This window comes from Sphingomonas swuensis (assembly GCF_039538045.1).
Classification (GTDB): domain Bacteria; phylum Pseudomonadota; class Alphaproteobacteria; order Sphingomonadales; family Sphingomonadaceae; genus Sphingomicrobium; species Sphingomicrobium swuense.
In genome coordinates this window covers 1,049,742-1,105,786 of sequence record NZ_BAABBQ010000001.1, presented here as the reverse complement: position 1 = coordinate 1,105,786, position 56,045 = coordinate 1,049,742, and the positions used below count along the sequence as shown (strand labels likewise).

Genomic DNA, 56,045 nt, shown 5'->3' with positions numbered 1-56,045 from the left:
CCCGGGGTCTCCCACATGCGCACGGTGCCGATCGCCTGTCCGCTGCTACCGATCAGGGGAAGCGCGACGGCGCTGCTTGGGGCGTCCATCGGGGTGGCGCAGCCGGCGACGGCCAGCGTTGCGATGAGGGCCAGGCTCTTGTGGGGCACGGTCGTTCTTCTCCTGATGCGCGATGATGACGGGACAACGCTCGGAACGAAAAAAGGGCGGCCCTCCCGTGATGAGAGGACCGCCCAGGATTTTTCGGGATGGTTCCCGAAAGTGATCAGAAGGCCTTGGCGTAGCTTTCGTTGCCGACGAAGCCCATCTTGGACACGTTGGCCTGCTTGGTCACGACCAGCACCTGGTCGACCAGGTCGTAGCGTGCCTCGCCTTCGGGCTGCAGGTGGAGCTCGGGAACCGGGTCCATCTGCTGGGTGATGTCGAGGAACTGGCGCAGCTGCACCTGGTTCACGGGCGCGCCGTTCCACAGGATGCCGTTCTGCTGGGTCACCACGATCTTGTTCTTGACCGGATCGATCACCGCGTCGGGCGGAGGATTGCCCTGCGGAAGGTCGAGCTTCACCGCGTGGGTTTGCGGCGGGATGGTGATGATCAGCATGATGATCAGCACCAGCATGACGTCGATGAGCGGAGTGGTGTTCATCTCCATCATCGGTTCGCCTTCGGAGTTATTGCTCGTCGTCTGCATTGCCATGACGCGAGTTCCTTTCTCTACAGGCGGGTGACAGTCGAACCGGCGGGCGGTTCGGACACGAAGCCGACGCGGGCGAAGCCGGCGCGCTGCATCGTGTAGATGGTCCCACCGATGCACTTGTACGGCGTGTTGACGTCACCGCGGATGTGCACTTCGGGCATCGTTTCCTCGGTCAGGTTCTCGGCACCACCAGCCTTGGCGATGGCATCCTCGAGCTTCGCGACCGCGGTATCGAGCAGCGCCTCCGAGTTGATCGGAGCCATGCCCTGATACACCTCGCAGGTGCCGCCGGGACCGCCGCGGACGGTCAGCTCGATGTTCTCGGGCTTGGTCTCGCGGGCTTCGTAGGCGGTCGCGGGGAGCGCGATCGGGACGGTTTCCACCACCACCGGAACGGCGATGAGGAAGATGATCAGGAGCACCAGCATCACGTCCACGAGGGGCGTGGTGTTGATGTCGGACATCGGGACGTCTTCGCCGTCTTCCTTGCCGACACTCATTGCCATGGGACGTTCGTTCCCTCTTTAACTTCGGGTCACCGGATCGACGGGGTGGAGACCGGACGCATCAAGCGCCCGGCCTCCTGAACCCTGCCTTAGCGGCGATCGACGGTGGTGGTGCCAGTGCCGCCAGCCTGCTGGCCGGTCGAGGTCTGGCCCGAGGTCAGCGGCTGGGTGCCAGCCGGGGTCGGAGCCGCACCGGTGCGGGTCTGGGCGCCACGGGCGACCGAGGCCGAACCGGCATTCGGGGCAGCGGCGGCGGTGACGGCGGCCGGCTTAACCTTGCCTTCCGACATGATGTAGCCGTGCAGGTCGTTCGTGAAGGCAGCAAGGTCCTCCATGATCGACTTGTTGCGGCGGATCAGCCAGTTGTAGGCGAGCACGGCCGGAACCGCGACGACCAGGCCGAGGGCGGTCATGATCAGCGCCTCGCCGACCGGGCCGGCGACGGTGGAAATCGAGGCCTGGCCCGACGCGCCGATCTTGATCAGCGCGCGGTAGATGCCGACGACGGTACCGAACAGACCGATGAACGGAGCAGTCGAACCGACCGTCGCGAGGAAGGCGAGGCCTTCACCGAGACGGGCGCCGATGCCGCCCTGCGAGCGGGCGAGGCTGTTCGCCATCCAGTCGTGCTGGTCGATCGGGTTGGTCAGCTTGCCGTGCTGCTCCTGGGCGACGAGCGTGTCGTCGACGATCGCGCGGTAGGCGCTCTTCTGGTCGAGCTTGCTGGCGGCTTCGCGCAGGTTCGGCGAGTTCCAGAAGCTCGAGCGGACCTTGTTGCCCTGGCTGATGATCTTCTGCTGCTCGAAGAACTTCGTGAACAGGATGTAGAAGGTGCCGATCGACATGCCGACGAGGATCACGAACGTGGCCCACGAGATGGCGCCACCTTCGTTGAGGGCCTGCATGAGACCGTAGGGGCTGTCGCCGGCCGGAGCGGCGGCGGCTGCTGCCGTCAGAGAGAGGAAGGTCATAGTGCGTATCCTTGGACTAGAAACCGTATGGGCGTGAAAGGAAAAGGCGTCACTTACTCTTCAGGCAGTCGCCAGACGATCCGGGTGGACGTCGTGTCGGACGTCTTGCCACCGCTGCTGTCCGTCGCCGGAGTGAAGCGGGCCCGGCTGCGGAGCAGTCGGCAGGTCGTGCTGTCGAGCGAGCTCGAGCCTGACGAGCTGGTCACAGTGCAGTTGGTGACCCGACCGTCCGGACCGATGTCCAGGCGGACACCCGTCGTACCCTGCTGCTCGTTGCGGATCGCGTCCTGCGGATAGTCGTCATCCGAGAAGTAGGAAGCGAGGTTCGCACGGGCCTTTGCCGGCTGCACCTTGACGGGCTGCGGCGGGGGCGGCGGCGGGGGCGGCGGAGCCGGCGGGGCCGGCGGTGCGGTCGGCGCAGTCGGCGTGATGATCGCCGGCGGCGCGTTGGTCACCGTGGACACCGGCGGCGGCGGCGTGTTCGTCCGCACCAGAGGCGGCGGCGACACGACGGGCGGCGGCGGAGTCTCGACCTGCCGTTCGGGCGGCGGGGGCGGCGGTTCCTCCGGCGGGGGCGGTGGCTCCTCCTCCACGTCAAAGGTCTTCAGATCTTCCGCGGCCTTCTTCACGACATTGTACGCGAGGCCGGTGATGATCGCATATCCGAGCAGCACATGCAGCAAGGCAACAATGACGATCGAAACCGTCCTGTTCCCGCTCATCTGCCTGCGATTGGCGTAAGACATCCTGCCGCAATTCTCCTCAGAAGGGCTTTTCAACCGTCACGATCGAATACGGTCAAAACCGCATTCTTCCGATCAGGCAGGCCGACGTATCAACATATCATCGGCGTGGCCGGCGGGCTTCCTTAATGTGGCCTCAATGGCGGCGCAATCATATTGTTCCACCACTGCAACCGCCTTCAAAGGCCGTTACGGAGCCGTGCCGGAAAAGGAGGCGATTTCAACGCCCACTCCCCGCGCGTTCGGATAGACATCGGGCTTGGCCGTGGCCACCCTCAATGCCTTCACTCCGTCCCGCGCAGCAACCCAGTCATAGACTTCCCGGGCCAGTGTCTCCTGCAGGTTGAAGCGCCGGCTCGCAGCGATTCGCTCGATCTCGATCCGCAGGTGATCGTAGTTCCACGCACCCTCGGCGAGGTCCGCAGCGGGCGGATCGACCGCATCGAGCCAGACCTCGACGCTGATCAGCAGCCGCTGCGGGCTTCCGACCTCGAATTCGTGGAAGCCGATGTCGGTCATCACCTCGAGGGAATCGAGGTGGATCTTGGCCGATCGCACCGCGAGCGAAGCAGGCACCAGCCCATCCAGCCGCGGAGTGAAGGGAAGAATGTCGCTCATCTAGTCGGGAGTCCTGGAAAGAAACTGCACGTCGCGCGGCAGGCGCCAGAAGCGCTGACCGCTGTCGAGGGTGAGCGTCTCGCCGGTCATCGTCGGCGAGTCCACCAGAAAGCGAAGCGCGCGCAGCACGTCCTCGGGTGTCACTCCGCGTGCCAGGGGATTGAAGGCGTGCATCGCGGCGAAATTGGAATCGCTCTGCCCTTCGGACAGCAGCATCAGCGCCGGCGCGATCGCATTGACCCGGATGCCCCTGCCGCCAAGCGCCTGCGCGCTCAGCGTGGTCAGCGTCGCGAGCGCGCTCTTGGACAATGTATAGCTGAGGAAGTCGGGGTTGGGCGCCGCCAGCTTGGCGTCGAGGATGTTGACCACCAGCCGGTCGCCCTCCGCTCCGACTTCGGCAAAGGCCGAGATCAGCAGCGCCGGGGCGGCGACGTTGACCATCATGTGGGCGCCAAGTTCGTCGGCCGAGAAGGCCTCGAGGCTGTCGGGCGAGAAGCGGGCGGCATTGTTGACGAGCAGCGAGGGAGGCTCGGGACAGGCGGCCATGATGGTCCCGGCCATGCCATCTGCCGAAAGGTCGGCGACGACGCGGATGCTTCCCGGCGGCACGTCGTCAACCTCGCCGCGGACATGCGCGACCACGGTCCAGCCGTCCGCCAGCAGCCCTTCGGCGAGCACGCGGCCAACACGCTTGCCGGCTCCGGTGACGATCGCGACCCTGCTCATGGCGCACCCGTCTAGCGACTGCCCTTGCGCAGACAAGCGTCCGACCTCATCTCCGCCAGCCATGCCGGAAACCCGCCCATCCCTCGACATCGCGGCCCGAAGCCTGGCCGAGATCGGCGAGGCCATCGCGGCGCGGGGCCGGCCGCCGGTCGACAACTGGAATCCCTCGCACTGCGGGCACAGCGGGATGCGGATCGACCGCGAGGGGCGCTGGTGGCACGAGGGACGCCGGATCGAGCGCGACGCGCTTGTCCGCCTGTTCGCCTCCGTCCTCCGCCGCGAGCCCGACGGCCGGCACGTGCTGGTTACCCCGGTCGAGAAGCTCGACATCGACGTCGAGCTTGCGGCGCTTCGGGTGGTCGCCATGACCTTCGAGGGCGACGGCGAGGAACGGCGTATCGCCTTCCAGCTCAACGACGGCGAAGCGGTGATCCTTGGTCCCGACCATCCCCTCTCCTTCCGCGACGGGATGCCACTGGTGAACGCCCGCGGCGGCATCGAGGCGAGCTTCGAGCGGCCGGTCTATTACGAGCTGGCCGAACTCGCCTTGCTCGAGGATCCGCCCGGGCTGTGGAGCAACGGGCAGTTCTTCGCCTTCGCGAACGCATGAGCCTTGTCGAGCGGCTCCGCGCCGCGATCGCCGCCCCTCCCCCTTTCGACCTCCTCGCCGGCGACCTTGTCGAGGACAGCGATGCGCCGCTCCGACCAGCCGCGGTGCTGGTCGCGATCACCCGCCGCCCCGAGCCGGGTGTCCTGCTGACCGTCCGCCGTGAGCATCTTCGTACGCACGCCGGGCAGATCGCCTTCCCGGGGGGCCGGATCGACCCCGAGGATCGCGATGCCGCCGCGGCCGCCCTGCGCGAGGCGGACGAGGAGATCGGCCTTCCACCCTCGGCAGTCACCTTGTGGGGCAGCGCCGACCGCTATCGCACCGTCACCGGCTATGAGGTCACCCCGGTGCTCGGCGAAATTGCTCCCGATCTCGCTCTGGCGCCGCACGAAGCCGAAGTGGCCGACTGGTTCGAGGCGCCGCTTGCCTTCCTGCTCGATCCCGCCAATCAGCGCCTGATGTCAGCCGATTTCCGCGGCCAGCGCCGCCATTATTACGAAATCCCCTGGGAGGGACGTCGCATCTGGGGCGCCACCGCCGCCATGCTGGTCAACCTGTCGCGCCGGCTCGGCCCATGGACCTGAGCCCGCTCGAGGAGCTTGCCGGGCGACCGTCCGCGGCAGCGGTGTTCGAAGCGCTCGGACCCGGCAACGCGCGGCTGGTCGGCGGCGCGGTTCGCGACGGCCTGCTCGGGGTCAGCGTCACCGACATCGACCTTGCCACCAGCCTCTCACCCTACGAGGTCATGCGGCGCTGCGGGGCGGCGGGCATCCGCACCGTCCCCACCGGCATCGCCCACGGAACCGTCACCGCATTGCACGACGGTGCGACGCTCGAGGTCACCACGCTTCGCGCCGACCTCGCGACCGACGGGCGCCACGCCACCGTCGCCTTCACCGACGACTGGCGCGAGGATGCGGCACGGCGCGACTTCACCGTCAACGCGCTCTACTACGATCCGGCGACCCGCGAGGTGAGCGACTGGTTCGGTGGCCTTGAGGATCTCGCCGAGCGACGAGTCCGCTTCATCGGCGAGCCGCTCCAGCGCATCGCCGAGGATCATCTCCGTATCCTTCGCTTCTTCCGCTTCACCGCGCGCTTCGCCAGCGAGGTCGACGGGCCAGGGCTCGAGGCCTGCGCCGAGCGCGCCAACGACCTGATGGCCCTGTCGCGCGAGCGGATTGCCGACGAGTGGCTGAAGCTTCTCGCCCTCCCCGATCCTGCGCCGACGGTTGCGCTGATGCTCGAGCATGGCATCCTCCTGCCGGTGCTGCCCGAGATCGAGAAAGGGCGCCTTCCCGCCCTCGTCGCCGTGATCGACCATGAGCGCGCTGCTGGCGTCGCGCCCCACGCGCTGCGCCGCTTTGCCGCCCTTCTCCCCGCCGACCCGTCGCTCGCCGACCGCGTGGCCGCTCGGCTCAAGCTCAGCAACCGTGCCCGCAAGCGCCTTGCCAGCGCGGTCACGCCAGATGTCGGCAGCAGCGCGCGCGGGCTCGCTTACGAGATCGGAGTGACCGAGGCGCAGGATCGTTTGCTGCTCGCCGGCCAGGTCGAACAGGCGGCCGGCCTCAACGGTTGGAAGGTGCCCACCCTCGGGATCGGCGGAGGCGTACTCATCGCGCGCGGGCTGAAGCCGGGCCCGATCGTTGCCAGGACATTGAAGGCCATCGAGGCACGTTGGGTCGCGGAAGGTTTCCCTGGCGAGGAGCGGCTGGAACAGCTTGTCACCGACGCGCTCACCGACGCTTCGGGCGGCTGAAGCCAGGCTTCCGCCAACGAACTCGGTGCCGGCCGCAGGCGGGCGTGCGGCCGGCACCTTTTCCCGATCGAGCGGGGAAGCGCGCATCGGACCATCCGGACGACGCTCAAAAGGGGAAAGCGCGCCGTCTGGAAGGATGGAGAAGAGATAGTCGTCCGGTGCCAGCGCACACAGCTGGCCTTGCGGCGGTATGCGACACGGCTTCGGGCTAGAGCCCAGCCTCGACCGCAAGCCTGATGAGATCGGCGCTGCTCGGAACGCCGAGCCGCTCCATCAGAAGAGCACGGTGCATCTTCACCGTCTTCTCGCTGATCTTCAGCTCCCAGGCGATCTGCTTGTTGAGCAGCCCCTTGGCGATCAGTTCGAGCACCTGGCGCTGACGCGGCGGAAGGCTCTTCACTGCCAGTACCGCCCGCTCCCGCCGACCGGCGAAGACCGCGCTGCTTTCCTCGCCCAGTTCGACCTGGCTGCCCAGGAACCAGGCGAGCTCGCCATTGTCGTCGAACAGCGGGGTAACCAGCACGGCGTTGCGGAACGGGGTGCCGTCGCGCTTGTAGTTGAGGATGTCGACCAGCACGGGCTTGTGCGACCTGACGCCCTGCCGGATGCGCTCGGTCAGCCACGGCTCCGTCGCCTCGCCAGCAAGGAAGCGGCAGTTGCGGCCGACGATCTGGTCTTCGGGATAGCCGGTCAGGTCGCAGAAGGCCTGATTGGCGACTTCGAGCGGATTGTCCGGGCGTCGCGGATTGCTGAGCACGGTTGCGATGGGACTATGTCCCACCGTCTCGATCAGCCGTTCTTCATCGACCGAAGCCGCCACCAACTACTCCGCGCATCCCGTGCCCCTGGGGTTCTACACGCGAGTGAGAGCCTAGGCGAGTTGTATGTCACAAGCCTTCCGGCGGCCGCTTGTTCCGACTTCCACAATGGAGCCGTTTACCGATTTGCTCGTTGCTGCTTCCGACCCTCCGCGTCGCACAAACAGGAAAAGTCGTTGCGTCTCTGCAACTTGGACCTGTGTTAGGCGAGTAGTGGACCGGGGCAGGTGTTGCAGCGATGTCACAAGGGCGGCCTGTCGGCGGCGCAGCTTTCGCTTGAGCGAAACTTATCCCCTGCTCTACAGGTTCGAGGCGCCATCAACACTTAACTGAGCGAGAAGGGGAAAGCATGCGCAAATACCTCCTGGCTGCCGTTGCCGCGGCTGCCATCACCTCGCCGGCAATGGCCCGCGATGGTGCGGGCTACGTCGGCGTGGATCTCGGTGCGATGCTCGTCGAAGACCTCAAGGTCGACGTCGAGTCCGGCACCACCACCCTGGACGATTTCTTCATTGCCGATCACAAGACCGGCTATGACGTCGGCGTGAACGCCGGCTACGACTTCGGTGCGCTCCGCGCCGAGGCCGAACTGGCCTACAAGCGCGCCAACCACGACGAGTATCTCGTCGACGGCGTGATCCTCGACGGCGACGGCCGCTCGACCTCGATGTCGATCATGGGCAACCTCCTGCTCGACTTCGGTGCCGATGACGGCTGGCAGGGCTTCGTTGGCGGCGGCGTCGGCCTCGCCCGCACCCGCGTCAGCATCGACGGCGACCGCATCAGCGACAGCGGCTTTGCGTGGCAGCTCCTCGCGGGCGTGCGCTATCCGGTCGCCGACAACGTCGACTTCGGCCTGAAGTATCGTTTCTACAACCACGACTTCAAGGACAACCTCGACCTCTCGGACTTCGACCTCGCGTCGTCGGACCTGGACTCGCGGTTCCGGTCGCACTCGCTGCTGGCGAGCCTGACCTTCAACTTCGGCTCGGCCCCGCCGCCGCCGCCGCCGCCGCCGGCTCCGGTCGAGGCTCCTCCGCCTCCGCCGCCGCCGCCTGCGACCCAGACCTGCCCGGACGGGTCGGTGATCCTGGCGACCGACGCGTGCCCGGTTCCGCCGCCGCCGCCGCCGCCGCCGCCGCCGGCTCCGGTCCGCGGCTAAGCGACGGGAGCAGGTTCCCTCGGGAGCCTGCTCCGGTAGCAAGGCAAAAAAGAACGGGGTGGAGCTCAGGCTCCGCCCCGTTCTTTTGTGTCTCGAGAAGATCAGGGGCGGGCCCCTCCCCATCCCGCACTGCGGAACGGGGAGGTTCTTCGAAGTTACGGCGCCGGGCGGGCGACGCTCGAGTACATGGTCGCCGCCGCGAGCTGGCGGTCGGGGCGACCGTCCCAACCATAGACGTCCGGGCGCTGGACGAGCTTGCCGTCGGCGCCGACCTCGGCGGTGAGATAGGTCAGGTAGATCGGAACGCCCTGCGGGAGCTGGACGAACTGCTCGGGATCCGAGCCCGACATCTTGGGATCGCTACCCATCAGCCAGCGTGCGAAGCGCTTGGCATCCTCGAGGCGGATGCAGCCGTTCGACAGGTGGCGGTCGGGCAGCGCGAACTTCTCGCGCGCCGGCGTGTCGTGGAGGAAGATGTCCTGCCCGCTCGGGAAAGGCACCTTCAGCCGGCCGACGCTGTTCTGCGGGCCCGGCTTCTGACGGATGCGAAGCGCGCCCGGGTTCTCGGCCACGGCCTTCCAGTCGACCGAGCTGGCGGGAAGGACGGTCGCCTCGTTGGTCCAGTTGCTCATCACCTCATAGCCGCGCGGCTTGAGGTAGGCGTCGCCCTGCTTGAGCGCGGCCGGGGCAATGGTCTTCTTCACCAGATTGGTCGGCACGTCCCAGTAAGGGTTGAGCGTCACCCAGTGGATGATGCTAGCAATCATCGGGGTCGGAAGCTCGGGGGTGCCGACGACGACCTTCATCCGGTCGACCGGCTGGCCGCCCTCATACATGGTCAGCATGGCATTGCCGATGTCGACCACCGCGTAGCGGCCACCGGCGGGCAGCGCGCGGGCACGCTCGAGGTTGGCGAGCAGCGAGGCGTCGGCACTGGCCATGCCGCTGGCGATCGCCGCGTCACGAAGACCGCGATAGGTGCTGTTGACGTCCGACATGCGGGTCAGCGCGGCACCGAGATCGGGCGATGCGGCGGTGGTCAGCAGGATCTGGTCGGCGCGCGACTGGGGCGACAGCAGGGCATAGCCATAGACAAGGCCCTTCGGAGGGGTGCGCAGGTGCTGCATGTAGGCAACCCACGCCTTGGACAGGGTCAGCTCGGCGGCCTTGACCGCCGCGGCGTTGTTCGGCGCGGCCGAGGCGATCGCCGCATCGACCTGCGCGGCAAGCGCCGGGCCGGCGTTGAAGCCGTCGATCGGCGCTCGGCGGAGGATCGACGACAGGCGCGTGGCCGCGGCGCGGCTGGCATCGCTGCGGAACCAGATCGGCGCATCGCCATGGCTGTAGTAATAGAGTTCGACCGGATCGGTCGGGACAACGCGAACGACCGGAGCCGGGGGCGGCGGAGCCTTCTTCTTCTTCGCCTCGGCGATCCCGGGGGTCAGGAGGATGGCGGCAGTCGAAGCGGCGAGCAGAAGCTTGTTCACTGGTAGGGGTTCCCCCGAATGGACCGGTTGGTTAGCGCCAACTTAAAGCCCCTCGACTGACGGACAAGTGAACCGCGACGAACCGAGTCGCTTCCGCGCCGCCTGCGGCCGGTCAAACACGCGCTGTTGCACAAACCCCTCATCTTTCCCGCCAAAGGGACCCGAAGACGCTCCGAAGTTCTCGAAGTTCACAGGGTGCGGGGTGCTGCGCGGTTCGCGCCTGCTGGCGATGAAGCGGCGGTGGGGAGGAGATTGGACGGGAACGCGCGCAAGGTCGCCATCGCCACCGAGGGAAGCAGGCGAAATCCTACTAGGCAAGGGGTTTGAAGGTGGTGCCTCCACCACTCGGCTACGCAGAGCGGTCCCCCTCCCCATTGCCATGCGACGGGGAGGTTCTGTGACGTCTCTTCAGGCCGCGGCGGCGGCGCGTTCCAGGACGGGGGCGATGCGGTCGATGGTGTAGGGCTTCTCGAGCAGAGGCGCGTCGGCGAACTCGGCCGGGGGCGGTTCGACATGACCGCCGCTGGCGATCACGAACGGGATTCCGCGTTCCTGCAGCGCCGAGGCGGCGGGCCAGATCAGCTCACCCTTGAGGTTGACGTCGAGGATGGCGATGTCGAAGCCGCCTTCCTCGCACTTCTCCACGGCTTCCGACAGATTGTCGCAGCTGGCGTGGATACGGTGACCGAGGGTCTCGAGGAAGTCCTCGAGCATCATCGCGATCAACGGTTCGTCTTCGACGACGAGAATATTACGACCCTGTTGCACGCGCCGTCTGTTGCAGGACCGGACCGGTAGCGCAATAGCTTTCCGTCGGTCACCATGTGAAATCTAGCGTGTTGCCAGCACCTTACGTGCAGCCTCCGAGAGCTCCTGAACCGAGAAGGGCTTGGGAAGAAAGGCAACATTGTCGATGTCGATCGATTTGCGCAGCTGCTCCTCGGCATAGCCGGACATGAAGAGGATCGGCAGTTCGGGGCGGGTCTTGCGGGCTTCGCGGACCATGGTGGGACCGTCCATGATCGGCATGACGACGTCGGAGATGAGGAGATCGATGGGCTCGCCGCGTCCGACGATTTCGAGCGCTTCCTCGCCATTATTGGCGGTGAGCACGGTATAGCCCTGGCGGGTCAGTGCCCGCTCCGCCACGGTGCGGACCATCGGCTCATCCTCGACCAGCAGGACGGTGCCGGTACCCCAGGTCTCCTCCGCCTTGGGAGGCGGGGCGACGACGCGGGTGGCGGCGGCGGCGCCTTCCTCGCGGTAGACCGGCAGATAGATGACGAAAGTCGTCCCCTCCCCCACCTTGCTTGCGGCGAAGATGAAGCCACCCGACTGCTTGACGATGCCGTAGACGGTGGAGAGGCCGAGGCCGGTCCCCTTGCCCACCTCCTTGGTGGTGAAGAAGGGCTCGAAGATCTTGCCGAGCACCGCCGGCGGGATGCCGCAACCGGTGTCCGAGATGCTGAGCGCGGTATAGTCGTCGATCGGAAGGATGTCGGATCCGAGCTCGGCGACCTGGTCCGAGCGAATCGAGTAGGTCTGGATGGTGAGCGTCCCGCCACCGGTCGCCGCCATCGCGTCGCGGGCATTGACCGCAAGGTTGACGATGACCTGCTCGAGCTGGCCCGGATCGGCACGGACCGCGCCCAGTTCGCGCCCGTGCTTGACGGTCAGGGTCACGGTCTCGCCGAGCAGGCGCTTCAAAAGGTGCGACACCTCGCTGACGACGTCGGGCAGCTGAAGCACCTGCGGACGAAGCGTCTGCTGGCGCGAGAAAGCGAGCAATTGTCGGGTCAGTCCGGCAGCGCGGTTCGAGTTCGACTTGATCTGCTGGATGTCCTCATAGTCGCTGTCGCCGGGCGTGTGGCGCATCGCCATCAAGTCGCAGTGGCCGATGATCGCGGTGAGGATGTTGTTGAAGTCGTGGGCGACGCCGCCGGCGAGCTGGCCGACCGCCTGCATCTTGGTCGCCTGGGCGACCTGGCGCTTCAATTTGGCTTCCTCGCTATTGTCCTTGAGGAGGAGCAGCACGCTGGCCTCGCCGAGGTTGCGCAAGCCCGCGATGGTCAGCGCGACCGGCTCGCCAGGGTTATGCGACAGGCGGACGGCAAGGTCGCCTGACATCGCCGGCCCGCGGCTGTTGCGTCGCACCGCATCGGCGACCGCGGCCTTGTCCTCCTTGACGACGAGGTCGCTTGGGAAAGCGGGAAGCGAGTCCTCGCCGAGCGCGGCGGCGCGCCGGAAGCTCTTGTTGCTGGTGAGGAAGCGGCCGTCGCGGTCGACCAGCGCAAGGCCGAGCGGAAGAAGATCAAGCAGCGCCTGGAGGCTGGCCGGCTCGGACAGGCTCGGGTTCTCGGCGGTGGTGAATAGCAGGCTGATCCCCGCCGAATGACCGGCACCGGGCTCGGCCGGGATGTGGAGCAGGCGAAGGACCGGCGCGTCGGCTCCCTCGGCCTGAAGGCGGACCCGGCTTTCGCCCGCGCTTTCGAACAGATCCTCGATCCTCGCGTCGGAGCGGCGGTCGAGGCCCGAGCGGCGCTGGAACAGCGAGTTGCCGGCAAGGACGAGCCCGTCGGCGTCGATCACCGCGGCGAGCACGCCCGACTGGGCGAGCACTTCGCCCTCGAGACCCTCGACCCGGCGGGCAAGCACGGTCAGCGGCGAGCGACGCGGCCGCGGGAAACGCCACAGCAGGAGATCGCGGCCGTGCCCGACCCTGCTGACCTCGACCGACATCGGGCCGCGCTCGGTGGCGATGTCGATGGCACTGCCGGTCCCCTCGCGCCAGGCCTGCTGGCGGATCAGGGCAAGCGTCTCGGTTGCCGCCTCGTCCTGGCCGAGGGCGAGCGGCGCGGCGAGATCGGGGAAGCGCTCGCGATAGGCGGGGTTGAGGCTGAGCGGGCGGCCGCCCTCGTCGGTGACCACCGCGGGATCGCTGCACAGCGCCAGCGAGGAGGCGACGAGGCCCATGTCGGGAACGGACAGCGCGGGCGCCGGAAGCTCGGCGACCGAAGCCACCCGCGATCGCCACAGCAGCAGCGCGAAGCCAAGCAGCGCGATCCCGCTCACGGCTCCGATCAGGAGATGTCCAAGGACGGTCCCGACCAGCGCCGCGATGGCGCCGGCCAGGACCAGCAGTGCAGGCACCAGCCACGGCTCGCCCGATGGGACGGGATCAGCGTCGATCGCTGCGAGCCGGGCGTGGAGCATTCAGACTACCAGACGCGAACCCGCTCGGTCGGGGCAAGATAGAGCTTCTGACCGGGCTGGACGTTGAACGACTGATACCAGGGATCCATGTTGCGGACCACGAACACGCGCTGTTCGGACGGGCTGTGCGGGTCGGTCAGCAGGCGATTGCGAAGGTTGGCCTCGCGATAGTTGCGCCGCCACACCTGAGCCCAGCCGAGATAGAAGCGCTGATCGCCAGTGGTGCCGTCGACCGTCGGAGCCGCAGCCCCGTTCAGGCTGTGCCGGTAGGCATCATAGGCCACGGTCAGGCCGGCCAGGTCGCCGATGTTCTCGCCGAGCGTGAACTTGCCGTTCACCCGGGCACCCGGAAACACCTCATAGGCGTCATACTGGGCGGCAAGCTTGGCGGTGGCGGCGTTGAACGCGGCGAGGTCTGCCGGGGTCCACCAGTCGGCAAGGCGGCCGTTCTCATCATACTTCGAGCCCTGGTCGTCGAAGTGATGGCTGATCTCGTGGCCGATCACCGCGCCGATGCCGCCATAGTTGATGGCCGGGTCGGCATTCGGATCGAAGAAGGGCGGCTGGAGAATGGCGGCCGGGAACACGATCTCGCTCATCGAGAAGTTGGCGTAGGCATTCACCGTCATCGGCGTCATGCCCCATTCCCACTTGTAGATGGGCTTGCCGAGCTTGTTGATGTTGTAGGCGTGATCGAAGTTGTTCGAGCGCAGGGCGTTGCCGAAGGCGTCACTGCCGACGACCTCGAGCCCGCTCATGTCCCGCCACTGGTCGGGGTAGCCGATCTTGGTCGTGAAGTTGGCGAGCTTGGCGCGGGCGCGCTGCTTGGTCGCCGGCGCCATCCAGGCAAGATTGTCGATCCGGCGGCCCATGGCCTCGACGACATTCTTCACCAGCGCATCGGCCGCGGCCTTGGTCTCGGGCGGGAAGTAGCGCTGAACGTAGAGCTGGCTGACATCGTCCTGGAGCGTGCCGACGGTGAAATCGACCGCCCGCTTCCAGCGCGCTTCCTGTTCGGGCGTGCCCGAGAGGGCGGTGCCGTAGAAGCTGAACTGCTCCTTGTCGAACTTGGCCGGAAGGACCGCGGCATAGCCGTTGAGCGAGCGGACCAGCAGCTGATCCTTTATGACGCCGAGCGGGGCGCGGCTGACCACCCGGGCGATGCCGGTGATCGCGGAGGGCTGGGCGACCAGCAGATTGTCGACGTTGGTCACACCGACGCCGCGGAACATGGCGCCGAAGTCGAAGCCAGGGGCGCGGCTCCGGAGCTGGGCAAGGGTCAGCTTGTTGTAGGTCTTGGTGGCGTCGCGACTGTCGACCCGGGTCCAATGGGCGCGGGCGATGTCGGTCTCATAGGCGAGCAGCGCCTTGGCGCGGGCGGCGGCATTGGGCTCGCCGGCCAGCGTCAGCACGTTGGTGAGGTGCTGGAGATATTTGGCGCGGACGTCGGCGATCTTGGCATCGTTCGAGAGATAATAGTCGCGGTCGGGCATCCCGATCCCGCTCTGGTAGAGCGAGAGGATGTAGCTGTCGGGGTTCTTGTCGTCCTGGCCGACGAAAGCGGCGAAGGGCGTGCCGACGCCGTTGCGCGCGGCCTCGGCGAACAGGGCGGGAAGCGCGGCGCGGCTGTTGACGCCATCGATCCGGTCGAGCCACGGCTGGATGGGCGCGAGGCCCTTCGCCTCGATCGCGGCCTGATCCATGAAGCTCGCATAGACCTGGCCGATCCGGCTGTTGGGGTCCTTGGCGGCTTCCTCGATCAGGGTGCGGGTCCGCTCCTTCGACAGGTCGTCAAGCGCGCCGAACATGCCGTAGTTCGACTTGTCCGCCGGGATCGGGGTGTTCTTGGCCCAGGTGCCGTTGGCGTAGGTGTAGAAATTATCCCCCGGGAGCATGCTCGAATCCATGCCCTGGCTGTCGAACCCGAAGGTGCCGAGCTGCGGCTTGGGCGCGGCGGCGGGGGTGGCCTCGGGCGTCGCCTCGGCGACGACCGGCGGAGCGGTCTCGGCGGTTTGGCTGGCGGTGGTCGCGCATCCGGTCAGGGCGGTGGTCGCGACAAGGGCAAGAAGAAGCTGCTTCATACGCGTGCGATGACTTTCGTTCAGGAGTGACGACGGAACAGATTCGAATGCACCCGCCTGCGCCATTTGCGGCTGACCCACCAGCGCCAGACGACAATCGACACGCCATAGCCGACGAACGAACAGACCGCGGCAATGAGGAAGAGGCCGGTGATGAGTGCCGGGGCGGCGTCGGACAGGAGCCAGTCGAGCCAGCGGGAGACTCCCGCGCCGCTCGAATAGAGCGCCTCGAAGGCTGCGAGGTCGGCATGGAAGCCGAGCTTGTTGCCGAGCGCGATGGCGGCGATCAGGAAGAAGGGCGTGGTCGCGGGATTGCTGAGGAAGGTCATTGCCGCGGCGATGGGGATGTTGGCGCGAAGCGGGATCGAAAGCATCGCGGCGCCGACGATCTGGAGGCCCGGGATCATCAGGAAGATTCCGACGAACAGCCCGGCGAACACCCCGCGCGGAACCGAGCGGCGAGTGAAGCGCCACAGGTCCGACTGGCGAACGCGCTTGCCGAACGGCTTGAGCCAGGGGCTGTCCAGCACCTCCTCGCGCGACGGGGTCGCCTTGTCCGCGAGACGCTGAAAGAAGCCCGGGCGCGAGGTCATCCTCAGCCCCGGTTCTTCATCAGGCGCTGCTGCTCGCGCTTCCAGTCGCGTTCCTTGATCGTGTCGCGCTTGTCGTGGACCTTCTTGCCTCGGGCCAGCGCCAGTTCGACCTTCGCCTTGCCCTTGCCGTTGAAGTAGATGGACAGGGGTACGAGGGTCAGGCCCTGGCGGTTGATCGCGCCCATCAGCTTGCCGATCTGGCGCTTGCGGAGAAGCAGGTGGCGCTTCCGCCGCGGCTCATGGTTCATGTAGCTGCCATGGGCATATTCGGGGATGTGGCTGTTGATCAGCACCACTTCTTCGCCCTCGACCGTGGCGTAGCTTTCGGCGATCGAGCCCTCGCCCGCCCGAAGCGCCTTCACCTCGGTGCCCTGGAGCGCGATCCCGGCCTCGAACTTTTCCTCGATGAAATAGTCGAAGCGCACGCGCCGGTTCTCGGCGACGATCTTCTTCTTGTCGAACTCGGGACTGGGCGGCTGGGACATTGTCTCGCCGTCACTTAAGCGCTGCGCCCCCGCCACGAAAGCCCGCAAAACCGCGAAGAGTCGGGTTAATTGACATTTAACCTCCATCCTTAACGGAAGAATGGCGGAACTCGGCCATTGGCACACCCGTTGCTTAACCATGACGATGGCAAATTCATCTCGTCTGGCGCGGCTTGGCCGCCTGTTCACCATCCGCACCCGCTGGGAGGCCTGGGCCGTGACCTGGGCGATCGCGCTGGGAGCGGTCGAGCGCGGCAGGCATTACATGGAGATGTACCCGGGCGCGATCGGCTGGATGTTCTTCGTCATCTGCACCGCGGTGGTGTTCGTCGCCGGCGCCAAGCTGCTCGACGCGACTGCGCCGCAGCCAGAGTTGGCGGTTGCCGGCAATGGTCGGGCGAATGCGCGGCTCCGCCGCCGGGCCCTCAGTCGTAATCGACCCAGAGGGTCCCGTCCCGTCCCCGGCTCAAGGTCACGACCCGCACGTCGCAAAGATTGACGGCGGTCCAGACGAGGGTCTTCCCAGCGCTTTCGGCGCGAATGTCGAAGGCGCAATCCTCGCCGCCCGGCGAAGTCTCCAGCGCGCGCGCGCCGGCCGCCAGCCCAGGGCCGAGCGGACGCCAGGCGCCCTTTTCGTTGGTCATGCGGATGGACAGGGCACCGAGCGGGCCACCGGTCCCGTTCACCAGCGTGAACGGCCCGGGTGTGCTCCACAAGGCCAAGGCGATCAGCAGTCCGCGCCCCATGCCTTCTTCTTAGCAGAAGGCGGAGACTTTTGGTAGATCAGGCAGCGCGGTTGAGGACGCGCGTTCCGTGCCGGATCAGCGTGGTCGACGCGCTCCGGGCGTAGCTTTCCGAGAGGGGGAGAGCGGTGCCGCAGAAGCCGCACTCGGCCAGCATGCGCCCGATCAGCCAGTGCGTACGGCCGCAGCCGGGGCAATGGTTGACGGCATCTTCGCGATAGACGGCATGGTAGCCGCGAAGGGCGGGATTGAAGGCCTTGGGCGTATGAACTGAAGTCAGCATCGGGCTGTCCCCTCAAGCAATTTATTTTCTTTTGCCTGTGTAACGAGCGTCGAGTCGTTCGGTTTCGTCGACGATCCGCTTTGGAGCGGCCCCTGTCACCCCTTTGCCACGGTTTGTTCCAGCCCGGGACGATGTGGATATTAACCCTTCCTCCACTTTTGGGGCTCAATCCTTGCTCCTGCTTCTCTTGAAAAGAACGGAGCGGAGTGATGGAGTCGAACCAGCGCTATTATGCCCGTCGGGCCGCCGAAGAGCGGACCGCCGCACAGCGCGCCATCACCGCCGCCGCCCGCGAATGGCATGCTCGGCTCGCCCTCCAGTTCGCCGCTCGGGCCGCTTCCGCGCTCGAGGAAGCCGCAAGCGCCGCCTAGTTGCCGCCAGGTTCGCTTCGTTAAGATTTCGTTCCGCTTCTGGCATTAACGGCACTTATCTGACATAAAGTCGCCGATCCCGTGGCGCCGTCGCCGGAGTCCGGGGCGAAACAGGGGAGCTCAACACGCATGCGCAAGATCCTTCTTGGCTGTGCCGCAGTGACGCTGCTGGCATCGCCGGCCGCGGCCCGCGACGGCAGCGGCTATTTCGGTGCCGAAGCCGGCGCCCTGTGGGCTAAGGGCCTCGACCATGAGCTGACCGTCATCCGCACCACGGCACCGATCGGGACCACCGTGATCGCCGACGGCGCGCAGATGGACTTCAAGAAGCCCGGCCTCGATCTCGACCTGATCCTCGGTTACGACTTCGGCCTCATCCGCGCCGAAGGCGAACTCGGCTACAAGCGCGCCTCGCTCGACGAGATCGGGCTCCGCTCGGCCCCGAACGGGCTCGTCACCACCACCGATGCGGGCGGCAACGTCGGCGTGACCTCGGCGATGGCCAACCTGCTGCTCGACTTCGGCAACGATGACGGCGTCAGCTTCTACGCCGGTCCGGGCGTCGGCTGGGCGCGGGTCAAGATGAACAACATCGCGCCCGACTCCGCGACCTACGACATCGAGGGCAAGGACAGCGGCCTGGCGCTGCAGGCGATCGCGGGCGTCCGCTACGCCATCACCCCGCAGCTCGATGTGGGGGTCAAGTATCGCTACTTCCGCTCGAGCAAGCTCGACTTCGACAACATCATCGACGAGCTGAACACCGGCGGCGTGACCTATGACGCACGCGCGGGCCGCTTCAAGTCGCACAGCCTGCTGTTCAGCATCATCTACAATTTCGCCGAGCCGGCGCCGCCGCCGCCTCCCCCGCCGCTGCCGATGCCGGCTCCGGCCCCGCCGCCTCCGCCGCCGGCGACGCAGACCTGCCCGGACGGCTCGGTCGTGCTGGCGACCGACGTCTGCCCGGTGCCGCCGCCGGCGCCCCCGCCCCCGCCGCCCGCTCCCGTGCGCGGCTGAGGCTGGAACGATGACGGACAAGGGCCGGGGGGCACGTCTCCCCGGCCCTTTCCTTATCTGCTAGAGAGGCTCCCATGCTGATCGCCGCCCTGCTCGCCGCCACGTCCCTCCCGCCGATCAAGAATTGTCCGGGCAAGCAGGGCTGGATCGAGGCCAGCCTGCCCTGCCCCGCGATGATCTTCTTCGACAGCGGCAGCGAGGAGGTACGGCGCGACTGGGAACCGGCGATCGACGATGCCGCAAGGGTTGCGGCGCGACCGGGACATTGGGTGATCGTGACCGGATACAGCGACGCGACCGGGAGCGCCGAGGGCAATCGCCGGATTTCGCTGCGGCGCGCCCGGGCGGTCGCCGACGCGCTGGTCACGAAGGGCGTTCCGGGCTCGGCAATCCTGCTGCGCGCCGGTGAGCCTGGCGACCTGCTGGTGCCCACCCCGGCCGGCGTTCGTGAAATCCAGAACCGCCGGGTAGAAATCTTCATCCGCCCGGGACCGGGGATCGACCAGGGCACCGTCGGCACGCCGTACGCGCGGTCTCCTGCCCGCTAGAAAAGCAGGGCCCGGCGACGAAGAGCCGGGCCCCTGCTTTTCCCGGAGGAATTCAGAACTTCACGCCCGCGGAGAGGCCATAGCGGCGCGGCTCGAGGGTGAAGGCGTTGGTGTAGAGACCCGACGACTGGTCGCCGGTGTAGAGGCCGGTGATGGCGTCGTTCCCGGTCAGGTTCTGGACGAAGGCGCGGACGTTCCAGCGCTCGCCCGGCGCATTGTACTGGATCTGTGCATTGACCACGGTGAAGGCGTCGATCCGGTCGATCGGCTTGTTGAAGCTGCGCGCATAGTAGCGGCCGGTGTAGGCGATGTCGGCGCGCGGGACGATCGTCGCTCCGCCGCTACCGACGCGGATCGTATATTGCGCGCCCGCCGCCAGCTTCCACCGCGGCGATTGCGGCAGTTCGTTGCCCGAGAGGTCCTGATCGACCCCGGTCGAGACGGTGAACGGCAAGGGGCCGGTCGGCACTCCGAAGGCGGCGCGAAGGGCGGCGGGCGGGTTGGCGGCGGTCGCCGCGAGCGAGGCGCAGGAGGAGAAGGCGCCGGTCGCGCTGGTGCCCGGAACCGGGACCGGAGCACCAAGCCCGACGCTCCCGTTGACCGCCCCGACGAACGCCGCGGCGGTGCCCGGCGGAAGCGTCGTCACCGGGATGACCGCGCAGTTGGAGGCGTCGCTGAGGTCCTTGATGATGACCACGTCCGACCGGCCGCCCGACGGATCGTGCGGGTCGACCAGGCTCAGCCCCTTGATCTTGCTCTTGAGGTAGGAGGCGGAGAAGTTGAGCTGGAAGTCGCGGGTCGGGCGCAGCAGGCCCTCGAGCTCGACCCCGTAGATGCTCGCGTCGGTATTGTCGTTGACGCTGGTACGGCCGACAATCCGGCTGAGCTGGAGGCCCTTGTAGTCGTACCAGAAGGCCGATGCGTTCATCCGGAGCAGCCCGTCGAGCAGCGTGTTCTTGGACCCGATCTCGTAGGCGTTGATCGATTCAGGCGCGAAGGTCGGCGAGACCGCGAAGCGCGGGTCGATCGGCGGGTTGATCCCGCCCGCCTTGTAGCCGCGCGAGTAGGAGGCATAGAGGAGGCTGTTTCGGCCGACCTGATAATCGACCACCGCGCGGCCGGTCAGGCGCGAGAAGCGGACGCTGTCCTCGGCATAGGCCTGCGGCCCGGCGGTGCGGGGATCGGCATCGTAGCTGAGGAGGAAGGGCGAGCTGTTCGCGTCCGCCACTCCGACGACCGCCGGGAAAGCGAGGAGCGGCGCGCGCGCGACCTGGCTCTTCTTGTCGCGGCTCCAGCGCAGGCCCGCGGTGAACTTCAGCCGGTCGTTCACTTCGAAGGTGGCGTCGCCGAACAGGCCGGTGCTCTTGAGGCGGAAGTCGCGCACTTCGGAGTTGAAGAAGGGCGGCGCGAGATAGACCTGCGGGAAGGCGGCGTTGCCGGCGAAGCGCTGGCCGATGGTGCTGATCGCGCCGAGGATGCCCGCGGCATAGTCGAGCCCGTAGGAGGCGACATAATAGTTGGAATTGCGGAAGCGGCCGTCGGTGTAGATGCCGCCGAGAATGAAGTTGAACGGCCCGTCGAAGTTGCTGTCGAGATGGGCCTCGATCGACTTCTGTCGATACTCGCTCTGCGACCGGTCATATTCGGTGCCGGCCAAGGTGCAGCGGTTGACGTTGCCGCCGAAAATCCCGCTGTACTGGAGGTTGGTTTCCGAGGTGCAGACGGTTCCGTTGGGTCCGTTGGGAATCAGCCGCTGCGCCGCGACCGCGAACGGGTTGGAGCCGCCGGGAAACAGCGCGCCGGGAATGGCCGCGGCGGCGGCGAGCGCCTGGAGGCCGGAGTTGCCCGCCGCCGACTGGCCCGCCGACAGCGTATAGTCGGTCCGGCTGTCGACCTTGCTGCGCGACAGGCCGCCGGTGACGGTCAGGCTGAACTGGTCGCCGAGCTCCTGTTCGAGCCGGCCCATGAAGATGTTCTCGGACGCGCGATAGGTCGGGTTGAAGTCGGTGTTCACGGTGCGCAGGTCGTCGGGATTCACCACCTGCCCGAAGAACGGATCGGCGCCGTAGATGTTGGTCAGGCCGAGAGCGGCGGGAGTGATTCCGTAGAGCGCCAGCGCCGAGGTCAGCGCGGCCGGTGTCGCACTTGCGAATACCTGCTGCGAAGAGAGGATTCCGGCGAGCGTCGAATTGCCGTTGACGGTCTCGAACGCGAGCTTGTCGGGGCGGCAGCCGAGGATCGCGGTGCTGTCGCGAGCGCAGAGCTGCTTCTGCACACGGCTGCGGTCGTCATCCTCGCGGAAGACGTAGCCGATGAGGTCGAGCGTGGTTCTGGCCGACGGGCGCAGCCGCAGCGTTCCACGCAGCGCGTAGATGTCACGCCCGTCGATCCGGCTGTCGTCGAACAGGTTGCGGGTATAGCCGCTCCGCTTGAGCGAATAGCCGGCGACGCGCACCGCCGCCCACGGCGCGAGGGGGACGTTGACCATGCCGGTCAGGCGCTTCGAATTGTAGTTGCCGATCTCGGCGTTGGCGCTAGCCCCGATCCGCTCGAGCGACGGGCGGGCGGTGATGAAGTTGACCACGCCCGAGGTCGCGTTGCGGCCGAACAGGGTGCCCTGCGGCCCGCGCAGCACCTCGACCCGCTCGAGGTCGAAATATTCGGTCTCGAACAGGCGGTTCTCGACCAGCGGCATGTCGTTGAGGTGGATGCCGGTCGCGCGGTCGCAGCTGAAGCCGACACACAGGTCGCCGATGCCGCGGATGGTGAAGCTCGACGAGGTGAAGTTGGTCTTGGTGAAGGTGACGTTCGGAAGCGACAGCTGGAGGTCGGTCGCATTCTGGATCTGCTGCCGCTCGAGCGCCTCACCGGAAAAAGCCGAGACCGAGATCGGCACCGATTGCAGCGACTCGGCCCGGCGCTGGGCGGTGACGACGATGTCGCCGTTGCTGTCGGGCTCCGCACTCTGGGTGGTGCCGCTCTGCGCGTCACCCGATGGGTTGGGAGCCGGCGCGGGGGCGGGCTCGGGTACCGTCTGCGCGGCGGCGGGAACGGCAAGTGTCAGGACTGCAAGCGAAGTTCCGGCGAGCAGCAGGCGCGAACGGTTCATCATGGTTTCCCCCCTCAGGCGGGCACCCGCGAGAACAGCGCGGACGCACGCTTCAGCGGTGTCGAGTTTCCGCTTGCTTCAGGCGGCCTGTCAAGCGCAGCATGGAAGCGACGATGAGCAGCCCCGCCCGCACCGCCGATGTCGATGTCGATGTGCTGATCGTCGGCGCCGGCCTGTCGGGGATCGGCACCGCCTGGCACGTCCGCACCTACTGCCCGGATCGAAGCTTCGCGATCCTCGAGGCACGCGACGCGATAGGCGGGACCTGGGACCTGTTCCGCTATCCCGGGATCCGCTCGGACAGCGACATGTACACGCTCGGCTACAGCTTCGAGCCGTGGACGAGCGACAAGGCGATTGCCGACGGTCCATCGATCCTCGCCTACGTCAACAAGGTCGCCGACAAGCACAACCTGCGCCGCCACATCCGCTTCGGCCACAAGGTCGTCGCGGCCGCGTTCGACCGGACGACGGCACGCTGGACGGTGGAGGTGCAAGCCGGCGGCGAACGCCGCACGCTGACCTGTCGCTGGCTCCACATGGGCACCGGCTATTACGACTACTCGACCGCGCACATGCCCGACTTCGCCGGCAAGGAGCGCTTCGCCGGCACCTTCTTCCATGCGCAGTTCTGGCCCGAGGACCTCGACTATCGCGGCAAGCGGGTGATCGTCATCGGAAGCGGCGCGACCGCGGTGACGATCGTCCCCGAGATGGCCAAGGCGGGAGCGGCGCACGTCACCATGCTGCAGCGCTCGCCGACCTACATGGTCAGTCGCCCCGCGATCGACAAAGTCGCCAACGGGCTCCGCGGTCTGTTCGGCGACAGGGCCAGCTACGGGCTGGTGCGCTGGCGCAACGTGCTGATGCAGATGGCCTTCTTCCAGCTTTCAAGGCGTCGTCCGGCGGTCATGAAGAAGATGATCCGCAAGGGGCTGATGAAGGAGCTTCCACCCGACTACGAGATCGGGACGCACTTCACGCCGAGTTACAATCCGTGGGACCAGCGCATGTGCCTGGTGCCCGACGCCGACCTGTTCGCCGCGATCCGCGCTGGGCAGGTCGAGGTCGTCACCGACCATGTCGACGAGTTCGTGCCCGAAGGCATCAGGCTGAAGAGCGGGCGCATGCTCGAGGCCGACGTCATCGTCGCCGCCACCGGGCTCAAGCTGCAATTGATGAGCGACATCGCGGTCACCGTCGACGGTGCGCCCCGCAAGCTCAGCGGCGCGATGACCTACAAGGGCATGATGTTCGCGGGCGTGCCCAACCTCAGCTACAGCTTCGGCTACACCAACGCCTCGTGGACGCTGAAGGCGGACCTCTCCTCTTATTACCTCTGCCGCCTGCTCAACCACCTCAAGGTCAGCGGCCGGAGCATCGCCGTGCCCGAGCCCGACTCCGAGGTGAAGCCGCAGGCCTTCCTCGATTTCACCTCGGGCTATGTGCAGCGGGCCAAGGACATCCTTCCGGTGCAGGGCGACCGAGCGCCGTGGAAGCTGCACCAGAACTATGTCGCCGACCTTGCGCTGCTTCGCTACGGCAAGGTGGAGGATGGCGTGATGCGGTTCGAAGGAACGCGTGAGCGGGTGCCGCCCTCCCCCACCCTGGTCGGAGAACCGGCATGAACCTGATGGAACGGGTCGCAGTGGTGACCGGCGCGGGCAGCGGCATCGGTCGTGGCCTGGCGCTCGCCTTGTCGCGGCGCGGCTGCCATCTCGCGCTCGCCGACATCAACACCGACGGGCTGGCCGAGACCAAGGCGATGATCCGCTCGGTCAAGGTGACGACGCACAAACTCGACGTCACCGACCGCGCCGCCTGCCTTGCGCTGCCGCAGGCGGTGCTCGACTCGCATGGCCGGATCGACGTCCTCGTCAACAATGCCGGGGTGGCGATTGGAGGCACCTTCGAGCAGGTCGACGAAGCCGATTTCGACTGGCTGATGGAGGTCAACTTCCATGCCGTCGTCCGGCTGACCCGCGCCTTCCTGCCGCAGCTCAAGACCAGCGACCAGGCGCGCATCGTCAACGTTTCCAGCCTGTTCGGGCTGATCGCCCCGCCCGGCCAGACCGCCTATTCGGCAGCCAAGTTCGCGGTCCGCGGCTTTTCGGAATCGCTTCGCCGCGAGCTTGAGGAAGCCGGTTCGAATGTCGGCGTTACGGTAGTCCATCCGGGCGGAATCAACACCTCGATCGCGAAGAACGCGCGCCCGCCTCGGCACGTCACCAACGAGGAAGCCGCCCAGATCGAGAGCGAGAAGGATCGCTTCCAGAAGTTCCTGCGGATGAGCCCCGTCAAGGCCGGCGAGATCATCGCTGCAGGCATCGAGGGCGAGCGGCCGCGGGTCCTCGTCGGCGGCGATGCGCGGATCGCGGCGCTGGTCGAACGGCTGCTCCCCGTCGGCTACTGGAACATCCTGAAGCGGAGCATGGCATGAGGAACTGGGCAATCGCGGGGGTTGCGGTGGCGGCGGGGCTGCTCGGCGCGGGCGTCTACAGCCGACAAACCGCGCGCAAGGCCGAGCGGCTGGTTCCGATGGACGGCCGGATCGTCGAGGCCGGTCCCTATCTGCTGCATGTCACCGAGCAGGGCCACGGCCGGCCGCTGCTGCTGATCCACGGCCTCGGCGCACAGCTTCGGAGCTTCGCGCAGGAGATGGTCGACGAGCTCGCCAAGGACCATCGGGTGATCCGGGTCGACCGGCCGGGCTCGGGCTATTCGCCGGTTCTTCCTGGCGGGTCGCAGCACCTCACCGACCAGGCCGACGCGATCGCAGCACTGATCGACACGATGGAGCTGGAGAAGCCGCTGCTGGTCGGCCACTCGCTCGGCGGGGCGCTCAGCCTGCACGTCGCGATGCGCCATCCGGACAAGGTCGGCGGCCTTGCGCTGATCGCTCCCGCGACCCAGCCGGTGGTCGACGTGCCCGAGGTGTTCCGCGGGTTGATGGTCCCGCTCTCGCTGACCGGACTGGTATCACGCACGGTCGCGGTGCCGCTCGGAATGGCGACCCGCGACAAGGTGCTGCGCGAGGTGTTCAAGCCCGAGCCCGTTCCGGCCGACTATCTGGTCGCCGGCGGCGGCGCGCTGGCACTGCGGCCGGGAAACATCGAGGCGGCCTGCGGCGACCTCCAGCTGGCGCAGATCGACGCCGACGCGATGGTCGAGCGCTATGGCTCGCTCAAGCTGCCGGTCGCCATCCTCTACGGACGCGACGACAATCTGCTCGACCCGGCGGTGCACGGTGAAAAGACCGCGGGCGAGATCCCGGGGGCGCGGCTGACCCTGGTCGAGGGTGGGCACATGCTGCCCTTCACCCAGCCGCTCGAAACAGCGCTGTGGGTCAGGAGCGTGCTTCCCAACTGAGAGGAGCCAAGGCGATGGCGGGGGACGAGCTTGCGGCGGATTATGTGATCGTCGGTGCAGGCTCGGCCGGCTGCGTGCTAGCCGCGCGGCTGAGCGAGCATCCGTCGGTGCGGGTGGTGCTGCTCGAAGCCGGTGGCGACGACCGGCCCGGCAAGGAGAAGGGCCAGTTCCTCTCCAACCTGTGGATCCAGGTGCCGATCGGCTATTCGCAGACGCTGAAGGATCCCAAGGTCAACTGGCTCTACCAGACCGAGGCCGACCCCGGCACCGACGGGCGCCAGCACGTCTGGCCGCGCGGCAAGGTGCTTGGCGGATCGTCGAGCATCAACGCGATGCTCTACGTGCGCGGACAGCGGGCGGATTATGACGGCTGGCGGCAGATGGGCTGCGAGGGCTGGAGCTGGGACGAGGTACTACCCTACTTCCGTCGCGCGCAGCACCAGGCGCGGGGCGAATGCGAACTCCATGCGGTCGGCGGACCGCTCCACGTCGGAGACCCCGCCGACAGCCATCCGGTCAGCGAGGCGGCGATCGAGGCGGCGGCGGCGCTGGGACTTCCGAAGCGCGACCTGAACGGGCCCGAGCAGGAGGGCGCGAGCTGGTTCCAGGTCAACATCAAGGAAGGCAAGAGGCAGTCGGCGGCAGTCGCCTACCTGCATCCGGCGATGGGGCGGCCGAACCTTCGAGTCGTCACCCGGGCGCTGGCGCGGCGGGTGCTGTTCGAGGGCAGGCGCGCGGTCGGAGTCGCCTATGCGCATGGCGGCGAGACGCTCACGGTGCGGGCGAGCCGCGAGGTGATCCTCTGCGGCGGGGCAATCAACTCGCCCCAGCTGCTCGAGCTGTCGGGGATCGGCGATCCCGCCTTGCTGGCCGGGCTCGGTATTCCGCTCGTCCATGCCAGTGCCGGGGTTGGCGAGAACCTCCAGGACCATTTCGTGGTCGGGCTCACCTACCGGCTGAAGAAGGGGACGATCTCGGTCAACGAGCTTGCGCGGGTGCCGAGGCTGCTGCGCGAGCTTGGCCGCTACGTCCTGGGCAAGCGTGGGCTGCTGACGCTGTCGGCTGCGCATGTCGCCCTGTTCACCCGCTCGCGGCCCGATCTGGCCGGACCCGACCTCCAATATCATGTGCTTCCGGCGACGATGGACGCCGACAAGCTCGCCAACGAGCAGAAGATGGAGCTGGAGAAGGAGCCCGGCCTGACGATCGCGCCGTGCCAGCTTCGCCCGGAGTCGCGCGGCTCGGTGCACCTGCGCTCGGCCGATTCGGCCGAGCATCCGGCGATCCGGCCCAACTATCTCGCCGATCCGCTCGACCGCGAGGTGATCGTCGCCGGGCTCGAATGGGGCCGGCGGCTGGCCGCGACCGAGCCGCTCGCCTCCTTCGTCGATCACGAGACCAACCCCGGTGCCGAGGTGCGCACCGCCGACGAGCTGCTCGCCTTCGCCCGGCAGATGGGGACCACCATCTACCATCCGGTCGGGACCTGCGCGATGGGCACGCACGACCGCGCGGTGGTCGATCCCGAGCTCCGGGTGGTCGGGGTCGAGGGCCTGCGGGTGGTCGATGCCTCTGTCATGCCGCGGCTGGTCAGCGGCAACACCAATGCGCCGACGATCATGATTGCGGAGAAAGCCGCGGACCTCATCCGCGGGCGGACGGTTCTCTCGCCAGGCGCGAGCTAGAGCGGCCCGCCACTTCCAAGGACCCCATGGCCGACCGCGAAGCCGAGACCCCGACCAGAGCAAGCCCCAACCGCCGCGACCTTACCCAGGGGCCGATCGGGACCACCCTGCTCGCCTTCGCCCTGCCGACGCTCGGGTCTTCGATCCTTCAGTCGCTGAACGGCTCGATCAATTCGGCCTGGGTCGGGCGGCTGATCGGCGAGGACGCGCTGGCGGCGACCGCCAACGCCAACATGACGGTGTTCGTGCTGACCGCCTTCACCTTCGGCTTCTCGATGGCGGCCTCGATCCTGATCGCGCAGGCGTTCGGGCGCCGCGACACCGAGGCTGCCCGGCGGGCGTTCGGAACCGCCTTCGGCTTCTTCGCCATGCTCGGGACCGCGGTGGCGGTGGTCGGCTGGTTCCTCTCGCCATCGATCCTGCGGCTGCTCGGAACCCCGCCCGAGGCGGTGCCGCTGGCCGACGACTATCTGCGCATCATCTTCCTCGGGATGCCGCCGGCGATCCTGCTGGTGATGCTGATGATGTCGCTGCGGGGGAGCGGCGACAGCCTGACGCCCCTGTGGTTCATGGGACTGTCGGTGCTGATCGACAGCGGGCTCAACCCGCTCTTCATCTCGGGCATCGGGCCCTTCCCGCGGCTCGGCATCGCCGGCTCGGCGACCGCCACCGTGGTCGCCAACTGGGTCGCGCTCGCCGGGCTCCTCGCCTACCTCTACCTCAAGGACCTGCCGCTTCGGCTGCGCGGACACGAGCTGTCCTACCTCAAGCCGTCGGGCGCCTGCCTTCGCACCGTGGTGTTCAAGGGCCTGCCGATGGGGCTGCAGATGATCGTCATCTCGGTCAGCAGCTTGATCCTCGTCGGGCTGGTCAATGCGCAGGGCGTGCACACCACCGCGGCCTACGGCGTCACCATGCAGCTGTGGACCTACATCCAGATGCCGGCGATGGCGTTCGGTGCGGCGGTGAGCGCGATGACCGCGCAGAATATCGGCGCCGGGCGGTGGGACCGGGTGGCGCGGATCACCCGCACGGGGATCATCCAGACACTCGCGATCACCGCGCTGCTGATCGGCCTCTTCACCCTGTTCGACCGGCCCGCCTTGGCGCTGTTCCTCGGCGAGGACAGCCCCGCCCTCCCCATCGCGCAGCGGATCCAGTGGCTCGCGACCTGGAGCTTCCTCGTCTTCGGGGTGACGCTGGTGCTGTTCGGAACCGTCCGCGCGAACGGAGCCGTCGTCGGACCGCTGGTGATCCTCGCGATCGGCTTGCTCCCGGTGCGGCTCGGCTTCGCCTACTTCGGGCAGCGATGGATCGGTCCCGATGCGCTGTGGCTGAGCTTCCCGGCGAGCACGCTGGTCAATCTCACGCTCGCGATCGCCTACTACAAGTCGGGCCACTGGCGACGGGCGAAGATGGGCACGCCCGCGGCGCATCTCGAGGAGGCCGCGACCGCGCCGATCTGAGGCTCAGGCGGCCTTGAGCACTTCCTCGCGCGGGGCGGCGACCCAGACCGCGGCGCGGGCGACACTGACCACCGCCGGGGTCTGGCCCGACAGCTCGCCGTCGATCGAGATCTTCTGCGGAGGGCGCGCCTTGAGCTTCAGTTCGCGGCCGCGATATTCGGTCACCGTCTGGTTGCGCGAGCGAAGCTTGAAGAGGGTCGCGAACCAGCTCCAGGCGAGGCCCACCAGGCTCCGCCCAGTGACCGCCTGGACGACGATCTCGCCGCTCTGGAGCGAGGCGCTCTCGACCAGCTCGATCCCGCCATGGTGCGAGCCATTGGCGATCCGTGCCTCGGTCGCCCAGGTCTTGTGGACGGTCTTGCCGTCGTCGACATGGAGCCGGAAGGGCCGGAACTTGAAGGCGACGCGCACCGCCCACAGCATGTAGCCGAACATTCCGAGGAAGCGCTTGAGCCTGTGCGGGACGGTCTCGGCGATCATCGGCGAGAGGCCCATGGCGGCGGCATTGGCGAAGTAGTCGCCGTCGACCGCGCCGAGATCGATCCGCAGTTTGCGCCCGTGAACGATGGTGTCGACCGCCGCCTCGAGATCGGCGCCGATCCCGAGCGTCTTCGAAAAGCTATTGGCGGTGCCGAGCGGGAGCAGGGCGAAGATCGTCTCATGACCGAGGAAATCGTCGATGGTCTTGGACAGCGAGCCGTCGCCGCCTCCGACGATGATCATCGGCACCTCGGCCTTGAGCGCCGCCCGGACGGTCGGCTGCATCTGCTCGGGGTCGGTGATGGCATGCGCGGCGAGCAGGGTGATCCCGGCTTCCTCGAGCAGGGTCCGGGCGCGTTCGAACGCATCGGAGCCGTTGCGGCTCATGGCGTTCACGACCAGCACGGCCTGTTTCGGAAGCGTATCGTCGATCATGCCGCCTCAATGTTCCGCTGGTCGCTTCGTATCCCTATAGGCGAAGGATGACCGCTGCTTTCCCTGCCCTTCGCCTGCGCCGCGGGCGCTCCGCCCCGTGGATTCGGGCGATGCTCGCCGAACACCGGCTCCACCCCAGCGACTTCATCCTTCCGCTGTTCGTCTGCGCCGGAGACAGCTGCGAGGAGCCGATCGCCGCGCTTCCGGGAGTCAGCCGCTGGACCGTCGACCGGATCGGCGCGCAGGCGAAGGCGGCATGGGATCTCGGGATCCCCTGCGTCGCGCTGTTCCCCAATACGCCGGGGCACCTTCGCACCGAGCGGGCCGAGGAGGCGCTCAATCCCGACAACCTCATCTGCCGCGCGGTGAAGGCGGTGAAGGACGCCTGCCCGGAAATCGGCGTGCTCACCGACGTCGCGCTCGACCCCTATACCGCGCACGGCCACGACGGCCTCATCGATCAGCGCGGCTGCGTCCTCAACGACGAGACCAGCAAGCTGCTGGTCGAGCAAGCCCTGGTCCAGGCCGAGGCCGGCGCCGACATCGTCGCGCCGTCGGACATGATGGACGGCCGGGTCGGCGCGATCCGCGCCGCGCTCGAGAGCGCGGGCAAGTGCGACACCGCGATCATGGCCTATGCCGCCAAATATGCCTCGGCCTTCTACGGTCCGTTCCGCGACGCGGTCGGAAGCGGCGGACGGCTCAAGGGCGACAAGCGCGGTTACCAGATGGATCCGGCAAACGGGGCCGAGGCGATGCGCGAGGTCGCGCTCGACCTCGCCGAGGGCGCCGACATGGTGATGGTCAAGCCGGGCCTGCCCTATCTCGACGTGCTGGCGGCGGTCCGCAACCGCTTCGAGGTGCCGACCTTCGCCTATCAGGTGAGCGGCGAATATGCGATGATCGAGCATATGGCCGCAGCCGGCGGAGGCGAGCGCGACGCGCTGATCCTCGAGACATTGCTGGCGTTCAAGCGGGCCGGTGCGACCGGTGTCCTCACCTATCATGCGCTGGATGCCGCGCGGCTGATCGGCGGCTGAGCAGCGTGGCGACGGCAGCGGCGGACGCGCGGTCGGCTCCGCGCTGGCCCTTCACCGCGGCGATCTTCGCCGGCTCCTTCCTCCTGTTCCTGGTTCAGCCGCTGCTCGCTCGGATGGCGCTGCCGACGCTGGGCGGCGCGCCTGCGGTGTGGAACTCGGCGATGCTGGTCTACCAGGCGCTGTTGCTGGCGGGCTATGCCTATGCGCACTGGCTCGGAAGACTGGCGCCGCGCCTCCAGGTCGCGGTGCACCTTGGTCTGCTGCTCCTCGCCGCGCTGACGCTTCCGCTTGCGCTCGCCGAGCGTTCTCCGCCGACCGGGGCCGACCCGGTGCTGTGGGTGCCGTGGCTGCTGCTGCTCTCGGTCGGGCCCTTGTTCTTCGCCATCTCGGCCCAGTCGCCGCTGCTCCAGCGCTGGTTCGGGCTGGCCAGCGGCGCCGATCCCTATCCGCTGTTCGTCGCCTCCAACCTCGGCAGCTTCGCCGGGCTGCTCGCCTACCCGCTCCTGCTCGAGCCTCTGACCGGCGTCGCGGCGCAGAGCACCCTGTGGTTGGTTGGCTACGGTGTCATGCTGCTCCTGCTTGCGCTGGCGGCGCTACCCTTGTTCCGCAAGCGGACGGCCGGGCCACGTGTCGCAGAAGCGGGGCAGCGGGTCCCCTTCTCCCGGCTGGCACGATGGGCGCTGATCGCGAGCGTCCCTTCCGGGCTGATGCTGTCGACGACGCTCCACCTCACCACCGACGTCGCGCCGATGCCGCTGCTGTGGGTTATCCCGCTCGGCCTCTACCTACTCAGTTTCTCGATCGCCTTCGCCGAGCGACGCGGTCCGGCCCGCTGGGCTGCCGCGGGAGCGCCATTCGCACTGGTGCTGGCGGCGGGAACGCTGTTCATCGCGGGCACGCAGATGATGCCGCTGGTCGCATTGGCGGCGCTGCTGGCGATGGTCCTCGGCGCGGTCGCGCTCCATGCCCGGCTGTTCGACGAGCGTCCGCAAGCAGCGCAGCTGACCCTCTTCTACCTTGCGCTGTCGGTCGGCGGGATGCTCGGCGGAATTTTCTGCGCATTGGTCGCGCCCCTGCTGTTCGACTGGACCTACGAGCATCCGCTGCTGCTCCTCGCCGCCGCCTGGCTGGTCGGCGACCGGCAGCCCATCGCAGCGATCCGCGAGACCGTCGCCGGACCGGCCGCGGCCCGAGCGCTGGCGGTGGGCGCCCTCATCCTCGCGGGCGCGACGCTTCTGTTCTGGTGGCGCGGCGAGCGCGAACCACTGGTGATGGTGTCGGCGCTTGCGGCGGGCCTCGCCAGCTTCTCGCTTGGCCGCCGTGCCCTGTTCACCGCGGCGATCGCCTTGACCCTGCTTGCCGGCGGCGGCCTCCAGCGGCTTGCCGAGAGCGCGGTTCCGGGCAAGCTCACCCGGAGCTACTTCGGCACCTACCGGATCATGGACCAGGCCGGGACCCGGATGCTGATCCACGGCACCACCACCCACGGCGTGCAGTTGCTCGGCCCGCCCGAACGGCGGCGGACCCCGACCAGTTATTACTGGCGCGGATCGGGCGTGGGGCGGGTTATGGAAGCACTGCCGACGCTGGTGGGAACAGGCGCGCGGGTCGGCCTGGTCGGGCTCGGGACCGGCACGCTCAGCTGCTACGCGCGGCCCGACCAGCGCTGGACCGTGTTCGAGATCGACCCAGCGATGGTCGAGATCGCTCGTTCGCGTTTCTCGTTCCTCGCCGACTGCAAGCCCGATGCGCGGATCGTCGTCGGCGACGCCCGGCTCCGGCTGGCCGGGGAGCCGCCGGCAAGCTTCGACGTCCTCGTCGTCGATGCCTTCTCGTCCGACGCCATTCCGATGCATCTCCTTACCCGCGAAGCCTTCGCGGTCTATGCCCGTGCGCTTCGTCCCGGAGGTTTGCTGATGGTCCATATCTCCAACCGCCACCTCGAGCTTCGCCCGGTGGTCCGCACCGGCGGCGAATATGTGGGAATGCGCGGGCTGCTCGGCTCGTCGGGGAGCGACCCGCTGTCGCGCGGCTACGACAGCAGCTGGACCGCACTGACCTCGGATCCGGCGCTGCTCGAGCGCGTCGCCAAGACCGAGGATGGCCTGTGGGTGCCGCTTCCGTTCGGCCGCCGGGTCCACTGGAGCGACGACCGCGCTTCGATCCTGCCGATCGTGCAGCGCCCATGGTGAGGACCATCGCCACCACCGACCGGCTGACCTTGCGCGAATGGAGCGAGAGCGACGAGCCGCGCTTCTACGCGGTGATGAACAATCCCGATGTGATGCGCTGGCTCGGCGGGGTGCAGACGCCCGAGCAGTGGCATGCGGTGGTCGAGCGGCTGCTCGGCTACCAGCGCGACCTCGGCTTCACCTTCTGGATCGTCGAGCGCCGCGACGACGGGGAACTGCTCGGCTGGTGCGGCTTGAAGCGGATGAACTATGCCGGGGCGCCCAATCCCGGCGAGATGGAGATCGGCTGGCGCTATCGCGCGGATGCGTGGGGCCAGGGGATCGCCAAGGAAGCGGCGATCGCCGCGCTCGACCTCGCCTTCGGCCGCTTCGCGGCGCCTTCGGTGGTCGCCGTCACCTTCGAGCAGAATGCACCGAGCTGGGGACTGATGGAGCGGCTCGGAATGAGCTTCGAACCCGCGCTCGACTTCGTCGATCCACGCTTCGCCGACGTCGGACCGACCCGCCAGTGGCGGCTTCTGGCCGAGGACTGGCCGGAGGCACGCGCCCGGGCGCTTGCGCCGCGCTTGGCTTAGCGCAGCCGCGCCTGGAGTGCCGCGAGCTCGTCCGACTGGCGGCGATCGACCGCGCTGAGCTGGTCGGCGACCGCTCGCGCGGCGAGCACGTCCTGCGGGACCAGCCGGCCGCCGCTCTGGATCCGCTCGGCCACCAGCCGGTCGAGATCGCCGAGCGCGGTCGAGAAGGCGGCCCGCTCGGCGATTGCGGCGGAGACCAGTTGCTGAGCGGCGATCCAGCTGTCGCTCTCGCGGCCCCCTGCGGAGGACGTCGCGGCAGCCGCGGCGCGGATCGCGGGCTCGGCGCGCCCTGCGGCGGCGAGCGCCTGATCGCGCAGGGCGGCGAGCCTGGCTGACAGTCCCGCATCGGCAGCGAGCGCCGCCGAGCCGTCGACGACGGGGACACGTGGATCGATCGCCTCGGCGGCGCGCGGCGCAAGCGAGGGGCCCTGCCCGGCCGAAGCGCAGGCGGTCAGTGCGAGCGAGCCGAGCAGCGGCAGGAAAAAGCGGCGCATGACGACCCTCTACCAGCCACCGAACCGTCAACAAGGGGTTGCGCGTCCGCGCCACTCCCCTTAGAGGCCCCTCCAACGCGCCCGTAGCTCAGCTGGATAGAGCATCAGACTACGAATCTGAGGGTCGGACGTTCGAATCGTTCCGGGCGCGCCATTACGCAAAGGGGCTCACCGCAAGGTGGGCCCTTTTCGGTTTTCGGGGACTTCCGCCCGTCCCGCGGAGCCCGGCCCTCGCCACTTCCCGTCGCATCGCTTGCAAGGTAGATTCGCGGGCGAAGAGGAGCCCCGCCATGGCCGACGCCGATCCCGTCACTCTGCCCGCCGCCGAGAGCGCCCGGATGAAGGCGCTGTTCGATGGGCAGCACGCCGCCTCGCGGCGCGAGCCACACGCGACCCTCGACGAGCGCCGTGACCGGCTCGACCGGCTCAAGATCATGGTCAAGGCGCGCGCCGAGGAGTTCGTCACGGCGATCAGCGCCGACTTCGGGACCCGCTCGCGGGTCGAGACCGAGCTGATGGAGCTGGTGCCGACCCTGTCGGCGATCGACCATGCCCGGCGGAGCCTCGCCGGCTGGATGAAGCCCGAGCGCCGCCGCGTCGGGATCAACTTCCAGCCGGGCCGCGCCTTCATCCATTACGAGCCGCTTGGCGTCATCGGCATCATCAGTCCCTGGAACTACCCGCTCAACCTCGCCCTCTCGCCGCTGGTCGATGCGCTTGCGGCGGGCAACCGGGTGCTGTTGAAGCCGTCCGAACTGACCCCGGCGTTCAGCGCGGTGCTGCGCGAGGCGATCTCCGAAGCTTTCGACGACAATGAGGTGGCGGTGGTCACCGGCGGGGTCGAGGTCGGCAAGGCCTTCGCTTCCCTGCCCTTCGACCATCTGCTGTTCACCGGCTCGACCGCGATCGGGCGCGAGGTCTACAAGGCTGCCGCTGCGAACCTCGTGCCCGTGACGCTCGAGCTCGGCGGCAAGTCGCCGGCGATCGTCGCCGACGACTATCCGCTCGAGCGGGCCGCGCGCTCGATCGCCTTCGGCAAGTTCCTCAACGCCGGCCAGACCTGCATCGCGCCCGACTATGTGCTGGTGCCCAAGGCCAAGGCCGAGGCGCTGGCCGACGCGCTGCTCGCCGAGGTCAGGCGCGCCTATCCCGACCCGGCGAGCGACGCCGACTATTCGGGGGTGATCAGCGAGCGGCACCGCCAGCGGCTGACCGACGCGATCGACAAGGCGAAGGCGAGCGGCGCCCGGATCCTCAGCCATGGCGAGAAAGCCGCGACCAAGGCGGGCAAGGTCGCGCCGACCATCGTCCTAGGGCCGACCGAGGAAACGATCCTCGACGCCGAGGAGATCTTCGGTCCCGTGCTGCCGATCGTTCCCTACGAGCGGCTCGACGACGCCATCGCCTTCGTCAACGGCCGCGATCGCCCGCTCGCGCTCTACTGCTTCAGCAAGGACGCGGGGACGCAGGCGCATGTGCTCGGCCGAACGGTGTCGGGCGGCGCGACGGTCAACGGCACCCTGCTCCACATCGCGCAGGAGAGCCTGCCCTTCGGCGGCGTGGGACCGAGCGGGATCGGCGCCTATCACGGGCTCGAGGGCTTCAAGCGCTTCAGCCACGCGCGCGGGGTCTACAAGGCGGGCGGGTTCATCGCCTTCGAGAAGCTCGGGCCGCCCTGGGGCAAGCTCGCGCGGCGAATGGCCGCGGCGATGCTGAAGCGGTGAGCTTCTAGCCGAGCCGCGCCAGTGCCGCCTGGAGCCGCTCGGCCTCGGCGGCGCGGGCATCGTGGTCGGCGCGCGCCTTGGCGACCGCCTCGGGCTTGGCGCGCTCGGCGAAGGCCGGGTTGCCGAGCCGCGCGGCAAGGCTGTCGCGCTCCTTCGCCGCCGCCTCGACCGCCTTGGTCAGCCGCGCCTTCTCGGCGTCGAGATCGATTGCGTCTCCGAGCGGGAAGGCGATGGTCGCCCCGCCCGCCACGATCTGCGCCGAGCCTGCCGGAGCCGCGTCGGCCTCGACCGGTGCCTCGACCTTGGCCATGCGCGCCAGCGTCGCAGCGCCGCGGGTGAGCCGCTCGATCAGCTCGGGGCCACCGCCGATGACGTGCGGCACGAGGCTGGCGGTCCAGGGCACGTTCAATTCGGCGCGGAGCGTGCGGACGCCTGCCACGACCTCGACCAGCCCGTCGATCTCGGCCTTCGCCGTGGCATCGACGCTGGCCTTCGGCTCCGGCCACCTGGCGAGGATCAGGTCGTAGGGCCGCTCGCCCATCGCATGCCACAGCTCCTCGGTGATGAAGGGCATGAAGGGGTGGAGCATGACGAGGATCTGGTCGAACGCCCAGGCCGCGACCGCCTTGGTTTCCTTGTCCCAGGCGCCCTTCACCAGCTCGACATACCAGTCGCAGAAACTGCCCCAGGTGAAGTGGTAGATGGCGTCGGCCATGCCGTCGAAGCGATATTCGGCGAAGGCGCGGTTGAGCTTCGTCAGCGTCTCGACGACCTCGCCGATGATCCAGCGGTTGACCGGCAGGGTGGCGTTCGGCGCTTCGATCGAGGTCGAGGCGCCCACCCCGTTCATCTGCAGGAAGCGAGCGGCGTTCCACAGCTTGGTCGCGAAGTTGCGATAGCCCTCGACGCGCTTTTCATCGAGCTTGATGTCGCGGCCCTGGCTTTCCATCGCCGCCATGGTGAAGCGCAGCGCGTCGGCGCCATATTTGTCGATGAGGCCCAGAGGGTCGACGGTGTTGCCCTTGGACTTCGACATCTTCTGGCCGGCCGAGTCGCGGACGAGGCCATGGAGGTAGAGCGTGCTCCACGGCACCTCGTCCATGAATTCAAGCCCCTGCATCGCCATGCGGGCGTCCCAGAAGAACAGGATGTCGAAGCCCGAGATCAGGACGTCGTTCGGATAGTGACGGGCGACCTCGGCCTCGTTCCCGGGCCAGCCGAGCGTCGCGAAGGGCCACAACGCCGACGAGAACCAGGTGTCGAGGACGTCCTCGTCCTGGCGGAGCGGGCGGTCGTCGCCGGCCTGCGCCTGCGCTTCCTCGAGGGTCATCGCGACGAACGGCTCGCCGGCCTCGTCATACCAGGCCGGGATTCGGTGGCCCCACCAGAGCTGGCGCGACACGCACCAGGGCTGGATGCCTTCGAGCCAGTTGAACCAGGTCTTGGACCAGCTGTCGGGAACGACCTTGATCTCGCCCGCACGGGTCGCGGCAACGACGCGTTCGGCCAAGGGCTTCACGTCGACATACCATTGGTCGGTCAGCCATGGCTCGATCACCACGCCCGAGCGGTCCCCCAGCGGGGTGGCGATGGTGCGGTCCTCGACCTTGACCAGCACGCCGTCGGCCTCGAGCCGCTCGACCACGCGGCGGCGCGCCTCGAACCGCTCAAGCCCGAGCATCTCTTCCGGAATCAGCCCGTCGGCGGTCTGGCAGATGTGGGCCGAGGCATCGAGCATGTTGAGCATGTCGGCGGGCCTGATCCCCGCGCGCTTGCCGACCTCGAAGTCGTTGAAGTCGTGCCCCGGCGTGACCTTGACCGCGCCCGACCCAAGCTCGGGATCGGCATGCTCGTCGGCGACAATCGGGATCAGCCGACCGGTGATCGGAAGCCTGATCTGCTTGCCGACCAGCGCGGCGTAGCGCGCGTCCTCGGGGTGGACCGCGACCGCCATGTCCGCGAGCATCGTCTCGGGCCGGGTGGTGGCGACCTCGATATGGCCGCTACCATCGGCGAGCGGGTAGCGCAGGGTCCAGAACTTGCCGGCCTGCTCGCGGGTCTCGACCTCGAGGTCGGAGATGGCGGTCTGGAACTTGGGGTCCCAGTTCACCAGCCGCTTGTCGCGATAGATGCGGCCGCGCTTGTGGAGCTCGACGAACACGCGGGTGACCGCGGCCGAGAAGCCCTCGTCCATGGTGAAGCGCTCGTTGGCCCAGTCGCACGAGGCGCCCAGCCGGCGGAGCTGGCGGGTGATCTGGCCACCGCTTTCGGCCTTCCACTCCCACACCTTGGCGACGAAATCATCGCGGCTGAAGTCGGTGCGCTTCTGCTGGCGCTCGCCGAGCTGCCGCTCGACCACCATCTGCGTCGCAATCCCGGCATGGTCGGTGCCGACCACCCACAAGGCGTCCTTGCCCTGCATCCGCGCGCGGCGGACGAGCACGTCCTGCAGCGTGTTGTCGAGCGCGTGGCCGATGTGGAGGCTGCCGGTGACGTTGGGCGGCGGCATGACGATGGTGAAGGGCTCGGCGTCCTTCCGCTCGGGGCGGAACTGGCCGGTCGCTTCCCAATGGGCATACCAGCGGGCCTCGATCGGGCCCGGTTCGAAGGTCTTCGGCAGGTCGGTCATGCAGGGGCGGTTAGCCCACCCCTGCTGCACCGCACAACCCGCCTGCTATTGCGCCGGCTGGCTGCCCGTCCAACGACCGACCCAGCGCTCGACCTCGCGATACCACTGGATCGAGTTCTGCGGCTTGAGGACCCAGTGGTTCTCGTCGGGGAACACCACCAGTTTGGAGGGAATGTTGCGCCGCTGGAGCGCGGTGAAGGAGGCAAGCCCCTGCGTATAGGGGATGCGGAAGTCCTTCTCGCCGGTGATCACCAGCATCGGGGTCTTCCACTTGGCGACATGATTGACCGGATTCCAGCGCTCGAACGCGGCCGGATCCTCATAATAGGTCTTGCCGCCATGCTCCCACTCGTCGAACCACAGTTCCTCGGTTTCGTAGGCCATGGCGCGGGCGTCGAACACGCCGTCATGCTGGACGAGGCACTTGAACCGATCGGACCACTGGCCGGCGATCCAGTTCATCATGTAGCCGCCGTAGCTCGCGCCCAAAGCGCAGGCATTGTCGGCCTGGAGCTGGCGGTCGTTGGCGGTGGCGTAGGCGAGGCCGAGCTTGAGGTCCTCGAGCGGCTTGCCGCCCCAGTCGTTGCGGATCGAGTCGGTGAAGGCCTGGCCGTATCCGGTGGAGCCGTGAAAATCGACGCTGACCACGCCCATGCCCGAGCCCAGGGAGGCGAAGGCCCGCGGGTTCCAGCGGTAGGACCAGCCATTGCCGAAGCTGCCCTGCGGCCCGCCGTGGACGACGAAGGCGATCGGCAGCGTCTTGCTGGTGACCGGCTTGACCTTGATCCCCCAGACCTTGTCGCCATTGGCGCCGGCGAAGCTGAAACGCTCGACGGTGATGGGGTCGAGCTCGGCCAGCAGCGCCTTGTTGACCGCGGTGAGCTGCACCGGCCTGGCGCGACCACGGATCAGGTAGAGGTCGTCGGGCGCCTGGATGCTGTTCGAGGTGTAGAGCACCCCGCCGTTCGGCAGCGCATGGACGTTGCCGGCATGGCCCTCGGCAGTGAGGCGGGTGACCTTGCCGCTGCGAACGTCGACCCGGAATACCGGCCCTTCGAGCGTGTCCTCGGCGGTGACGAGGATCGAGCGGCCGTCGGGCGCCCAAGCGATCGAGCCGACCGAGCGGTCCCAGCCCTGCGTCAGCGCGGTCACGCGGCCGCTGGCGAGGTCGCGCAGCTTGAGGACCTGGCGGTCGGCCTCGTAGCCGGCGCGGGCCATCGACACATAAGCGAGCGTGCGCCCATCGGGCGAGACGGTCGGCAGCGTGTCTGTGCCGTCATTGTCGGGCGTGAGGTTGGTCGGCTCGCCCGAGCCGTCGGCGGGTGCCGCGAAGACGTCGAGGTTGGTCGAGGTCGGCTCGATCCGGCCGGCCTCGCGGAGTGCGAAGAAGACCGTGCGGCCGTCCTTCGACCAGTCGATCTCCTCGCCGCCGCCGAACGGCTTGGACGGGGTGTCGCCGACCAGGCTTCCGGTCACCCGCGTGCCGAAGCCCTGCAGCTTCCCGCCCGCGATGTCGAAGGTGTAGATTCGGCTCTTGGTCCCGGGCTCCGACCAGGTGTCCCAGTGACGGACGAACAGCTGGTCGTAGATGCGGGCCGAACCCGGCTCCTTGGCGGCGAAGGTGGTCGCGGCGCAGGCGAGGTCGGGGCAATCGCGCTGGTCGGCCCAGACGAGGACCCGGCGGCCATCGGGGCTGAGCTTGAAGCCAGAGATGTCGGCGCCGAAGTCGCTCATCACCTGCGCGGTGCCGCCGATCGGCATGCGATGGAGCTGGTCACGCTCGCCGACCCCCTTGAGGAAGTAGAGCGCACCGTCGGGCCCGAACACCGCATCATGCGCGCCCTCGGCGCCGGCGACCGGCTGCGGCGCGGCACCGTTACGGGTCAGGTCGAGGCTGTGGAGGACGTTGTTGCGGCGGTTCTTGGCAAGGTCGGTGGTCGACAAGGTGAAGACGGCGGTGCGCCCGTCGGGCGAGACCTCGGGCGCGCCCAAGCGGCGCATCATGTGCATGTCGGTGGCGGTCATCGGCCTGGCGGCGGCGACCGAGGGGGCGAGGACGGCGGCAGCGGCCGCCAGCAGCAGGGTGCGCTTGATCATCGCCGAGGGGTAGCAGCGCGGCGATGAACCGCAAGTGGGTGCAGTGCTAGAGCGGCTGCCCGGTGATCCGCGCGACTTCGCGCTTCACATGCTCGTCGACGATCGCCGGGAGATGCTGGTCGAGCCATTCCTTGAGCACCGGGCGGAGCATGTCGCGGACGACCTGCTCCAGCGGATTGATCGCGGGCGGCGGCGGCGCGGCGGCGGCGGTCGCGGCGAGCGTCTCGAGCCGGGCGCGGGTCGCCGCGGCGGCATCCTCGCTGACCAGCGGCGGACCGAGATCGACCGGCGGGAGCACCAGCTCCTCGACCATCACCTCGTCGAGTTCGAGCACCTCTTCCGCGGCGCTGTCCGTCGCGTCCGCCGGGACGTCGCCATCGAACTCCTCGTCGGACTCGTCGGGCACGACATGGGGGGCCGGAACGGTCACCTGCCCGCTTCCGCGCAGCTCCTTCTCTTCCGCGATCACTTTCTTGATCGAGGCGAGGATGTCTTCCATCGAGGGTTCGCGCGCTGGCATGACGTCAACGCTACCCTCAACGCGGCGGGCTTGCCACCCCTGTCGTCGTCGCCACCGGCTGTTCGGCCGGGGTGACGGTACGGGTCGAGCGCGGCTCATGCTGCCGCTCGCCGGCCCAGTCGTTCCAGCTTCCGTTGACCCGGCGATAATTGCCGGTCGGATCGTAGAGCGGCCCGCCGTCAAGCCCGAGGTCGTCGGCCTCGGCCTGGCCCATCGCATTCAGAAGCTGGAAGCCGGCGACATATTGGTCACGACGCGCGGTCACCAGCTGGACCTGCGCGTTCAGAAGCTCCTGCTCGGCGTTGAGTACGTCGAGCACGGTCCGGGTGCCGACGCTGCGCTCGGCGCGGGCGCCCTCGAGCGCGAGGCTGGCGGCCGAGACCGCGACCTCGTTCGACTGGATGGCGCGCTGGGTGGCGGTGACGCTGGCGAAGGCAGAGCGGGTCGCGGCGACGACCGCGCGCTCGGTTCCGATGGTCTGCTCGAGGAGCTGCCCCTCGATCGCCTGCGCCTGGCGGATCCGCGCCGAGGGAAGACCGCCCTGGTAGATCGGGATGCGGGTGTTGACGCCGATGCTGGTCTGGGTGCCGGCGCGCGGGAAGCCGCCGCTGTCACCGCTGACCGTATTCACATAGTCGCCGCTGACCACGCCCGAGACGGTCGGGAGCCGGTCGGCACGCGCGGTGCGGACGTCGAGCCCGGCCGCCTCGGCCTGGCGGACGACCGCGATGACGTCGGGGTTCTGAACGATGGCGATGCGCACCGCTTCCTCGGCGGTGGCGGGGAGCGGCGGCAAGGGCGGCGGCGGGGCGAGCACGCCCGGCGCCCGGCCGACGATCCGCCGGTAGGTTTCCTCGCTGGTCGCCAGCCGAGCTTCGGCCGTGGCGAGCTGGGCGCGCTGGAGGCTGAGGCGCGATTCGCTCTGCGCGACGTCGGTGCGGGTCACGTCGCCAATCTCGAAGCGGTCGCGGGTCGCCTCGAGGTTGGTGGTGAGCACGCGAATCTGGTTCTGGTTGAGTTCGACGATCGCGCGGTCGCGGATCACGTCCATGTAGGAGGCGACCGCGTCGGTGAAGACGTCACCCTCGACCGCGCGGAGCGTGGCCCGGCCGGCCTCGACCCGGGTGCGCGCCGCGTTGACCGCGTTGCGGACCCGGCCGCCCTGGAAGATCGGAAGGCTGAGGTCGAGCCCGCCCGAGATGGTCGGTCCCTTGCTCCGGCCGGTGTCGAGCACGCCCGAGCGGGTGAGGTCGCGGTTGACCCCGACCACGCCCGAGACCTGCGGCCGGCCGCCGGCACGGGCGATGGCAACGGTCGCGTCGGTCGAGCGGAGGCCTTCACGCTGCGCGTTGAGGGTCGGGTTGCTCTGGTAGGTCGAGACCAGGGCCTCGCGCAGCGTATCCGCCGCGGCCGGGCTGGCCAGCACCAGGGCGGCGATCGCCGTGCAGGCGAGAAGACGTGGCAAGGTCAGATACTCCGGAGCTAGAAGGTGAAGACGCGGGGCCGCGCGAAACCCGGCAGCGGCGCCATGCTGGCATCGGCGAACGACTTGAGCCCGAAGCCGTGGACCGAGCGGGTCCCGGCCATCAGCCGGCCGACGCCCTTGTCGGCCATGCAGACGGCGAGCCGTCCGCCGGTCCGGAGCTGGTCGACCAACGCCTCGGGCAGGTCCTCGATCTGGCCGTCCACCAGGATGATGTCGAACGGCGCCTCGCTAGGCGCGCCCGTCTCTAGCGCTCCCTCGACGACGCTGATGCCATCGACGTTGCGGAGCGCGGCAAGGAGCTCGGGGTCGCTTTCCAGCGCGACCACGGCGAGGCCCATCTCGGCCAGGACGGCAGCGCTGTAACCGCTGCCCGCACCGACCACGAGCGCGCGCTCGCGGGGATGCGGCTCGAGCTCGACCAGCATCCGTCCGGTCGCGGCGGCCGGGCTCAGCCCGCGCCCGGCGCTCAGCGGAACGATCCGGTCGATGTAGGCGATCGCACGCGCCGAGGCGGGAACGAAGTCCTCGCGGGCCACGGTAGCCATCGCGGCGACCACCAGCGGATCGGTCACCGCCGACGGGCGAAGCTGGCTGTCGACCATCGCTCGGCGGGCAGCGGCGAAATCCATTCTCGATCCTTACAATTGGGAGCTGTTTTATTGCACTAAGACAGCTTCGTTTTCAACCGCCCATGTAATGATGCCGGACCCCCACGCCAAGCAAGGACCCGACCGTTCGTCGAGCGGGGCCGCCGCAAGGTCGATCCGAGTGGCCGGCGGCTTGGCAGGCAAAGTGCTTCGGCTCTAAGCCGGGGGAAGTAAGCCATTGTGATGATTGGGCGAGAACTGTTGACTAAGATGTTGTGCGGCGCCGCTTGCGCGCTGGTCCTGCTCGGCACCACCACCCTCGCCAGCGCGGCGCAGCCGGTGCCCGCCCCGTCCGGATCGGCCTGGATGAGCGGGGAAGGACTGCGAGTCGATCCCGAGCTCAGGCTCGGCACGCTGCCCAACGGGATGCGCTTCGTCATTCGCAAGGGGAAGACCCCGCCGGGCCAGGCGTCGCTGCGGCTGCGGATCGACACCGGCTCGCTGAACGAGGCCGAGGACCAGCGCGGGCTCGCCCACTTCCTCGAGCATATGGTGTTGAACGGCACCGAGAACGTGCCCGAAGGCGACTTCGTGAAAAGGCTCGAGCGTCACGGCCTGCGCTTCGGCCCCGATACCAACGCCTCGACCGACTTCAGCCAGACGGTGTTCAAGCTCGACCTTCCGCAGACCGACAAGGAGACGCTCGACGAGGCCTTCTTCCTGCTCCGCGAGATCGCCGGCCGGGCGAAGCTCGATGCCGCCGCGATCGACCGCGAACGTGGCATCGTGCTGTCGGAGGAGCGCACCCGGGCCTCCCCCGCCTTCCGCCAGCTGACCGACGAGCTCGCCTGGCTGTTTCCCGGGCAGCTGCTTCCGAACCGGCTTCCGATCGGCACCACCGAGGTGATCCGGACCGCGCCGCCGCAGCGGATGATCGACTTCTATCGCGCATGGTACCGGCCCGAGCGGGCGACCCTTGTGGTAGTCGGCGACATCGACCCGGGCGAGGTCGAGCGGCGGATCGCCTCGCAGTTCGGCGACTGGCGCGGGGTCGGACCTGCCGGCACCCCAGCCGACGAGGGCCGTCCGCTCACTCGGGCGAGCGCCGCCAGCATCTATGTCGATCCCTCGATCGCCGCGATGGTCCGCCTTGCCTGGGTCCGTCCGGCCGACACAGAGCCCGACAGCGCCGCTCGGCGGGTGCGCGAATTCGACGAGCAGATCGCCACCGCCGTGCTCAACCGGCGGCTCGAGAAGCTCGCCCAGGGCGACGGCGACCCGCCCTTCGTCAGCGCGCGGATGGACGTCTCCGAGTTCGAGAACACAGCCGAGACTAGCGGACTTTCGGCGATCGCCCGCAACGGCCGCTGGCTGAGCGCGCTTCGGACGCTAGAGCAGGAGCAGCGCCGGCTGGTGACCTATGGAGTCACCGCCGACGAGATCGAGCGCGAGACGACCGGGTCGCGCGCCGCGCTCAAGGCCAGCCTTGCGGCTTCGGCGACCCGCTCGAGCCCGGCGCTCGCCGAAAGCGTCGTCGCGGCGATCGACGGCAATAATGTCGCGACCGCCCCGGCCGATCGGCTGGCATTGTTCGAGAGCACGGTGCAGGGGCTGACCCCGCAGCGCGTCAACGCCGCGATCCGTCGGCTGTTCGTCGGCTCGGGCCCGCTCGTCTATCTGACCCTGCCCAAGCCGCTTCCGGGCGGGCGCCCTGCCCTGCTCGCCGCCTACGAGGCCTCGCGCAAGGTGGCGGTCGCCGCCCCGGTCGCTCAGGCGCGGGTCGCCTGGCCCTACGAGAAGTTCGGCACCCCCGGCGCCGTCGTCGAGCGGCGCGAGATCGCCGACATCGGCACCACCCTCGTCCGCTTCGCCAACGGGGTCCGGCTGACCGTCCGACCGAGCCAGACCCGCAAGGAGGAAGTGCTGGTCAACGTCCGCTTCGGCGACGGGCGACTGGCGATGGCGCCCGATCGGGTCAGCCCCGAATGGGCGCTCGGCCCCGGGCTGACCTTCGGTGGCACGACCAGGCTGGATGCCGACCAGATCAATCGCTCTCTCACCGGCAAGCTGGTCGGCGCCAACCTCGGCCTCGACGACGAGCGCTTCGTGCTGTCGGGCGGGACCCGGCCCGAGGATCTGACGACCGAGCTGCAGCTGCTCGCCGCCTACATGACCGATGCCGCATGGCGGCCGCTCGGCTGGGAGCGGCTGAAATCGACCGCAGGCTCGATCCACGACCGGCTGGAAAGCTCGCCGGGCGGCATTCTCCAGCGCGATTCGGGGCTGCTCCTGCGATCGGGTGACAGGCGCTGGGAGCTTCCCAATCGCGCCGCGATGCGCGCCAGCAGCATCGCCGACGGCCGTGCCCTGCTCGAACCGGCGCTGCGCAGCGGGCCGGTCGAGGTCGTCATGGTGGGCGACATCAGCGTCGAGCGGGCGATCGCCGAAGTCGCGGCGACCTTTGGCGCGTTGCCGCCGCGTGCCGCCACCCGCCGAAGCGCCGGGGCGATGCGCTTCCCCGCGGCGAACGCGGCGCCCACCATCCTCTACCACAAGGGCCGCGACGATCAGGCGGTGGGCTTCATCGCCTGGCCGACCACCGGCTATTCGGCCGAGACCCGCCAGCTCGCCCGGACGCTGACCCTGCTGGGATCGGTCTTCCAGTTGCGCCTTACCGACCGGCTGCGCGAGGCCGAGGGGGTGAGCTATTCGCCCGGTGCCGGTCATGCCGCCTCGTCGACCTGGCCGACCTACGGCTATCTCGCTGCGCAGATCGAAGCGCCGCCGGCCAAGCTCGACAGCTTCTTCGCCGAAGCGCAGGAGATTGCCGCCGACCTCGCCGCCAAGCCGGTCGACGAGGACGAGCTCAACCGCGCCCGGCGCCCGACCCTGGCCGCGATCGAGCGGGCGCGCGACGGCAATAGCTTCTGGTTGGGTGCGCTCGCCGACGTCGCCGACAAGCCGCTGCAACTGGAGAGCATCCGCACCCAGCAGAGCGACCTGAAGGCCGTGACACCGGCGCAGATCCAGGCCGCGGCCAAGCGCTTCCTCACTGGCCCGACCGCGTACCGGATCAAGGTCGTCAAGGGTACGCCGGCGCCGACCGGCCGTTCGGACGGCAAGTAAGTGGCGAGAACGATTGACAGGTGGTGAGCGGTTCGGTCTAGGGGCCGGACCGCTTCGAGGCCCGATGGCGGAGTGGTGACGCAGAGGACTGCAAATCCTTGCACGCCGGTTCGATTCCGGCTCGGGCCTCCATTTTCCTGACGAGAGCGTGCCGCGCGGTCGCGGAGCCGGCGCAGCGGCGCGAAGTGCAACACCGCCCCGAAAAGCGACGCGCCTCACGCGTCGCGCGGAACCAATCTTAGTTCGCCCATTTGGGCCCACGGCCAAGGTACGGGGGCGTACCGGATGCGAAGCGCGCTTGGCAAAAGCCGTACTTGTGCAGACACTTGTCGTCACGCGAACAGGAGACGACATGCGCAAGCTCTTCCTTCTGGCCACGGCAAGCCTTGCCGTCGCCGCCCCCGCAAGCGCCCGTGACGGGCAGCCCTACATCGGCATCGAGGGAGGAATCCTCTTCCCCAAGAAGCAGGATGGCAACATCGCCGTCGACTTCACGACGACGCAGACGCCAGCCTCGCCGACCGCGCCGGCCGGCCCGGCCGATTCGAGCTTCGCCAACGCGCTGAACATCGACTATCGGCGCGGTACCGACCTCGACGCGATCCTCGGCTATGACTTCGGGCTGATCCGGCTCGAGGGCGAGCTCGGGTACAAGCGGGCGAAGCTCGACAGCTTCCAGATAAGCGACGGCTTCGTCTCGGGCCTCAACACCGCGCTCAACCGTCCGTCCGCGGTGCCCGACCCCGGTTCGCCCGGCCTGCGTGCGCTGACCGCGTCGGACTTCGACCTCGACGGCCGCGCAACGATCCAGTCGGCAATGCTCAACGCGCTGCTTGATTTCGGCAACGAAGGCGGCCTCTCCTTCTACGCCGGTGGCGGTGCCGGGCGGGCCCGGGTCCGCTTCGCCGGGAGCCGCGACAATGTCTGGGCCTACCAGCTGATCGCCGGCGCGCGTTATGCGGTCAGCGACAATATCGATATCGGCCTCAAATATCGCTACTTCCAGACCCGCAGCCTCGACCTCGTCGATGACAGCGAGGTGGTCATCAACGGCAACGCCAACCGCTTCGTCATCAATCCGTCGACCCCGACGATCGTCGACCAGACCACCAATGCGGCGCTGTTCACCGGCGTCGACGACAAGTTCCGCAGCCACTCGCTGCTGGCCAGCCTGATCTTCAACTTCGGCGGCCGCGAGATGGCCCCGCCGCCACCGCCTCCTCCGCCCCCGCCGCCTCCCCCGCCTCCGCCGCCACCCCCGGCGACCCAGACGTGCCCCGACGGCTCGGTGGTCCTGGCGACGGACGTCTGTCCGGTCCCGCCACCCCCACCGCCACCGCCGCCGCCCGCACCCGTCCGCGGCTGATCTGGCAGCGCGCGACAAGAAGGGGCCGTGCCGATGGCGCGGCCCCTTTTCTCGTGCGGTCCCGGGCTAGAGCCTCAAAGGGACGTCGAGGCCCATCGAAACGGGCTTGTCGAACGCGCCGATCACCGACCGGTAGAAGCCCTCGGAGGCGCCGTAGCGCCCGCCGGCGACGAGCTCGAGGCCGGCCCGGTCGCGCACGATGATCCGCCCGCGATGCCCGCGGACATGCCCGGCGCCTTCCAGCAGATGAAGCGTGTCGGTGACGCTGGCCCGCCGCGTTCCGAGATTGGCGGCGATGCTGTCGTGCTGGACGGCGATCTCGTCGCCGCTCAGCCGGTCGTGTCGAAGCAGCATCCAGCGGGCAAGCCGAAGCTCGAGGCGATGCGACACCGCGGCGCCGATCGTCTCGGCCATCTGCAGTCCGACCGCATTGATGAAGCAGGAAAGCAGCAGGCCGATCGCGGGCCGGGTCGCGGCCACCATGCAGAGGTCGGCCGCGCGAATCCTGAGAACGAAGCCGTCACGGCAGCAAATCGTCGCCTCGAACGGCGACAGGGAGCAGCCGACGAGCGCCGGCCAGCCGACCAGGCCCTCGCACCCGACCAGCGCGACCTCGACCTTGTTGCCCTGCCCGACCGAGACCAGCGGCCCCTGCGGGAAGAAGACGTGGCCGCCGTCATCGCCGACCTCGAGCAACCTCATTCCGCGAGTCACTTCGACGACCTCGAAGTGCGGGCGAAGCGCGCTTTGATCAGGCGCACTCAAGCGGGACAACAGCCCTCTGAAACGCAGCGCCGGCTCGGCATGCGTCGCTTCTTTCGTCCACTGTAGCAGCACGCGACCTCCGCCTGCAGCTACGGAACCAGCGATGGTGCGGATGCCCGGTTGAAGAACTTTTTTTTGCGCGTCCCTGGAACCAAGCTGCGTCGTTCATTTCGCGGCGCAAGCGAAGGTACGGGCGCGTACCGGAGGGCAAACGCCCTTGGCAAACCCCTCAATACTCAGGACATTCGCCGCATTCCCGACAACCCAAGCGGAGGCGTGCAATGGCCGACGACATGATGCTCGAACTACTGGAAGCTCGAGCACAACGGCGAGATGATCGACGTGCCTTCGTGCAATCTCTGGGCGTTTACGCCGCTGGAATTGGCGTCGCCGCTGCGACCATGAGTTCGCGGGCGTTCGCCCAGACGGTGTCCGATGCGGACATCCTCAATTTCGCGCTGAACCTCGAGTATCTCGAGGCGCAATTCTACTCCTACGCGGTGTTTGGGACCGGACTGCCGAACAGCAGCCTGACCGGCACCGGGACGCAGGGCGCCGTCACCGGCGGCCGCCAGGTCAACTTCACCGATCCGCTGGTGGCGCAATATGCCCGCGAGATCGCCCAGGATGAGATCGCCCACGTCAACTTCCTGCGCCGCGCGCTTGGAGCAGCCGCGGTGGCGCAGCCGGCGATCGACATCGGCACCGATCCCAATGGCGCCTTCTCGACCGCTGCCCGCGCGGCCGGTCTGATCGGCGCGGGGCAGAGCTTCGACCCCTACGCCAGCGACGAGAACTTCCTCCTCGGCGCCTTCATCTTCGAGGACGTCGGGGTGACCGCCTACAAGGGTGCCGCTCCGCTGCTCGCCAACAAGACCTTCACCGAGGCCGCCGCAGGCATCCTCGCGGTCGAGGCCTATCATGCGGCGATCGTCCGCACGACGCTGTTCCGCAAGGGCATCGCGACCCCGTCGCTGATCGATGCCACCGAGCGGATCTCGGCGGCACGGGACTCGCTCGATAATCCGATGGACATGGATCAGGGCATCGCCCCGATCGGCAACGCCAGCAACATCGTTCCGACCGACCAGAACGCCCTGGTGTTCGGCCGTACCACGGGTGACGTGCTCAACATCGTCTACCTCAACCCGGGCGCGGTCCCGCGCGGCGGCTTTTTCCCCAACGGGGTCAATGGCGCCATCACCGTCAGCAGCGCCGGCTAAGAACTCCAGACAGGAAAGCGGTCTCATGAACCAGCATGATCTCATTGCCGAAGTGTGTGAGCGCCAGGCGGCTCGCCGTGAACAGCGCCGAGCCTTTCTGAAGTTCGCCGGCATTTCGGCAGCCGTGGCCGGAGCGACGGCGCTCGGCGCCTGCGACCCGGGCGGAAGCGGCGACGGGCTTAGCGTCAATCCCGGCACCAACACGCCGCCGCCGGCCACCGGATTGTCGGATGGCGATATCCTCAACTTCGCGCTCAACCTCGAATATCTCGAGGCGCAATTCTACAGCTTCGCGGCGACCGGCGCGGGCCTCCCGGCCAACCTCCTGACCGGGACGGGCACGCAGGGTCCGGTGACCGGCGGTCGGGCGGTGGCCTTCACCGATCCCGTCGTCCGTCAGTATGCCAACGAGATCGCGCTCGACGAGCGTCAGCACGTCATCTTCCTTCGCACTGCGCTCGGAAGTGCAGCGGTGGCCCAGCCAGCGATCGACATCAGCGCGACTCCGACCGGACCCTTCTCCCAGGCAGCGGTCGCGGCCGGCCTCATCGCCCAGGGTCAGTCGTTCGATCCCTATGCCAGCGACGAGAACTTCCTGCTCGGTGCCTACATCTTCGAGGACGTCGGGGTCACCGCCTACAAGGGTGCTTCTCCGCTGCTCAAGAGCGAGGTCTTCCTGTCGGCCGCGGCGGGCATCCTCGGTGCCGAGGCCTACCACGCCGGGCTCGTCCGGACCGTGCTTTATGCTAAGGGCGTCGCCCTTCCCTCGCTCATCGACGCGACCGAGCGCATCTCCAATGCCCGCGACGCGCTCGACAATCCGATCGACGACGACCAGGGCGTTCGCGGCACCAATGGTGCATCGAACATCGTCCCGGCCGACGCCGACGCGATCGCCTACAGCCGCACTCCGGGCGATGTCCTCAACATCGTCTATCTGAACGCGGGCGCGGTGCCGCGCGGCGGATTCTTCCCCAATGGCGTCAACGGCTCGCTCAACACGAGTTCGGCCGGCTGACCTATCGAACGCCAACACGCCACCTTCGGCACGAAACGGAGGGCATGATGCACAGGTCGAGAACGGCACGGGACCACCCGACAAGTGGTGCCAGGCGATGGAAAATCGCCGCCGCTCTCGCCTGTCTGTCGCTTGCCGCGACGCAGCCCGCGAGGGCCGACGTCATCGAGCTTGCCGCCGACGGAACGGTGCTGACCAAGGCCGCCGATCGGCCCGGCCAGGCGCTTGCCGCGGCGCTTCCCGAATTGGCGGGCGAGCTTGAGCTCCCGGCCGAAGCAATCACCCTCACCACCCCGTCCGCCGCTCCCGTGGCCTATGCGGCGCTGGTCGAGCAGGTGGCGGAAACGCACCAGATCAGCCCCGCCCTGCTCGAGGCGGTGGTGTGGCAGGAGAGCCGGTGGCGCCACAATGCCCGCTCGCCGGTCGGCGCGATCGGGCTCGCGCAGCTGATGCCCGGAACCGCTCGCGACCTCGGGGTCAATCCCCTCGACCCGGCCGCCAATCTCGCCGGCGGCGCGCGCTACCTTCGCCAGCAGCTGGACCGCTTCGGCGGCGACGTCGAGCGCGCGCTGGCGGCCTACAATGCCGGGCCCGGACGCGTGCTCCGGGCAAGCGGAATCCCGCGCATCAGGGAAACCCAGAACTACGTGCGGTCGATCGTCGACCGCCTGTCGGGCTCGACGAAATAGCAAGGAAGGGAATGATGAAGAGCACCTCTCCATATGCCGCGATGGTCCTGATGATGGCGGCTTCGCCGGCCTTCGCGCAGACGACCGATCCGCAGGGGTCCGGCCCGATCGTGTCGGCGCTCGCCTGGCTCCAGGGCACGCTGCTCGGCAACGTCGCGACCGCAGTGGCGGTGATCGCGGTCGCCATGGTCGGCTTCATGATGCTCACCGGGCGGATGAACTGGCGCTTCGGTGCGACGGTGATCGTCGGCTGCTTCGTGCTGTTCGGCTCGGCCGCGATCGTTTCGGGGATCCGGGCGACTGCATCGGTAGCGGGATAGCGGCGTGACCAGCCTGAACCGTGATCCTGTGTTCCGCGCGCTGACCAGGCCACAGATGTTCGCGGGCGTCACCTACAACTATTTCGTCATCAACGCCGCGGTGACGACCGAGGCCTTTCTCATCACCGGCTCCTTCCTCGCGCTTCCCATCGCGCTGCTGGTGCATGGCATCGGCTACGTCGCCTGCCTGCGCGAACCGAGGGTTTTCGACCTGTGGCTGACCAAGGTCAGCAAATGCCCGCGGGTCGCCAACTGGAAGAAGTGGGGTTGCAACAGCTACGCGCCATGACCTCACGGCAACCCACCACCAAAGGCCTCGCCGGCTGGGCTCGCAAGGAGCAGCGTGCCGGCGACCGCCTGCCCTACCGACGGCTCCTCGACGAGCGCACCGTCGAGCTTCGCGACGGCTCGCTGATGCGCTGCCTGCACGTGCCGGGAATGGCGTTCGAGACCGCCGACGCGGACGAGCTCAACCATGCGCAGGGCGTCCGCGAAATGCTCCTGCGGAGCACGCTCGACGCGCGCTTCATCCTCTATCGGCACATCATTCGCCGGCCGATCTCGACCTCGCTGTCGGCAATCGAGGGTCCTGCCTTCGCCCGTCACCTCGACGAGGAGTGGCGCGCCCGGCTGGGTGGCCGGCAGCTGTTCGTCAACGACCAGTTCCTGACCATCATCAGGCGCCCTGCCCGCGGCAAGACCGGCTGGCCCGAGCGGATCGCGCGCAAGCTGTCGCGCAAGCGGCTCGCCGCGGAACATGATCCCAAGGCGCTTCGCGACCTCGATGCCGCGGCGACCGCGCTCGTCGCGGGGCTCGCCGACTATGGCGCGCGGGTGCTCGGCGGCTACGAGGGCCCGGGCGGACGCTGCTCGGAACCGTGCGAGCTGCTGTCGGCGCTGTTCAACGGTGAACTGCGCCCGGTGCTCGCGCCCGATCCGCAGATCGACCTTGGCCATCACCTCCCTTATTCGCGAGTCAGTTTCGGGCTTGACGCCTTCGAGCGGCGCGGTCCGTCCGGACGCGGCTTCGCCGGAACGCTGTCGATCAAGGAATATCCCGGCACCACCCGTCCCGGAATGATCGACGGGCTGCTGCGCCTGCCGCTCGCGCTCATCCTGACGGAAAGCTTCGCGCCGGCCGACCGGCAGATCGCCAAAGAGCGCATGGACCTCGCGATCCGGCGGCTGAGATCGACCGACGAGGAAGCCACCACCGAGCGCCGCGAGATGCTCGGCGCCAAGGACGCGCTTGCCGCCGGCCATTCCGCCTTCGGCGACCATCATCTGTCGCTCAGCCTGATGGTCGGCGACCTCGCGACACTCGACGAAGCGGTCGCCGAAGCTGGCGCGGCGCTTGCCGACCTCGGCGCCATCGCGGTCCGCGAGGACGTCAACCTCGAGCCCTCCTTCTGGGCGCAGTTCCCGGGGAACGAGGAGTTCATCGTTCGGCGGGCGCTCCTAAGCAGCGCCAATGCCGCGAGCTTCCTCTCGCTCCACGGCTTCCCGCTCGGCCGCGCGGACGGCAACCATTGGGGCGAGGCGGCGGCGCTGTTCGAAACCACGAGCGCCACGCCCTACCACTTCAACTTCCACGAGAACGACCTCGGCAACTTCACCGTCATCGGGCCGTCCGGGTCGGGCAAGACGGTTGTCCTGAATTTCCTCGCCGCGCAGGCCCAGCGCTTCGCGCCGCGCACCGTCATCTTCGACAAGGATCGCGGTGCCGAAATCTTCGTGCGCGCCATGGACGGCCATTACGCACGGCTGTCCGCCGGCCAGGCGACCGGCTTCAACCCTCTCCATCTGCCCGACACGCCGACCAACCGCGCCTTCCTTCGCGAGTGGCTGGGCGTGCTGCTCCAGGTCGCCTCGGGGCAGGAGCTGCGGATCATCGCGGAAGCGGTGGACGCCTGCTTCGAGCATGATCCGGCCTTCCGCCGACTGCGTCACTTCCGCGAACTCCTCGCCGGCAACAGCCGTCCCGAAGAGGGCGACCTCGTCTCGCGGCTGGGACCGTGGGTCGGGTCGGGCGAGCATGCCTGGCTGTTCGACAATGCCGAGGACGAGCTCGATCTCAGCCGCACGCTCGTCGGCTTCGACATGACGGCGCTGCTCGACAACCCGCGCCTGCGCACGCCGACGATGCTCTACCTGTTCCACCGGATCGACGAGCGGCTGAGCGGTGAGCCCGCGCTGATCCTGATCGACGAGGGCTGGAAGGCGCTCGACGACCCGGTCTTCACCGGTCGGATTCGCGACTGGCTGAAGACCCTCCGGAAGCGCAATGCGCTGGTCGGATTCGGCACCCAGTCGGCGCGCGACGCGCTCGAGAGCAGCATCAGCTCGGCGATCGTCGAGCAGACCGCGACCGGCATCTTCATGCCCAATGCCAAGGCCCGGGCGGAGGATTATTGCACCGGCTTCGGACTCTCGGAGCATGAGCTCGAGCTGATCCGTGCGCTGCCCGTGCAAAGCCGCTGCTTCCTCGTCCGTCATGCCAACCACTCTGTCGTGGTCCGGCTCGACCTGTCGGGGATGCCGGAAGTGTTGACCGTGCTTTCGGGGCGCGAAGCGAGCGTTCGCCGCCTCGACGGACTGCGCGAGATCTACGGCGACCATCCCGCCGCCTGGTACCCGCATCTCACCGGATCGCGCTGGCCGCTCGGGCCGGACGACGACGGAATGCCGTGGCTGGAAGCGGCCGAATGAGCGGCTGCCCGCCCATCGCGCCGTCGGCGACGTCGGGCATCGCGGAGGTGCTCCGCTCGGTCGACTGTGTTTCCGCCGAAGCGGCGGCCGGCGCGTTCGGGCGCCTGTTCGGCCCCGACGGGCGGCTCGGCGTGGCGCTGACCCTGATGCTGACGCTGTACATCGGCCTGCTCGCGGTGAACCTCCTCACCGGGCGTTCGCGGATCGGCCTCAGCATGCTGACCCCGCGGATGATGATGCTCGGGCTGGTCCTGACCTTCGCGACGAGCTGGGTCGCCTACCAGAGCGTCGTCTGGACCCTGCTGACGGGCGCGCCGGACCAGATCGCCTCCATCGTGACCGATCAGCCGGGCTCCGCCACCGCGGCCTTCGCGGCCCGGCTCGACACCCTCTTCACGGCGGTCGCCGATGCGGCCGAGGTGGCAGCCACGCCCGCCCCGGTGTCGGCGGTGAACGGGATCACTCCGGCGCCGCCCCAGGCCGCCGGCTGGACCGCCGCCGACGTTCTGTGGATGGCCGCGATGCTCCTGCTGCTCGGCACCGTCGGCGTGCTGCTGGTCGCCCGGATCGCGCTTGCCGCGCTGCTCGCCGTCGGCCCGGTGTTCATCGTCTTCGCCCTGTTCCGAGGCACGCACGGGCTGTTCGTCGGCTGGCTCAAGGGAGCGGTGATGTTCGCGCTGGTGCCGCTATTCACGGTGCTGATCGGCGGCGCCGCGCTGGTGCTCCTTGCGCCGGTCGTGGCGGAGCTCGCGGGCGGCGCCATCACCATGCGGGCCGCGGTCGCGATGTTCCTCGGAGCGTCGGTCTACGTCGCGTTGATGGTGCTGGTGCTCAAGGTGTCGAGCACCATCGTCGCCGGCTGGCGGATCGGTGGCGGCAGCAATGCCGCCGAGGGCGGGCGCGGCGCGGCCGGAAGCAGTGCCGCAGCCGCTGCCCTTGCCGCTTCCACCGACGTCGCACCGGCGGCGGAGCGGAGCGGCTCCTCGGGCTCCGCGCCCGTGTCCGACCGGGTTCGCGCAATCGTCAGCGCGACCCACGTCGCCGCCAACGATGCGGGCACTCCGCCTACCGCATCCGACCGCCGCGGCCCGATCCTCGCCGCCGCCACCCGCGGCCAGGGCGTGGAACCCGCTTCCTCGCGAGCACCGACGGTCGACCGCCGCGTGCAAGGTGTCGGCACGCGCTTCCGCTCTCCTCCCCCTGCCAAGCTGTCCAACCGAAAGCCCGTCCCATGAAGTCGTTCCACCTCTCGCTCCTCCCGCTGCTGCTGATCGCCGGAACGGCCTCGGCGCAGCCGGACACGCGGGTTCGCTCGGTGATGTACACGCCCGATCAGGTCGTTCGCTTCGCCGCCAAGCCGGGCTACCAGAGCTCGATCCGGTTCGGCGCCGATGAGCGGATCGAGAATGTCGCGGTAGGCGACAGCGCGGCCTGGCAGGTGACGCCGAACAAGCGCGGCAACTACCTCTTCATCAAGCCGCTGATCGCCGGCGCGCGAAGCAACCTCATG

At 68.3% G+C, this 56,045-nt stretch carries 51 protein-coding genes and 2 tRNA genes (2 of these 53 cut by a window edge); 28 read left to right on the top strand and 25 right to left on the bottom strand.

All coding sequences use genetic code 11. The features are described 5' to 3' along the window. The 7 genes from ABD727_RS05515 to ABD727_RS05485 form a co-directional block, all read right to left on the bottom strand. On the bottom strand, nt 1-149 hold the beginning of the coding sequence (locus ABD727_RS05515; RefSeq protein ID WP_344706377.1) for a superoxide dismutase family protein. Its footprint begins 367 nt before the window's first position; the window shows 149 of its 516 coding nt (coding positions 1-149); the start codon lies at nt 147-149; its stop codon lies off the left edge, out of view. A gap of 116 nt (nt 150-265) precedes the next feature. After that, entirely contained in the window at nt 266-691 is a 426-nt protein-coding gene (locus ABD727_RS05510) for an ExbD/TolR family protein (protein WP_344708031.1), read from the bottom strand. A 23-nt stretch (nt 692-714) separates the two neighbouring features. Then, the gene (locus tag ABD727_RS05505) at nt 715-1,203 is read right to left on the bottom strand and encodes an ExbD/TolR family protein (protein WP_344706376.1); all 489 of its coding nucleotides are present in this window, start codon (nt 1,201-1,203) and stop codon (nt 715-717) included. Between the two features lie 89 nt (nt 1,204-1,292). Then, nucleotides 1,293-2,174, bottom strand: coding sequence for a MotA/TolQ/ExbB proton channel family protein (locus ABD727_RS05500; RefSeq protein WP_344706375.1), 882 nt, complete (start codon nt 2,172-2,174; stop codon nt 1,293-1,295). Between the two features lie 53 nt (nt 2,175-2,227). After that, on the bottom strand, nt 2,228-2,920 hold the full coding sequence (locus ABD727_RS05495; protein WP_344706374.1) for a TonB family protein: 693 nt from the start codon (nt 2,918-2,920) through the stop codon (nt 2,228-2,230). Between the two features lie 186 nt (nt 2,921-3,106). Continuing rightward, on the bottom strand, nt 3,107-3,535 hold the full coding sequence (locus tag ABD727_RS05490) for a dihydroneopterin aldolase (protein ID WP_344706373.1): 429 nt from the start codon (nt 3,533-3,535) through the stop codon (nt 3,107-3,109). Further along, the gene (locus ABD727_RS05485) at nt 3,536-4,261 is read right to left on the bottom strand and encodes an SDR family oxidoreductase (RefSeq protein ID WP_344706372.1); all 726 of its coding nucleotides are present in this window, start codon (nt 4,259-4,261) and stop codon (nt 3,536-3,538) included. It abuts the gene before it with no gap. A gap of 61 nt (nt 4,262-4,322) precedes the next feature. On the opposite strand from ABD727_RS05485, the gene ABD727_RS05480 reads away from it, so the two are divergent. From ABD727_RS05480 to ABD727_RS05470, 3 genes are read left to right on the top strand one after another with little or no spacing between them, the layout of a single operon-like run. Beyond that, a complete protein-coding gene (locus ABD727_RS05480; protein ID WP_344706371.1) occupies nt 4,323-4,871 on the top strand; it encodes a DUF1285 domain-containing protein in 549 nt (182 codons plus the stop codon). Beyond that, nucleotides 4,868-5,455: a CoA pyrophosphatase gene (locus tag ABD727_RS05475; protein ID WP_344706370.1), complete on the top strand. Its 588-nt coding sequence runs from the start codon at nt 4,868-4,870 to the stop codon at nt 5,453-5,455. The genes ABD727_RS05480 and ABD727_RS05475 overlap by 4 nt, the downstream gene beginning before the upstream one ends. Further along, the gene (locus tag ABD727_RS05470) at nt 5,446-6,630 is read left to right on the top strand and encodes a CCA tRNA nucleotidyltransferase (RefSeq protein WP_344706369.1); all 1,185 of its coding nucleotides are present in this window, start codon (nt 5,446-5,448) and stop codon (nt 6,628-6,630) included. Before ABD727_RS05475 ends, ABD727_RS05470 begins: the two co-directional genes overlap by 10 nt. A gap of 208 nt (nt 6,631-6,838) precedes the next feature. Here the strand turns inward: ABD727_RS05470 and ABD727_RS05465 are convergent, their stop codons facing one another. After that, the gene (locus ABD727_RS05465) at nt 6,839-7,450 is read right to left on the bottom strand and encodes a LuxR C-terminal-related transcriptional regulator (protein WP_344706368.1); all 612 of its coding nucleotides are present in this window, start codon (nt 7,448-7,450) and stop codon (nt 6,839-6,841) included. 347 nt (nt 7,451-7,797) lie between these two features. Here ABD727_RS05465 and ABD727_RS05460 point away from each other — a divergent pair, with 347 nt between their 5' ends. Then, complete coding sequence (locus ABD727_RS05460; protein ID WP_344706367.1) at nt 7,798-8,610, top strand: outer membrane protein; 813 nt, start codon at nt 7,798-7,800, stop codon at nt 8,608-8,610. A gap of 155 nt (nt 8,611-8,765) precedes the next feature. Here the strand turns inward: ABD727_RS05460 and ABD727_RS05455 are convergent, their stop codons facing one another. From ABD727_RS05455 to ABD727_RS05420, 8 genes are all read right to left on the bottom strand, one after another. After that, the gene (locus ABD727_RS05455; RefSeq protein WP_344706366.1) at nt 8,766-10,097 is read right to left on the bottom strand and encodes a L,D-transpeptidase family protein; all 1,332 of its coding nucleotides are present in this window, start codon (nt 10,095-10,097) and stop codon (nt 8,766-8,768) included. A gap of 408 nt (nt 10,098-10,505) precedes the next feature. Further along, nucleotides 10,506-10,865, bottom strand: coding sequence for a response regulator (locus tag ABD727_RS05450; RefSeq protein WP_344706365.1), 360 nt, complete (start codon nt 10,863-10,865; stop codon nt 10,506-10,508). 63 nt (nt 10,866-10,928) lie between these two features. Then, the gene (locus ABD727_RS05445; RefSeq protein ID WP_344706364.1) at nt 10,929-13,310 is read right to left on the bottom strand and encodes a hybrid sensor histidine kinase/response regulator; all 2,382 of its coding nucleotides are present in this window, start codon (nt 13,308-13,310) and stop codon (nt 10,929-10,931) included. Between the two features lie 5 nt (nt 13,311-13,315). After that, nucleotides 13,316-15,391, bottom strand: coding sequence for a M13 family metallopeptidase (locus ABD727_RS05440; RefSeq protein ID WP_344706363.1), 2,076 nt, complete (start codon nt 15,389-15,391; stop codon nt 13,316-13,318). Nucleotides 15,392-15,411: 20 nt separating this feature from the next. Then, nucleotides 15,412-15,984 (bottom strand): DUF2062 domain-containing protein, encoded by a 573-nt coding sequence (locus ABD727_RS05435; protein ID WP_344706362.1) that lies wholly within the window; start codon nt 15,982-15,984, stop codon nt 15,412-15,414. 2 nt (nt 15,985-15,986) lie between these two features. Next, nucleotides 15,987-16,469 carry an SsrA-binding protein SmpB gene (gene smpB, locus ABD727_RS05430; protein ID WP_344706361.1) on the bottom strand — a complete coding sequence of 161 codons (483 nt, stop codon included), beginning with the start codon at nt 16,467-16,469 and terminating at the stop codon, nt 15,987-15,989. Nucleotides 16,470-16,894: 425 nt separating this feature from the next. Further along, nucleotides 16,895-17,215 (bottom strand): hypothetical protein, encoded by a 321-nt coding sequence (locus tag ABD727_RS05425; RefSeq protein WP_344706360.1) that lies wholly within the window; start codon nt 17,213-17,215, stop codon nt 16,895-16,897. Between the two features lie 37 nt (nt 17,216-17,252). Beyond that, nucleotides 17,253-17,495, bottom strand: a complete 243-nt coding sequence (locus ABD727_RS05420; RefSeq protein WP_344706359.1) for a hypothetical protein — start codon at nt 17,493-17,495, stop codon at nt 17,253-17,255. A 209-nt stretch (nt 17,496-17,704) separates the two neighbouring features. Here ABD727_RS05420 and ABD727_RS05415 point away from each other — a divergent pair, with 209 nt between their 5' ends. The 3 genes from ABD727_RS05415 to ABD727_RS05405 all read left to right on the top strand — a co-directional run bounded on the left by ABD727_RS05415 (nt 17,705) and on the right by ABD727_RS05405 (nt 19,431). Continuing rightward, a complete protein-coding gene (locus tag ABD727_RS05415; RefSeq protein ID WP_344706358.1) occupies nt 17,705-17,866 on the top strand; it encodes a hypothetical protein in 162 nt (53 codons plus the stop codon). Nucleotides 17,867-17,995: 129 nt separating this feature from the next. Next, complete coding sequence (locus ABD727_RS05410) at nt 17,996-18,883, top strand: outer membrane protein (RefSeq protein ID WP_344706357.1); 888 nt, start codon at nt 17,996-17,998, stop codon at nt 18,881-18,883. Between the two features lie 74 nt (nt 18,884-18,957). Next, nucleotides 18,958-19,431, top strand: a complete 474-nt coding sequence (locus tag ABD727_RS05405) for an OmpA family protein (protein WP_344706356.1) — start codon at nt 18,958-18,960, stop codon at nt 19,429-19,431. A 52-nt stretch (nt 19,432-19,483) separates the two neighbouring features. Here ABD727_RS05405 and ABD727_RS05400 read toward each other — a convergent pair whose 3' ends face one another. After that, on the bottom strand, nt 19,484-22,540 hold the full coding sequence (locus tag ABD727_RS05400) for a TonB-dependent receptor domain-containing protein (protein ID WP_344706355.1): 3,057 nt from the start codon (nt 22,538-22,540) through the stop codon (nt 19,484-19,486). Nucleotides 22,541-22,653: 113 nt separating this feature from the next. Between ABD727_RS05400 and ABD727_RS05395 the strand changes: the two genes are divergently transcribed. Genes ABD727_RS05395 through ABD727_RS05375 form a run of 5 tightly spaced genes read left to right on the top strand, consistent with a single transcriptional unit; the run spans nt 22,654 to nt 29,060 of the window. Next, entirely contained in the window at nt 22,654-24,168 is a 1,515-nt protein-coding gene (locus tag ABD727_RS05395; RefSeq protein ID WP_344706354.1) for a flavin-containing monooxygenase, read from the top strand. Next, the gene (locus ABD727_RS05390) at nt 24,165-24,980 is read left to right on the top strand and encodes an SDR family NAD(P)-dependent oxidoreductase (protein WP_344706353.1); all 816 of its coding nucleotides are present in this window, start codon (nt 24,165-24,167) and stop codon (nt 24,978-24,980) included. Before ABD727_RS05395 ends, ABD727_RS05390 begins: the two co-directional genes overlap by 4 nt. Then, complete coding sequence (locus ABD727_RS05385; RefSeq protein ID WP_344706352.1) at nt 24,977-25,909, top strand: alpha/beta fold hydrolase; 933 nt, start codon at nt 24,977-24,979, stop codon at nt 25,907-25,909. Before ABD727_RS05390 ends, ABD727_RS05385 begins: the two co-directional genes overlap by 4 nt. A gap of 14 nt (nt 25,910-25,923) precedes the next feature. Next, nucleotides 25,924-27,594, top strand: coding sequence for a GMC family oxidoreductase (locus ABD727_RS05380; protein ID WP_344706351.1), 1,671 nt, complete (start codon nt 25,924-25,926; stop codon nt 27,592-27,594). A gap of 26 nt (nt 27,595-27,620) precedes the next feature. Then, the gene (locus ABD727_RS05375; RefSeq protein WP_344706350.1) at nt 27,621-29,060 is read left to right on the top strand and encodes an MATE family efflux transporter; all 1,440 of its coding nucleotides are present in this window, start codon (nt 27,621-27,623) and stop codon (nt 29,058-29,060) included. Between the two features lie 3 nt (nt 29,061-29,063). On the opposite strand, the gene ABD727_RS05370 is transcribed toward ABD727_RS05375, so the two are convergent. Further along, nucleotides 29,064-29,975 (bottom strand): diacylglycerol/lipid kinase family protein, encoded by a 912-nt coding sequence (locus tag ABD727_RS05370; protein WP_344706349.1) that lies wholly within the window; start codon nt 29,973-29,975, stop codon nt 29,064-29,066. Between the two features lie 47 nt (nt 29,976-30,022). Here ABD727_RS05370 and hemB point away from each other — a divergent pair, with 47 nt between their 5' ends. From hemB to ABD727_RS05355, 3 genes are read left to right on the top strand one after another with little or no spacing between them, the layout of a single operon-like run. Next, nucleotides 30,023-31,015: a porphobilinogen synthase gene (gene hemB / locus ABD727_RS05365; RefSeq protein ID WP_344706348.1), complete on the top strand. Its 993-nt coding sequence runs from the start codon at nt 30,023-30,025 to the stop codon at nt 31,013-31,015. A 5-nt stretch (nt 31,016-31,020) separates the two neighbouring features. Continuing rightward, entirely contained in the window at nt 31,021-33,207 is a 2,187-nt protein-coding gene (locus ABD727_RS05360; protein ID WP_344706347.1) for a fused MFS/spermidine synthase, read from the top strand. Beyond that, nucleotides 33,201-33,782, top strand: coding sequence for a GNAT family N-acetyltransferase (locus tag ABD727_RS05355; RefSeq protein ID WP_344706346.1), 582 nt, complete (start codon nt 33,201-33,203; stop codon nt 33,780-33,782). The genes ABD727_RS05360 and ABD727_RS05355 overlap by 7 nt, the downstream gene beginning before the upstream one ends. Here the strand turns inward: ABD727_RS05355 and ABD727_RS05350 are convergent. After that, the gene (locus ABD727_RS05350; RefSeq protein ID WP_344706345.1) at nt 33,779-34,276 is read right to left on the bottom strand and encodes a hypothetical protein; all 498 of its coding nucleotides are present in this window, start codon (nt 34,274-34,276) and stop codon (nt 33,779-33,781) included. The two genes, ABD727_RS05355 and ABD727_RS05350, sit on opposite strands and share 4 nt — an antisense overlap. A gap of 77 nt (nt 34,277-34,353) precedes the next feature. Here ABD727_RS05350 and ABD727_RS05345 point away from each other — a divergent pair. Beyond that, nucleotides 34,354-34,430, top strand: a tRNA-Arg gene (locus tag ABD727_RS05345). A gap of 136 nt (nt 34,431-34,566) precedes the next feature. Continuing rightward, the gene (locus ABD727_RS05340; protein ID WP_344706344.1) at nt 34,567-36,000 is read left to right on the top strand and encodes a coniferyl aldehyde dehydrogenase; all 1,434 of its coding nucleotides are present in this window, start codon (nt 34,567-34,569) and stop codon (nt 35,998-36,000) included. 4 nt (nt 36,001-36,004) lie between these two features. Here the strand turns inward: ABD727_RS05340 and ABD727_RS05335 are convergent, their stop codons facing one another. Genes ABD727_RS05335 through ABD727_RS05315 form a run of 5 tightly spaced genes read right to left on the bottom strand, consistent with a single transcriptional unit; the run spans nt 36,005 to nt 43,361 of the window. Beyond that, nucleotides 36,005-38,629 (bottom strand): valine--tRNA ligase, encoded by a 2,625-nt coding sequence (locus ABD727_RS05335; RefSeq protein WP_344706343.1) that lies wholly within the window; start codon nt 38,627-38,629, stop codon nt 36,005-36,007. A 45-nt stretch (nt 38,630-38,674) separates the two neighbouring features. Continuing rightward, on the bottom strand, nt 38,675-40,726 hold the full coding sequence (locus ABD727_RS05330; RefSeq protein WP_344706342.1) for a dipeptidyl-peptidase 5: 2,052 nt from the start codon (nt 40,724-40,726) through the stop codon (nt 38,675-38,677). A 46-nt stretch (nt 40,727-40,772) separates the two neighbouring features. Then, entirely contained in the window at nt 40,773-41,246 is a 474-nt protein-coding gene (locus ABD727_RS05325; protein WP_344706341.1) for a DUF2497 domain-containing protein, read from the bottom strand. Between the two features lie 16 nt (nt 41,247-41,262). Next, complete coding sequence (locus tag ABD727_RS05320; protein ID WP_344706340.1) at nt 41,263-42,711, bottom strand: TolC family outer membrane protein; 1,449 nt, start codon at nt 42,709-42,711, stop codon at nt 41,263-41,265. Nucleotides 42,712-42,728: 17 nt separating this feature from the next. Continuing rightward, entirely contained in the window at nt 42,729-43,361 is a 633-nt protein-coding gene (locus tag ABD727_RS05315) for a protein-L-isoaspartate O-methyltransferase family protein (protein WP_344706339.1), read from the bottom strand. Between the two features lie 228 nt (nt 43,362-43,589). On the opposite strand from ABD727_RS05315, the gene ABD727_RS05310 reads away from it, so the two are divergent. The 3 genes from ABD727_RS05310 to ABD727_RS05300 all read left to right on the top strand — a co-directional run bounded on the left by ABD727_RS05310 (nt 43,590) and on the right by ABD727_RS05300 (nt 47,811). Continuing rightward, a complete protein-coding gene (locus ABD727_RS05310; protein WP_344708030.1) occupies nt 43,590-46,445 on the top strand; it encodes a M16 family metallopeptidase in 2,856 nt (951 codons plus the stop codon). Between the two features lie 58 nt (nt 46,446-46,503). Beyond that, nucleotides 46,504-46,577: transfer RNA gene (locus tag ABD727_RS05305), tRNA-Cys, on the top strand. 220 nt (nt 46,578-46,797) lie between these two features. Continuing rightward, nucleotides 46,798-47,811, top strand: coding sequence for an outer membrane beta-barrel protein (locus tag ABD727_RS05300; RefSeq protein ID WP_344706338.1), 1,014 nt, complete (start codon nt 46,798-46,800; stop codon nt 47,809-47,811). 66 nt (nt 47,812-47,877) lie between these two features. On the opposite strand, the gene ABD727_RS05295 is transcribed toward ABD727_RS05300, so the two are convergent. After that, a complete protein-coding gene (locus ABD727_RS05295) occupies nt 47,878-48,513 on the bottom strand; it encodes a Crp/Fnr family transcriptional regulator (protein ID WP_344706337.1) in 636 nt (211 codons plus the stop codon). Nucleotides 48,514-48,857: 344 nt separating this feature from the next. On the opposite strand from ABD727_RS05295, the gene ABD727_RS05290 reads away from it, so the two are divergent. The 8 genes in view from ABD727_RS05290 to ABD727_RS05255 are tightly spaced (at most 47 nt apart) and all read left to right on the top strand, a layout consistent with a single transcriptional unit that may run on beyond the window. After that, nucleotides 48,858-49,799, top strand: a complete 942-nt coding sequence (locus ABD727_RS05290; protein ID WP_344706336.1) for a ferritin-like domain-containing protein — start codon at nt 48,858-48,860, stop codon at nt 49,797-49,799. 25 nt (nt 49,800-49,824) lie between these two features. Then, nucleotides 49,825-50,817 carry a ferritin-like domain-containing protein gene (locus ABD727_RS05285; protein WP_344706335.1) on the top strand — a complete coding sequence of 331 codons (993 nt, stop codon included), beginning with the start codon at nt 49,825-49,827 and terminating at the stop codon, nt 50,815-50,817. A 47-nt stretch (nt 50,818-50,864) separates the two neighbouring features. Continuing rightward, on the top strand, nt 50,865-51,506 hold the full coding sequence (locus ABD727_RS05280; protein WP_344706334.1) for a lytic transglycosylase domain-containing protein: 642 nt from the start codon (nt 50,865-50,867) through the stop codon (nt 51,504-51,506). A 14-nt stretch (nt 51,507-51,520) separates the two neighbouring features. After that, a complete protein-coding gene (locus ABD727_RS05275) occupies nt 51,521-51,826 on the top strand; it encodes a TrbC/VirB2 family protein (protein WP_344706333.1) in 306 nt (101 codons plus the stop codon). Between the two features lie 4 nt (nt 51,827-51,830). Continuing rightward, nucleotides 51,831-52,115 (top strand): VirB3 family type IV secretion system protein, encoded by a 285-nt coding sequence (locus tag ABD727_RS05270; protein WP_344706332.1) that lies wholly within the window; start codon nt 51,831-51,833, stop codon nt 52,113-52,115. Beyond that, entirely contained in the window at nt 52,112-54,535 is a 2,424-nt protein-coding gene (locus ABD727_RS05265) for a VirB4 family type IV secretion/conjugal transfer ATPase (RefSeq protein WP_344706331.1), read from the top strand. Before ABD727_RS05270 ends, ABD727_RS05265 begins: the two co-directional genes overlap by 4 nt. After that, nucleotides 54,532-55,770: a TrbL/VirB6 family protein gene (locus ABD727_RS05260; protein WP_344706330.1), complete on the top strand. Its 1,239-nt coding sequence runs from the start codon at nt 54,532-54,534 to the stop codon at nt 55,768-55,770. Before ABD727_RS05265 ends, ABD727_RS05260 begins: the two co-directional genes overlap by 4 nt. Beyond that, nucleotides 55,767-56,045, top strand: partial view of a TrbG/VirB9 family P-type conjugative transfer protein gene (locus ABD727_RS05255; protein WP_344706329.1) — the 5' portion only. It continues 492 nt past the right edge of the window; the window shows 279 of its 771 coding nt (coding positions 1-279); it begins with the start codon at nt 55,767-55,769; its stop codon lies beyond the right edge, outside the window. The genes ABD727_RS05260 and ABD727_RS05255 overlap by 4 nt, the downstream gene beginning before the upstream one ends.

Excerpts from the sequence above, each read along its gene's own strand:
- ABD727_RS05510 (WP_344708031.1), bottom strand. The coding sequence starts at position 691 with ATGCAGACGACGAGCAATAACTCCGAAGGCGAACCGATGATGGAGATG.
- ABD727_RS05505 (WP_344706376.1), bottom strand. The coding sequence starts at position 1,203 with ATGGCAATGAGTGTCGGCAAGGAAGACGGCGAAGACGTCCCGATGTCC.
- ABD727_RS05500 (WP_344706375.1), bottom strand. The coding sequence starts at position 2,174 with ATGACCTTCCTCTCTCTGACGGCAGCAGCCGCCGCCGCTCCGGCCGGC.
- ABD727_RS05495 (WP_344706374.1), bottom strand. The coding sequence starts at position 2,920 with ATGTCTTACGCCAATCGCAGGCAGATGAGCGGGAACAGGACGGTTTCG.
- ABD727_RS05490 (WP_344706373.1), bottom strand. The coding sequence starts at position 3,535 with ATGAGCGACATTCTTCCCTTCACTCCGCGGCTGGATGGGCTGGTGCCT.
- ABD727_RS05485 (WP_344706372.1), bottom strand. The coding sequence starts at position 4,261 with ATGAGCAGGGTCGCGATCGTCACCGGAGCCGGCAAGCGTGTTGGCCGC.
- ABD727_RS05480 (WP_344706371.1), top strand. The coding sequence starts at position 4,323 with ATGCCGGAAACCCGCCCATCCCTCGACATCGCGGCCCGAAGCCTGGCC.
- ABD727_RS05475 (WP_344706370.1), top strand. The coding sequence starts at position 4,868 with ATGAGCCTTGTCGAGCGGCTCCGCGCCGCGATCGCCGCCCCTCCCCCT.
- ABD727_RS05470 (WP_344706369.1), top strand. The coding sequence starts at position 5,446 with ATGGACCTGAGCCCGCTCGAGGAGCTTGCCGGGCGACCGTCCGCGGCA.
- ABD727_RS05460 (WP_344706367.1), top strand. The coding sequence starts at position 7,798 with ATGCGCAAATACCTCCTGGCTGCCGTTGCCGCGGCTGCCATCACCTCG.
- ABD727_RS05445 (WP_344706364.1), bottom strand. The coding sequence starts at position 13,310 with ATGCTCCACGCCCGGCTCGCAGCGATCGACGCTGATCCCGTCCCATCG.
- ABD727_RS05440 (WP_344706363.1), bottom strand. The coding sequence starts at position 15,391 with ATGAAGCAGCTTCTTCTTGCCCTTGTCGCGACCACCGCCCTGACCGGA.
- ABD727_RS05435 (WP_344706362.1), bottom strand. The coding sequence starts at position 15,984 with ATGACCTCGCGCCCGGGCTTCTTTCAGCGTCTCGCGGACAAGGCGACC.
- smpB (WP_344706361.1), bottom strand. The coding sequence starts at position 16,469 with ATGTCCCAGCCGCCCAGTCCCGAGTTCGACAAGAAGAAGATCGTCGCC.
- ABD727_RS05425 (WP_344706360.1), bottom strand. The coding sequence starts at position 17,215 with ATGGGGCGCGGACTGCTGATCGCCTTGGCCTTGTGGAGCACACCCGGG.
- ABD727_RS05420 (WP_344706359.1), bottom strand. The coding sequence starts at position 17,495 with ATGCTGACTTCAGTTCATACGCCCAAGGCCTTCAATCCCGCCCTTCGC.
- ABD727_RS05415 (WP_344706358.1), top strand. The coding sequence starts at position 17,705 with ATGGAGTCGAACCAGCGCTATTATGCCCGTCGGGCCGCCGAAGAGCGG.
- ABD727_RS05410 (WP_344706357.1), top strand. The coding sequence starts at position 17,996 with ATGCGCAAGATCCTTCTTGGCTGTGCCGCAGTGACGCTGCTGGCATCG.
- ABD727_RS05405 (WP_344706356.1), top strand. The coding sequence starts at position 18,958 with ATGCTGATCGCCGCCCTGCTCGCCGCCACGTCCCTCCCGCCGATCAAG.
- ABD727_RS05400 (WP_344706355.1), bottom strand. The coding sequence starts at position 22,540 with ATGAACCGTTCGCGCCTGCTGCTCGCCGGAACTTCGCTTGCAGTCCTG.
- ABD727_RS05395 (WP_344706354.1), top strand. The coding sequence starts at position 22,654 with ATGAGCAGCCCCGCCCGCACCGCCGATGTCGATGTCGATGTGCTGATC.
- ABD727_RS05390 (WP_344706353.1), top strand. The coding sequence starts at position 24,165 with ATGAACCTGATGGAACGGGTCGCAGTGGTGACCGGCGCGGGCAGCGGC.
- ABD727_RS05385 (WP_344706352.1), top strand. The coding sequence starts at position 24,977 with ATGAGGAACTGGGCAATCGCGGGGGTTGCGGTGGCGGCGGGGCTGCTC.
- ABD727_RS05380 (WP_344706351.1), top strand. The coding sequence starts at position 25,924 with ATGGCGGGGGACGAGCTTGCGGCGGATTATGTGATCGTCGGTGCAGGC.
- ABD727_RS05375 (WP_344706350.1), top strand. The coding sequence starts at position 27,621 with ATGGCCGACCGCGAAGCCGAGACCCCGACCAGAGCAAGCCCCAACCGC.
- ABD727_RS05370 (WP_344706349.1), bottom strand. The coding sequence starts at position 29,975 with ATGATCGACGATACGCTTCCGAAACAGGCCGTGCTGGTCGTGAACGCC.
- hemB (WP_344706348.1), top strand. The coding sequence starts at position 30,023 with ATGACCGCTGCTTTCCCTGCCCTTCGCCTGCGCCGCGGGCGCTCCGCC.
- ABD727_RS05355 (WP_344706346.1), top strand. The coding sequence starts at position 33,201 with ATGGTGAGGACCATCGCCACCACCGACCGGCTGACCTTGCGCGAATGG.
- ABD727_RS05350 (WP_344706345.1), bottom strand. The coding sequence starts at position 34,276 with ATGCGCCGCTTTTTCCTGCCGCTGCTCGGCTCGCTCGCACTGACCGCC.
- ABD727_RS05340 (WP_344706344.1), top strand. The coding sequence starts at position 34,567 with ATGGCCGACGCCGATCCCGTCACTCTGCCCGCCGCCGAGAGCGCCCGG.
- ABD727_RS05335 (WP_344706343.1), bottom strand. The coding sequence starts at position 38,629 with ATGACCGACCTGCCGAAGACCTTCGAACCGGGCCCGATCGAGGCCCGC.
- ABD727_RS05330 (WP_344706342.1), bottom strand. The coding sequence starts at position 40,726 with ATGATCAAGCGCACCCTGCTGCTGGCGGCCGCTGCCGCCGTCCTCGCC.
- ABD727_RS05325 (WP_344706341.1), bottom strand. The coding sequence starts at position 41,246 with ATGCCAGCGCGCGAACCCTCGATGGAAGACATCCTCGCCTCGATCAAG.
- ABD727_RS05315 (WP_344706339.1), bottom strand. The coding sequence starts at position 43,361 with ATGGATTTCGCCGCTGCCCGCCGAGCGATGGTCGACAGCCAGCTTCGC.
- ABD727_RS05310 (WP_344708030.1), top strand. The coding sequence starts at position 43,590 with ATGTTGTGCGGCGCCGCTTGCGCGCTGGTCCTGCTCGGCACCACCACC.
- ABD727_RS05300 (WP_344706338.1), top strand. The coding sequence starts at position 46,798 with ATGCGCAAGCTCTTCCTTCTGGCCACGGCAAGCCTTGCCGTCGCCGCC.
- ABD727_RS05295 (WP_344706337.1), bottom strand. The coding sequence starts at position 48,513 with ATGAGGTTGCTCGAGGTCGGCGATGACGGCGGCCACGTCTTCTTCCCG.
- ABD727_RS05290 (WP_344706336.1), top strand. The coding sequence starts at position 48,858 with ATGGCCGACGACATGATGCTCGAACTACTGGAAGCTCGAGCACAACGG.
- ABD727_RS05285 (WP_344706335.1), top strand. The coding sequence starts at position 49,825 with ATGAACCAGCATGATCTCATTGCCGAAGTGTGTGAGCGCCAGGCGGCT.
- ABD727_RS05280 (WP_344706334.1), top strand. The coding sequence starts at position 50,865 with ATGCACAGGTCGAGAACGGCACGGGACCACCCGACAAGTGGTGCCAGG.
- ABD727_RS05275 (WP_344706333.1), top strand. The coding sequence starts at position 51,521 with ATGAAGAGCACCTCTCCATATGCCGCGATGGTCCTGATGATGGCGGCT.
- ABD727_RS05265 (WP_344706331.1), top strand. The coding sequence starts at position 52,112 with ATGACCTCACGGCAACCCACCACCAAAGGCCTCGCCGGCTGGGCTCGC.
- ABD727_RS05260 (WP_344706330.1), top strand. The coding sequence starts at position 54,532 with ATGAGCGGCTGCCCGCCCATCGCGCCGTCGGCGACGTCGGGCATCGCG.